We start from the raw sequence: 54,953 nt of genomic DNA, 5'->3' as shown, positions 1-54,953 counted from the left end.
ATACCCAGAGACGCAATCCCTGCAGCAGCATGAACAGGCCGAACCAGACGGGATCGACCGGCCGGCCGATGGCGAGCAGCCATAGGCCGATCAGCCAGGCGGCATGCATCGCCACCATGAAAGGATAGTGCGCGCCCGCATATTCCCGTGCGCCGCGGGCAAGGAGCGCGGCGGTATTGCGCCTGGCATAGACCAGTTCGGCGAGCCGCTGCAGCGTCACGAAACTCAGAAGCGCTATCGATGGCCAGAGCATCATGCGACCCTCCTCAGGGTAATGCAGCTCGCCGTGAACCCCGGCCCCATGGCAAGCAATGCCGAGCGCGGCGGCAATCCGGCGGCGATCGCCCGCTCCAGCACGAACAGCACCGTCGGCGACGACATGTTGCCGTAATCGCCGATCACGTCGCGTTCGATATCGAGCAAGCCGGGCTCAAGACCAAGCGCACTCTCCAGCGCCGCAAGCACCTTGGCGCCGCCGGGATGGCAGATGAAACGATCGATGTCGGAAAGCAAAAGCCCGGCGCGATCGAGAATGCCCGCGATGGCGGCTCTCAGATGCGTCTCGGCAAAGACCGGCAGGGATTGCTCGAGGATGATGCCGAAGCCCGTGTCGTCGATTTTCCAGCCCATGATGCCCAGGCTGTCGGGGAAGAGATGTTCGCCCGTCGATTCGATCTCGGCGATGCCGCCGTCTCCCGCTCTCAGGATGCATGCCGCCGCTCCATCGCCGAACAGGGCCGTGGCGATGATGTTGGGCCTTGTCAACTCATCCAGGCGGAAGGCCAGCGAGCAAAGCTCGATCGCGACGAAGAGAACCACGGCACCCGGCCGGCTCTTCGCCATCTTCGAGGCAATGGCAAGACCTGAGACACCAGCCGCGCAGCCGAGCCCGAAGATCGGCACCCGCTCGATATCGCAGCGAAAGCCCATCTCGCCGGCGAGCCTCGCTTCAAGGCTGGGTGTCGCAACGCCGGTCGAAGACGCCGTGACGATGCAATCCACCTGATGAGCCTCAAGGCCGGCGCGTTTGAGCGCCCTTGTCGCGGTCTGCCGGAAGAGATTGGATGCGACTTCGGTATAGGCGCTCATGCGGTCTTGCCAGCCATGCGGCTGTTCGAACCAGGAAAGCGGCCGTGCCGCGTGACGCTTGCGGATGCCGGCGCTGTCGAACACGCGGGCCAGATATTTGAAGTCGCGAAAACGCTCGGAAAACAATCGGCCGGCCGTCTCCGCGGCGTCCGATTGGAGGATGATGTTATCGGGGGTGGCGACGGCAAGGCTTAGAAGTTTGACGGTATCGATCACGGGTTTCTCCTGCGGCCCTTGGAGGGCATGCGGGGTGAAACACGCGACGATCGAGATCTATTCGATGCCGGAGCGGTCACGAAAGAGTGACGGTCGCGGGGGGTCGGCACGCGGAAAAATATTCTCCGGCAATCCGAATAAAACTGGCAGGCGGTGTGTTCTCTCTTCGCAACGTCCATTTTGCCAAGGAGACATTCTATGAAGACCACCGCATTCCGCCTTGCTTCCATCGCCCTCGGCGCAGGTCTTGCCCTCAGCGCGTTCGCTATTCCGGTCTTTGCAGCCGGCGACGATTCGAGCACGACGCCGACCTGCAAGAAGGGCGAGATCTACGACCAGAAGTCCAAGAAATGCGTCAAGCAGCAGGGCTCCAACATCACCGACGAAAACCGTGCCGACTATGCCTATTCGCTGGCCAAGAAGGATCATCGCTATCAGGAAGCCTTGGCGGTTCTCGATACGATGCAGAACCCCAATACGGCCGAGGCGCTGAACTATCGCGGCTATGCCACCCGCAAGCTCGGCCGCACGGATGAGGGTATTTCCTACTATACGAAGTCCGTCGCCATGGACCCGAAATACTCGCTGGTGCGCGAATATCTCGGTGAAGCCTATGTCATCAAGGGTCAGATGGATCTCGCCAAAGATCAGCTGAACACGATCAAGGCGCTTTGCGGCAACACGACGTGCGAGGAATACCGTGACCTCCACGCTGCGATCCTGAACCCGTCGAGCCTTTGAGGCCGGGGTTGGTTCACCGCTGACGACAAGCAGGGAGCTTTGCGAGGGATATGGGAACCATGCCGGTCGCTCGTAGCGCGATTTCTGCTTATAGTCCGAGAGTATCGGAGTCGCCGAAAAGGTCGGCGGCTCCCCGAAATGCTGATGTCGCGGAGGATGCCATAGCGAGCGAAGAGGATATCAGGGCAGGCCTGTCCCAACATCTGACGCGGCTGTGGCGCTATGGCGTCGTGCTGTCGCGCCAGCGCGATGTGGCCGATGATCTCGTTCAGGCGACCTGTGTCAGGGCGCTGGAGCGAGCAGCTCAGTTTACAGCGGGCACGCGGCTGGATCGCTGGCTGTTTGCGATCCTGCATTCGATCTGGCTGAACGAGGTCCGCTCGCGCAAGGTGCGGATGGGACAAGGCTTCGTCGATGCCGACGAGACGCTGGTCTTCGACGGTGCGCGCGAGACCGAGACGCATATTCTCGCCGGCCAGGTGTTGCAGCAGGTGCAGGCGCTGCCGGAAGCGCAGCGCACCGTGGTGTTTCTCGCCTATGTCGAAGGGCTTTCCTATCGCGAGGTGGCGGAAGTTCTGGATGTGCCGATCGGCACTGTCATGAGCCGGCTGGCGGCGGCGCGGGCAAAGCTTGCGGAAGGCATGGGGGTGACGGCGGACGGACGGTCTGCCGGAAGCGGACGACTGGGGAACGAAAATGACTGAATTGGACAAAGGACAGATACCCTCGGACGAGCTGCTCACCGCCTTCATCGATGGCGAGCTGAACGCGGTCGACCGCGAAAGGATAGAACGACTGATCGCCGGCGACGAGCGCGCGGCGGAGCGTTTCGATTTCCTGTCACGCAGTGCCCTGCCGTTCGGCGAGGCGTTCGCGCCGATGCTTGCCGAGGCGCCTGCTGCGAAACTGGATGCCATGCTCGCGGCTATTCCCGCCGCTGGCGAACAGAAGGTTGGCGCCGCCGGTATCGGCCGTCGCAGTTTCCTTGCGGCTGTTGCCGCGAGTTTCGTGGCCGCCATTGCCGTCGACCGCGCGGTCACGGCCATTGGCCATCGCCTCGCCAAGCCGGATGAGGATAGCGAATGGCGTGCCGTGGTCGCCGAATATCTCTCGCTCTATACGACGGATACGCTGAGCGCGCCGGCCGGGGACCGGACGCAGCAGATAGCGCAGCTGAACCAGGTCGGTTCCAAGCTCGGCCTGTCGCTGGCGCCGGAAACGGTCGCCATACCCGGTGTCGAATTCAAGCGCGCCCAGATCCTGAACTATGACAGCAAGCCGCTTGCACAGATCGCTTATCTCGATCCCGAGAGCGGTCCCATGGCGCTTTGCATCGTCCAATCCGCAAAGGGCACGGCCGCGCCGGACATGGAAAGTCGCCGCGGCATGAATGTCGTCTACTGGTCGAGCGCCACCCATGCCTTCATGCTGATCGGCCACGCGCCGATCGACCGTATGCAGCAACTTGCAGCCGATGTGCGTGCGCATCCGATCGCCTGACGGCTGTTTCGGGTGCGCCTAAAATGGCGCTTTTCAAAAAGAATTTGGCGAAAACCCATCCTGCTGGTATTCTCCACCCAACGAAAATCAAATGAGCGCCTGCAGCATGCCGATCGGCGTCGCGCGGTGCGGTGGAAAAGATACGTGAGTGACCCCGACAGCGGCAAAGCGCCGCAGGCAGACGGGGCGTCGGAAGCAGAGCGCAGGAAGGCGAAATCCTCCCGGCGCGCGAAGCGTAAGCGCAGCCATGGCCGCCCGAACGCTCATTCTGCGGAAGCCAGTCAGGCAGGCAAGCCTGGCCCGGCGGCGACGCGCCCAGCAGAGGATGAGGCCGGTTCTCCGGCGAAGAAACGTAAGCGCCGGCGCCGTGCGCGTGGCGGAGCCCAGAGCGGTGGGCAGCATCCTTCCACAACACAACAGCAGGCCCAGTCCGCGCCGGAACTTCGCGCTGCCGCAGATCATGGTCATGCCTCATCGCACAAGAGCGGCAAGAGCCGGCGCAAGCATCGCAGCAAGCGCGGCCTGCAGGGTCGGCCGCTTGCGCATGAGAAGACGCCCCATATTGCCGCTCCAGCGAATACAGCTGATGCCAGCCAGGCGCAGATCCACGGCGATCATCGCCACGATCGGCAAACGCCGCCGCAACGCGAGGGACATGCGCACCAGCAGCGCGGTGAAGCCGAGTTCCGGCCTGCCGACCTCTATGCGGCGCTTGATCTGGGTACAAACAACTGCCGCCTATTGATCGCGCAACCGACACGTCCGGGCCAGTTTCGGGTGATCGATGCGTTTTCGCGCATCGTGCGGCTGGGCGAGGGCCTTGGCGCCAGCGGACGGCTGTCGGGCGATGCCATGGACCGGGCTGTCGAGGCGCTGCGCATCTGCGCCGCCAAGCTGAAGACACGCGAGATCCGCCGCATGCGGCTGATCGCGACTGAAGCCTGCCGTGCGGCCGATAACGGCGAGGCGTTTCTTGAGCGCGTGATTGCCGAAACGGGATTGCAGCTTGAGATCATCGATCGCGAGACCGAGGCACGGCTTGCCGTATCGGGCTGCTCGTCGCTTGTCGGGCCGGAAGCGCGTTCGGTCGTGCTGTTCGATATTGGCGGCGGCTCTTCGGAGATCGCCGTCATCCGCATCGGCGAAAATCGCTCCAGCCGGCTTGCCAACCACATCACCCATTGGACCTCGCTGCCGGTCGGCGTCGTGACGCTTTCCGAACGCCACGGCGGACGCGACGTGACGCCGGAGCTGTTCGAAACCATGGTGTGCGAAGTTCAGCGCATGCTTGAGCATTTCGATTGTCCGCCAGTGCAGGGCGCTGCGCGCGACAGTGCCGATTTCCACCTGATTGGTACCTCGGGTACCGTGACGACGCTCGCCGGTGTCCATCTCGACCTGCCGCGTTACGACCGGCGCCGGGTCGACGGCGTTTGGTTGTCGGACGACGAGGTGAGCGCGATGCAGGCCAAGCTGCTGTCGTGGGATTTTGCCGGCCGTGCCGCCAATCCTTGCATCGGGCCGGATCGCGCCGATCTCGTGCTGGCCGGCTGCGCTATTTTGGAGGCGATCCGCCGCCGCTGGCCGAGCCCGCGCATGCGCGTTGCCGATCGCGGCCTGCGCGAGGGATTGCTGACTGACATGATGGCAGATGATGGCGTTTGGCGGCGGGGCCGCTCACGCCGCGGCCATCGACCGAGAGACATAAAGGGACCGCAGGCATGACCAAGCCAACCATCGCGGGCAACCGCACAGGCCGCAAGCTCGGCCAGCGCGTCAAGAAAAAGAAGCTCAAGGCCTCCTCGCGGCAGTGGCTGCACCGGCACATCAACGATCCCTATGTGCAACGCGCCCAGCTCGAAGGTTATCGCGCCCGCGCCGCCTTCAAGCTGCTGGAGATCGACGAGAAGCACGATATTCTGAAGGGCGCCCGCCGCATCATCGATCTGGGCGCTGCACCCGGCAGCTGGTCGCAGATCGCCGCCAAGGTGACCGGATCGACCGAGGATGACATTCGTGTTGCGGCCATCGACTTTCTGGAAATGACGCCTCTGCCCGGCGTCACCGTTCTCCAGCTCGACTTCCTGGAGCCGGATGCGCCGCAGCGGCTGATCGATGCCGTCGGCGGTGCGCCTGATGTCGTGCTCTCGGATATGGCCGCGCCGACGACGGGCCATCACCGCACCGACCATCTGCGCACCATGCATCTTTGCGAAGTTGCCGCGCATTTCGCCGTCGAAGTGCTGGCGGAAGGCGGGCATTTCCTTGCCAAGACCTTCCAGGGGGGCACCGAGCGCGATCTTTTGACATTCCTGAAGCAGAATTTCCGCCAGGTCGTTCACATGAAGCCGGGCGCATCCCGAGCCGAATCGGTCGAAATGTTCCTGCTGGCAAAGGGCTTCAAGGGACGCAAGGCCGAAGAGGAAGCAACCGAGGCTTGATCTGGCTGTCTTTTTCGTCGGATGATGCCGGTTCCCAAGGCATCGCGGATGAAAAAGACTCAATCATGCTCCTCTACGTAACGCTCGGCTCCAACGACATTCCACGCGCGCAAGAGTTTTATGACGGCGTTCTGCCCGTGCTCGGCTACCGACGCCAGCGCGAATCGGATGAGGAAATCGGCTATGCCGCCGATGGCGATACCCGTTGCAGGTTCTGGGTGGTCGTGCCCTACAATCACCGGGCGGCAACAATCGGCAATGGCTCGATGGTTGCCTTGCATGCGGAAAGCCGCGCCGATGTCGACGCCTTCCATGCTGCGGCCTTGGCCCATGGCGGCACGGATGAAGGCAAGCCCGGCCTGCGCTCGTTCCACGCCAATTTCTATGCGGCCTACGTCCGCGATCCCGACGGCAACAAGCTGAGCGCCGTCTGCGAAAGACCGGAATAGGTCCGGTTGCTCTACGTCATCATCATTTGACGACGGGCTGCTGCACCTGCGGTGTGGCCACGCGCTTCAGGCCAGCCTTGTGGCCCGAGACCATGGCGCCGGCGTTGCGATCCATCCGGATGAAGGGAATGGTGGCGATCACCGTCAGCGCCGAGATGCAGAAGAACGCGATGTGGAAATCGATGACCTGCAATTCCGCGCCGCGGAAGAAGGTGGAGGTTTCCAGGATCATGGCCGCGACCGCGACGCCGAGCGCCAGGCTGATCTGCTGCATGACCGAGCTCATCGACGTCGCCTGGCTGGCCTGCTTGTCGCTGATATCGGCAAAGGCGAGCGCATTGACGCCGGTGAAGAAGAAGGACCGCGAGAAGCCGCCGACCAACAGCACGGCAATGATGATGAGATGCGGCGTCCACGGCTGGAAGAGCCCGGTCGAGATCGTGGTAATCGTCGTGACGGCCGCCGCCGAAAGCAGCGCGGTCTTGAAGCCGACCGCGGTAAAGACCCGGCGTGCGATGAATTTGGTGCTGATCGCGCCGATCGCGCCGGCAAAGGTGATCAGCCCCGACTGGAACGGGTTGAGGCCGAAGCCGAGCTGCAGCATCAGCGGCGTCAGGAACGGCATGGCGCCGATGCAGATGCGGAAGAGCGTTCCGCCCGTCACCGAGGCGCGGAAGGTGGCGTTCTTCAGAAGCGACAGATCGAGGATCGGCGCCGGGTGGCGGCGCGCATGGCCGATATAAAGGAAGCCGCAGATGAAGCCCGTGACGACAGCCGAGATACCGATATAGGGCGGCAGCGCCGGCAGGCTGATGACGGACATGCCGAAGACGACGCCCGCCGCCGCGAAGGACGTCAGCAGGAAGCCGACGACATCGAGCTTCGGCGGCCTGGTTGCCTCGACTTCCGGCAGAAATATCGAGGACAGGATGACGCCAAGAATGCCGACCGGCACGTTGATCAGGAAGATCCAGTGCCAGGAGGCATAGGTGGTGATGAAGCCGCCAAGCGGTGGGCCGGCAAGCGGGCCGACAAGCGCCGGAATGGACAGCAGCGCCATCGCGGAGACCAGATCGCTCTTTTGCGTGGTGCGCACCAGCACGAGCCGTCCGACCGGCGTCATCATCGAGCCGCCGACGCCCTGCAGGAAGCGGGCGAAGACGAATTCCAGCAGGCCGCCCGAAAAGGCGCACATGATGGAGCCGATGACGAAGACGCAAATGGCGATGCGGAAAATGTTCTTCGCGCCGAAGCGGTCTGCCATCCACCCGCTGATCGGAATGAACACCGCCAGCGACACCATGTAGGAGGTGAGGGCCAGCTTGAGCGTGATCGGGCCGACATGGAGATCGTTGGCGATTGCCGGCAGCGCCGTCGCAATGACCGTGGAATCCATCTGTTCCATGAAGAGGGCTACGGCGAGGATCAACGGAACGATGCGGTTCATAGGCGCTTGCCCTGATGGCTTTTATCTTCGGGAAGGCTTCCGTCCTTCGGGCGGTTAGCCGCTCTGTAGTCCTATGCGAGGCCGCTGCCAATCCCGGATTCAGCTCCGTGCTCGCCTGAAGATCACGTCTTCGTGATACCAGCCGGCGCACGCGGTGGAAAGCAGGATTTGACATATGCTAAGAGCATGGAAATGCTAAACGCATAAAACGTTGCCGGTGTATTAGCGGAATTGGATAGCATTGTCATGATCAAATTATGGGTCGGGCAGGATCATATTCCCTGCCGTTGCTGCCGGCTGCGATGATAGGCGCAGCTTACGCTGCCCCAATACAAGGAGTGAGACTATGACCGCTGTTCTGCCCCCGGACACGCATCAGTTCAAATTGGGATCCTGCACTGTTACCGTCGTCAAGGACGGCGCCAATGTCATGGACAACCCCTGGGAAACCTTCGGCACGAACCAGTCGCCCGATACCGTCCGCAAGCTGCTGGAACAGAATTTCCTGCCGACGGAAAAGTTCGTGAACAGCTATGCACCCGCCATCATCGAAACCGGCTCCGACCTGATCGTCGTCGATACCGGTTTCGGTGCTGCGGGTCGTGCGCGCGGCATGGGCCGCCTTCGTGACGGCCTGAAGGCCGTCGGCTATACGCCGGAGCAGGTGACGATCGTCGCCTTGACGCATCTGCATGGAGATCATATCGGCGGTATGCTGGAAGACGGCGCTCCCGCCTTTCCGAACGCCCGCTACGTGACCGGCGAGATCGAATATGGCTTCTGGACGGACAAGGCGCGCGAAGGCACGCCGGCAGAAGGTGGCCACAAGGCCGTGCTCGCCAATGTCGTGCCTTTCGCCGAGAAGATGACCTTCCTCAAGGACGGTGATCAGATCGTCAGCGGCATGACCGCCATGCTGGCTCCGGGCCATACGCCTGGTCATCTCGTCTTCCACCTCGAGTCGGATGGTAAGCAGCTGGTCATGACCGGCGATACCGCCAATCATTATATCCTGTCGCTCGGCCGTCCGGATTGGGAAGTTCGTTTCGATGTGGACAAGGCGCAGGGCGCCAAGACCCGCCGGCGCATCTTCGACATGATCGCCGCCGACCGCATTCCCTTCCTCGGCTTCCACATGCCTTTCCCGGCCGTGGGCTTCGTCGAAAAGCAGCAGGAAGGCTTCCGCTACATTCCGAAAAGCTATCAGCTGGAAATCTGAAAGCCGAGGCTTTGGGAGCAGCTTGCGCGTCCGGCATATCTGCCGGGCGCTTTTAGCTATTCACTTCCTGTCATGAACGTGTTACCAGCCCTCGCCAACTTCCAAGCAACACTTGCAAGATCGCCCGGTAGACGATTCGTTCCGGGCTTTCCTGTTTTTCACAGACGAAGGAATTGGCCATGGCACGCATTATTGAAACGCCGACCGGGTTGGATGCTCTCACATTCGACGACGTGCTCCTGCAGCCGGGACACTCCGAGGTCATGCCCGGCCAGACGAATGTCGCCACCCGCATCGCCCAGGATATCGATCTCAACCTGCCGATCATTTCAGCGGCGATGGATACGGTGACCGAAAGCCGTTTGGCGATCGCCATGGCCCAGGCCGGCGGTATCGGCGTTATCCACCGCAACCTGACGCCGGTGCAGCAGGCCGAAGAGGTTCGCCAGGTCAAGAAGTTCGAAAGTGGCATGGTGGTCAATCCGGTCACCATCGGCCCCGATGCAACGCTTGCAGAAGCACTCGCGCTCATGAAGTCGCACGGCATCTCCGGCATCCCGGTCGTCGAAAAGAGCCATCGCCTCGTCGGCATCCTCACCAATCGCGACGTGCGCTTCGCCTCCGATCCTCAGCAGAAGATCTACGAACTGATGACCCGCGAGAATCTCGTCACGGTCAAGGATGGCGTGCAGCAGCAGGAAGCCAAGCGCCTGCTCCACACGCATCGTATCGAAAAGCTGCTCGTCGTCGACGGCGATAGCCGTCTGGTCGGCCTGATCACCGTCAAGGACATCGAGAAGTCGCAGCTTAACCCGAACGCTTCCAAGGATGCACAGGGCCGCCTGCGCGCCGCCGCGGCCATCAATGTCGGCGACGATGGTTTCGAGCGCGCCGAACGCCTGATCGAGGCCGGCGTCGACCTTCTGGTCGTCGACACCGCCCACGGCCATTCGCAGCGCGTTCTCGATGCGGTCGCTCGCGTCAAGAAGCTTTCCAATTCCGTCCGTATCATGGCCGGCAATGTTGCCACCTATGACGGCACGCGCGCGCTGATCGATGCTGGCGCCGATGCAGTCAAGGTCGGTATCGGCCCCGGTTCGATTTGCACCACCCGCATCGTTGCCGGCGTTGGCGTGCCGCAGCTTGCCGCCATCATGTCGGCGGTCGAAGCGGCGCGGGAACAGAATATCCCTGTCATCGCCGATGGCGGCATCAAATTCTCCGGCGATCTTGCCAAGGCAATCGCCGCAGGAGCATCGGCTGTCATGATCGGCTCGCTGCTTGCCGGCACGGATGAGAGCCCGGGCGAAGTGTTTCTTTACCAGGGCCGCTCCTTCAAGGCCTATCGCGGCATGGGCTCCGTCGGCGCCATGGCCCGCGGCTCGGCCGACCGCTATTTCCAGGCCGAGGTTCGCGACACGCTGAAGCTCGTTCCGGAAGGCATCGAAGGCCAGGTGCCTTACAAGGGGCCTGTCGCCGGTGTGCTGCATCAGCTCGCAGGCGGCCTCAAGGCTGCCATGGGCTATGTCGGCGGTGCCGATCTCAAGCAGTTCCAGGAGCGCGCGACCTTCGTGCGTATCTCCGGCGCGGGCCTGCGCGAAAGCCATGCCCATGATGTCACGATCACCCGCGAAAGCCCGAACTATCCGGGCGCAGGCGCCTGATCGATGGACGATCGCGCTCAGGGCAATGCCAGGTCTCTGCAGGGCCTGGCGGCGATCCTTGCGGCTTTCTGCCTGGCATTGTTTGCCTGGATCCAGGCCGGCTTCGTCGCCGCCTTCAGCAATGCCGCGGCCGGGCAGCGTATGCTCGACGTCCGCATCGAGGGCTATGAGCAAGCCGATGTCATCGCCATGCTCGGTTACCTCAAGGATCATCCCGATCCGGCGATGATCCTTCATTCCATGTATCTCGGGCCGGAACTCGTGTTTCCGTTGATGCTGGCGGGCCTGCTGTTCTGCCTGCTGCGGCTGATCGGCCCCGGCGGTTTTTTCTTCGGTCGTCCCATCCCGCCGGGCGCGACCATCTTCATTTTCTGCCTGCCGATCCTCTATGGGATCGTCGATTATGCCGAGAATATCGCCGGCCTGATGTTGTATCCGCCGGCCATGCCGTCGGACGCCACGGTGACGCTGCTGTCGAGCGCGCTGCCGATAATCGTAAGGCTGAAGTTTCTGACATTGATCGTCATCGTTATTCTTCTGGCCCGGTTCGCTATTTTTCGCTACCTCTCGCGGGACGGCTCCAGCCCGTCCTGATCGACCGTTTCGGCTTTCGGAAATTCCAAAGGAGTTGATGGCGTGACAGGCTATGAAATGTTCTGGCCCATGGTGGCACATGCGGTGCTTGTCTTCGTCCTCTACGCACTTTTGGGATGGCGCCGCAATAGGATGGTAAAGGCTGGCCGGATCAGGATCTCGCAATTTCGCGAGAACCATGCGGCCGACGAGCCGGCGGAAAGCCTGGTGGTGCGCAACAGTATCGCCAATCAGTTCGAGCTGCCCTTGCTCTTTCATGCCTGCTGCATCGTGCTCTACGTCACCCAGGCGGATAATTTACCCGCGGTGATCTTCGCCTGGCTTTTTGTCGCCACGCGCTATGCCCATGCCTTCGTGCATGTGACGAGCAATAGCCTGCGCTACCGCAGCCCTCTCTTTGCCCTTGGCTTCATAGTGCTCGCCTGCATGTGGGTCTGGCTCGGCATCTGGCTCGCCTTCTCCTGACCGGTGTGCGTTCCCGCAGAGAGCAACCTGCGGTAACGCAATCGTGTTCTTCCTTTACCGCCGCACCTCGACCCGCTGACCTATCTTGTCAGCGGGCGGCTTTGCGCATGGCGTGGGCTGCCGGGGAAAAATGGGGAGAACAACATCATGAGCACGGAAAAGCCAATCGTGACGCAGGCGATGATCAACGCCTATGACGAATATACGCACCTGACGCTCGATCGCCGGGGTTTCATGGAAAAGCTGACGAAGCTTGCGGGTTCGGCGGGAGCCGCTGCCGCCATCGCGCCACTGCTTGCCGCCAACACCGCCAGCGCGGAAGTCGTTGCCGCCGATGACGGTCGGGTGGAGTCAAAGGATGTTACCTATGCCGGCAGCAAGGGCGAGATGAAGGGCTACCTTGCCCGTCCCAAGGATGCGGCCGGCAAGCTCGGTGGCGTCATCATCATCCACGAAAACCGAGGGCTCAATCCGCATATTCGCGATATCGCCCGTCGCGTGGCGCTGGAAGGCTTCGTGGCGCTGGCCCCCGATTTCCTGTCTCCGCTCGGAGGCACGCCTGGCGATGAAGACAAGGCGCGCGACATGTTCACCAATCTCGATCCGGCACTGACGGCTGACAACGCCGAGGCGAGTCTCACCTATCTCGCCAAGCTCGACGGAACCAATGGCGAGGTCGGCGCGATCGGTTTCTGCTGGGGCGGCGGTCTTGTCAATCGTTTCGCGACCATCTCGCCCGAGTTGAAGGCAGGCGTCGCCTATTACGGCGCGCAGCCGCAGGCGAGTGCTGTTCCCAATATCAAGGCGGCGCTGCTGTTGCACTATGCCGGCCTCGACGATCGCATCAACGCCGGTATCGATGCCTATCGCAAGGAGTTGCAGGCGGGTGGCAAGACCTTTGAAATTTTCGTCTATGACGGCGTCAACCACGCCTTCAACAATGACACATCCGCCGCCCGCTATGACAAGAAGGCTGCCGATCTTGCCTGGGGCAGGACCGTGGAATTCCTGAAGAAGTACGTGTCCTGAAACGATACATATTGCCATCTCCGGCGTGTCGGCCATGTGGTTGATTACGGGGCCGAAACTATGTTCCGGCCCTAATTCCGGAGTTCTCTGTCTACTCGTAAGTAATGATTAAAATTGAACTTTTCCCATTTACGCGCATTGAACGCGTCAGGTGCCATAGCGTCTGCTGCGCCTAGCGCCGTTCAGTATGATAATGAAACGGGAAGAGAATGAATCCGGAAAAGCCTGACCGCATCACGTTCCGAAAACGGCCACAGCAGGAGCGCAGCATCCAACGTGTCGATGCGATCCTCTCGGTTGCGGCTGCGCTGATCGCCGAAAAGGGCGTGAGCGCGATGAAGATGACGGAGCTTGCCGCGGTCGCGGGAATTCCGATCGGCTCGGTCTATCAATATTTTCCGGACAAGGCGGCGATCGTCGGGGCTCTCCTCGACCGGCACTCCAGACGTATCCAGCAAAAGGTCGAGGAAGCCTTTTCCACGGTGACGTCGCTCAATGATGCCATCGAACTCGCCTGCGGCATGATCGATTGGTACTACAGCGAGTTCCGCAGCGATCCGGCCTATCTTGGCGTCTGGCTCGGGACTGACATAGACAGGGATATCCTTCAGCTCAACATCCAGCACAGCAATCGCGTCGCCGAAATATTCCTCGCGAGCATTCAATCCTTCCTGCCCGCCGAAAGCCGCATCGACCTGAAAGCGCGCACGCAGCTCTTCAGCCATCTGATCGGCGCGTCGGTGCGCTTTGCCATCATGAGCGACGACGACATGGCACGGCGGATGCTGCACGAATGGAAACAGGTGATCCGCGTCACACTGCTGGCTGAGCCTGCGCCATAAGCATGGCGAGGGTGATTGACCTCGAGGTGGCGGCTTACCAGCCGGGCAGGATATGCCCGGCACGCAGCCGCGGATATTGGCGCGTATAGGTCTTCACTTCGCCATCGAGATCGTCATCGACAGCAGCCGGGGTGATGTTATCCAGGCAGGCCGAGATATGAGCGGTAATGGCGTTCATCAGCGATGCGGAAAGGCCGGCGCGCTTCATGATGCCGATCTGCACCGGGGGCAGGGGCGGGAAACCGTCGGCCTGGGTCAGCACCTTCATGCCGGTTCGGAGCGCCGATTCAGGCATGACTGAAACCGCCATGCCGGCCAACACGGCGGCTGCCACGACGGTGCAGGACCAGCTGGTAAAGAGGATCTGATAGTCGCGGCCGCCGGCATCAAGCGCCGAACAGGCAAGCTGGCGCCACTGGCAGTCGCGCCGCCCGACGGCAAGCGGGATGGGCGCATCGTCACGCAGGGGATGGTTGGCCGAGCCGACCCAGCAGAGCGGCTCGGTCCGCACCACATCCGACATCCGCTCGCGCGGATTGTGGGTGACGAGCGCGATATCGAGCTCGCCGCGATGCATGCGCTCGGCAAGGTCGACGGAGGGCTCGCAGACGATGTAGAGCTCGACATTCGGATGCGTCTTGGCGAAGCGGCCGATGATCTCCGGCATGTAGCGGTCGGCATAATCATCCGGCGTGCCGATGCGCAACGTGCCTTCGAGGCGGTTGTCATCGAAGGCGGCCATCGCCTCGTTGTTCAGGCGGATGATGCGGCGGGCATAGTTCAGCAGCTTTTCGCCTTCGGCCGTCAGGCGGTTGCCGCGGCCGTCCTTGATGAAAAGCTGCTTGCCGACGCGCTCTTCCAGCCGGCGCATTTGCATGGAAACGGCAGACTGCGTCTTGAATACCCGGTCGGCGGCCTTGGTGAAGCTGCCGGAATCCACGATTGCGATAAAGGTCTGCAATTGATCGAGGTCAAGCGGGGCTGACATGAGCTCACCTATAAAAGAGTTTGATAGTTATCATTAGAAACATTCGTTGGACTGATCAATAGGGCTTTGGCATCTTCTGGATGCAATTCAGCATACCAATCGAACAGACACTCCAGTCGAACTCCTCCCGGCTTCGCCCCTTTTCCGGAATTCCGGAAAGGGGCTTGGCTCACGTGTGCCTCAAGGAAAGGACTACGGAAATGCGCACGACAGATCGGACCCTTGACCTTTGCATTGCAACGCCAGCGCCGTCGCTAACGACGCGCATGATGCTTGCTCTTGCCAATGTGGCCTCCATCTGGCGCGCAATCCGAAATCGCCAGGAAATCCACTATCTGAATGAGCTGAACGACAGCCAGCTGCGGGACATCGGCCTCAGCCGCCAGGATGTGAACGCAGCGCTGACCACCTCGACCTTCTTCGAGGATCCGTCCAGCCATCTGACCAATTCCGCGCGTCGCCGCACGCGCCCCTCCGCCTTCAGCAGCTTCCGAGGCTGATGTCGGACAACAGTTTCCCCGCAGGGTGATAGCCAATAAGCCCTGCCTCTTTCCCGGTGTTCGGCCCAAGGGCCAACACCGGGTTTTTTCTTTTTAGGAATGTCGTCCAGCGGCGGATCATGCGCGGACAAGTTGCCTAAGGCCGCAATTGGCTTATCTTAGCCTGGCGAAACGTGGGGATTCGACGATGGCCACAGTGATCTTCTTCCACTCCGTCTATGGCTTGCGTGCTCTCGAAAACGAGGCGGTGGAGCGTGTGCAGGCGGCTGGGCACAGGGCTTTCGCACCGGATCTCTATGAAGGCTTGATTGCTCGATCGATCGAGGAAGGTTTCGAATTCAAGGACGAGATTGGTTGGCCGACGATTTGCGAGCGGGCGGAATGGGCGCTCGCCGGCCTGCCAGCTTCCACCGTTCTGGCCGGCTTTTCGATGGGCGCCGGCGTCGTCGCGAGCCTTTGGCCGAAGCGACAGAAGACGGCCGGCATTCTTTTCCTGCATGGCATCGCCACCATTGCCGACAATGCCCGCAAGGGCTTGCCGCTGCAGCTTCATCTGGCCGATCCGGACCCGTTCGAGCCGGCGGAAGAAGTCGCCACTTGGCGGCAGGCGGTTGATCGATCGGGGATATCGGCTGATATCTTTACCTATCCGGGTGGCGGCCATCTTTATACCGATGCCAGCCTGCCCGACTATGATGCCAAGGCGGCCGATCTTACCTGGAAGCGTGTCATCAGTTTCCTTGATATGATCGATGCCAGCGCCTGAAATATCAGCACTGCAACTTGCAGGACTTGAACTGAAGCCGCTCGTCGCCTAGTTTACCGTTATTCGCAATGCCAACAGGATGTGTGCCGCAATGAAAATGAACCCGACTGCAATGCCGCTTAGCCTTGCCATCGGGGAAATTCTTGCTCATGCCCATATCCATCACTCTCTCCAATCTTTCGTGGTCCACGCCTGACGGCCGGCCGCTTCTCTTCAAACTTGATCTGAGCTTCGGCGCCGAGCGCACCGGCCTTGTCGGACGCAATGGCGTCGGCAAGACGACGCTGATCAAGCTTGTCTCGGGCGAACTGCAGCCGCAGTCCGGAACCGTATCCTTCAACGCCAAACTTGGTATCCTGCGCCAGAGCGTTCAGGTGGAGGCCGGAGAAACCGTCGCCGATCTCTTCGGGGCCAGCGAAGCGCTGGCCGTGCTGAAGCGTGCAGAGGCCGGCGAGGCGACAAATGAAGAACTCGCTTCGGCGGACTGGACGCTGGAGGTGCGCATAGCCTCGGCACTTTCTCGCGTCGGACTCGGCGTATCGCCAGAGACACGCCTTGTCACCCTGTCTGGCGGTCAGCGCACACGCTGTGGCCTTGCGGCTCTCATCGTCGATGATCCCGACTTCCTCATTCTGGACGAGCCGACCAACAATCTCGACCGCGATGGCCGTCTTGCGGTGATCGATCTGCTTGCTGGCTGGAAGGCAGGCGCGATCGTCATAAGCCATGACAGGGAGCTGCTGGATACCATGGACGCCATCGTTGAGCTGACCTCGCTTGGCGCGACACGCTACGGCGGCAACTGGACACAATATCGCGAACGCAAGGCGTTGGAGCTGGCGGCGGCGGAACACGATTTCACCGAGGCCGAAAAGCGCGTCGCCGAGGTTGCGAGAAGCGCGCAGGCGACGGTCGAGCGGCAGGCGCGGCGGGACAAGGCAGGTCGGAAAATGGCCGCCAAGGGTGGCATACCGCGCATCATGATCGGTGGCTTGAAAGAACGAAGCGAGACGACGAGCGCCGAGAATACCCGCCTTGCCGAGCGCCGGCGCGCCCAGGCCTTGCAGGAGGCCGCGGCTGCCCGCGAAAAGATCGAGATCCTGCAGCCCCTGACGGTCAAGCTTCCGACATCGGGACTGCCGGCTAATCGTATCGTCCTGAAGATGGAAAAGGTCACCGCCGGCTATCAGCCCGCGCGGCCAATCATCAAGGATTTTGATTTCGTCATCATGGGGCCTGAGCGAGTCGCGATCACCGGACCGAACGGCTCTGGCAAGACGACGCTGCTGGCTCTGATCTCAGGCGCATTGCAGCCCTGGAGCGGAAAGGTGAAGGTTGTCTCCTCAGCCATTCTGGATCAGCGCGTCAGCCTGCTCGATCCGTCGCTTTCGATCCGGGATAATTTCCGGACCATCAATCCGGACGCGGACGAAACGGCCTGCCGTGCGGCACTGGCGCGCTTCATGTTCCGGGCCGACGCGGCGCTTCAGATCGTTTCCAGTCTGAGTGGCGGACAGCTGCTGCGCGCCGGTCTTGCCTGCGTGCTTGGCGGAACGACCCCGCCCGAATTGCTGATCCTCGATGAGCCCACAAATCATTTGGATATCGATTCGATTGCGGCCGTCGAGGCGGGGTTGTGCGCCTATGATGGCGCGCTGCTGGTCGTCAGCCATGACGAGGTCTTCCTGGAAGGTATCGGCATATCGCGACGGCTGGAGATGTCTTCGCTAAAGGGTGGAAGGCCTATAGAGTGAAAGACCGCCGCGCGCGGCCGAGCTCCTGATGACGACGCATCCCGGCTCTGCCGTGAGCCGGAATGCTCCATCACAATCGGATTAGCGCGCTTCAGGCGGCGCCCGCGCTTGCGATCCGATCCAGCTCTGCGATCTCATCCTTCGGCAAGACGAGGCCGGCGACGGCAAGGTTTTGCTGAAGGTGTGTCACAGACGATGTGCCGGGGATCAGCAGAATGTTCGGAGCTCGATGCAGCAGCCAGGCAAGCGCCACCTGCATCGGCGTTGCGTTCAGGCGCGCGGCGACATCGGAGAGCGTCGAAGATTGCAGCGGTGAAAACCCACCGAGCGGGAAGAACGGCACATAGGCGATGCCATCGCGGGCAAGCTCGTCGATCAGCCCATCGTCGGCCCGGTGCGCGAGATTATAAAGGTTCTGCACGCAGACGATCTCGGCAATGCGGCGACCTTCGGCGATCTGGCTGGACGTGACGTTGCTGAGCCCGATATGGCGCACGAGGCCCTGCCGCTGAAGATCCGCCAGGACTGTCAGGGGTTCTTCGATCGAGCCCTCGGCGGGGCCGTGGGTGCTGAACATGATGCGGAGATTGACGACATCGAGCACATCCAGTCCCAGATTGCTGAGATTGTCGTGGACTGCCTGCGTCAGCTCATCACGGGAGAAGGCCGGTAGCCAGGAGGCATCCGCACCGCGCCGTGCACCGATCTTGGTGACGATGACGAGATCGTCGCGATAGGGATGAAGCGCTTCGCGGATCAGCTGGTTGGTGACGTGCGGGCCGTAGAAATCGCTGGTGTCGATGTGGTCGACACCGGCCTCGATTGCTGCGCGCAGCACCGCGAGTGCCGCACCATGGTCCTTGGGCGGACCGAACACGCCGGGGCCTGCAAGCTGCATGGCACCATAGCCGAGCCGTTTGACGCTAAGGTCGCCGAGGGTAAAACTGCCAGATTGGTCGAGGTTGGACATGGTTCTCTCCATTCAAGATGGAGCAGAGATATGCGCAGTCTCGGTGTCTGATAACGGGGTACAATCCGCACGGGCTGTGCGGATTGGCGAACAATGGCCGCTGAGTTTACGGCGCCTAGTCGTCTCTCAGCAGAGTCCGCCCACCCTCAGCCTTGTTTCGGCGCAGGCTTGCCGTCCGGCTGCGCGTAGCTGTCGAAGATCGCTTCCATGTTCTTCTGATAGTTCTTCTGCACTTCCAGGCCGCTGTCGAACATGGCGTTGAGCATGTCGGTATAGGCGGCCATGTCGACGCCGGCGGCAGGCTTTGCCTTGGGCTCTTCCTTCGGCGGTTCGGCCGGCATCTGGAAGTTCCGCATCATATCCTGAAATGCTTTGGCAAAGGGATTGTCGAGGAAGGGATTGGTCGGCGCTGCCTTACCGTGCTTGACCGGATCGGCGCCGAACATCAGTTCCATCGCCTGGGTGAAGGGATTGTCGAAGATGCTGGCCTGCGGCGTCGGCTGCTGCTTCGGTGCGAAACCGATCGTCTGCAGCCAGCCTTGCATCATCTCGCCCATGGCCGTGTTCAGGAAAGGATTGGCCATTGGCGGCATCTGGCCACTGGTCTCCTTGAACAGGCCGCCCATCAACGTGTCGGCCATGGCGGGCAGCATGCGCTTGTAGATTTCCTGGCCGATGCCAGTCATCTGCGCAGCCTGTGCCGCAACCGCGCGCGAGACCTCCTTCGAGCCGAAAAGCCGCGCCAGCACATTATTGCCGTCAGCGATGCCTTGCGGCGTGAAGGCCTTGTTCATGTCCTCGAAATATTTGGCGTAGCTGCCTGACGTGATGTCCTGCATCACGCCCATGAAGTTATAGGGGTCGGTCGCGCTGCGCTTGAAGCCCGAGGAAAAGGCCGGCATCAGAGCCGCCATCGCCTTGGTCGCCTGTTCCTGCGCGAGATTGAACTGCTTGGCCATGGCCTCGGTGGCGGCGCCGTTCTGTGCCTGCATCATCATGTCGAAGAGTGGCAGCATCGAAGTCCCTTTCCCCACAATGAGGCCGCTTCGGAATCATGCGGCGCTTGATTCCGGTAGTATAGCGGGAAAAAAGAGAGCGCATACCGGTTTCTGCCGTCATGCCATCGAGGCAATAAGGGCAGAAAAATCCGCTATCAGTACTGATATTCCTCGAAGATCGGCTCGACCGACTGGTTCCAGCGGCCGTTGTAGAGCATCAGCAGATCGTCGGCGAGCGTGCCCTTCTTGGCAAGCACTTCGTCGAGCGGCGCGAGGAAGACGGTTTCGTCCTGCCCGTCGCCGTTCAGGCGATTGCGGTTCTTCAAGCCGAGACGGGAAATGCCGACCACTTCGCGCGCCACATCAAGCAGGCTGTGCCCCTTGATCGTGGCCTTCAGACCCTGTGCCGGCACGACGGCACGCAGTGCGTCGACCTCTTGGAAGTTCCAGTCCCGAGTCAGTTCGTCCGCGGCCGTCAGTGCCGCATCATCATAGAGCAGGCCGACCCAGAAGGCCGGCAAGGCGCAAATGCGCCGCCACGGACCGCCGTCGGCGCCGCGCATTTCCAGAAAGCGCTTGAGACGCACGTCGGGGAAGAGGGTCGAGAGATGGTTCGTCCAATCACCCATCGTCGGTTCCCAATCGGCGATTTCGCCCTTCAGCGCGCCATCCATGAACTGACGGAAGGTGACATGCGTACAGTCGTGGTAGCGACCATCGCGAACGACGAAATACATGGGAACGTCGAGCGCCCACTTTACATAGTCTTCAAAGCCGAAGTCGTCGCGGAAGGTGAAGTCGAGCAGGCCGCCACGGCGGTTGTCGGTGTCCTTCCAGATCTCGCCGCGCCAGGAGGAAAGCCCGTTCGGCTTGCTTTCGGTGAAAGGAGAGGAGGCAAAGAGCGCAGTCGCCAGCGACTGCAGCTTCATCGATACGCGCATCTTGCGGCGCATGTCGTCTTCCGACGAAAAGTCGAGGTTAACCTGGATCGTGCAGGTGCGGTACATCATGTCGAGACCCTGGGTGCCGACCTTCGGCATGTAGCGGGTCATGATCTCGTAACGCGATTTCGGCATGCGCGGCGTCTCGGCCAGCGTCCATTTCGGGCTGCCGCCAACGCCCAGGAAGCCAATGCCCATCGGCTCGGCGATGCCGCGCAGCGTTGCGAGGTGGTTGTTGGATTCCTTGCAAGTCTCGTGAATGGTTTCGAGCGGCGCGCCCGACAGTTCGAACTGACCGCCCGGCTCGATCGAGATCGCGCCCATGCCGGTGGGTTCGGCGAGCCCGATTATGTTGCCGCGGTCCAGGATCGGATCCCAGCCGCTCTTTGCCTGCAGGCCCTTCAGAAGTGCGGAAATGCTCGCATCGCCGTCATAAGGCACTGGGCTGTTGTCAGCGCGGAAGAACACGAACTTCTCGTGTTCCGTGCCGATGCGGAACTGGTCCTTGGGCCTGCTGCCGGCTGCCAGATAGGCCGTCATTTCCGAGACCGAGGAGAGCGGAGTCTGGTCGGTGGTGTCGCGCGCCATGGTAGTACCTTAGATCTCGGAAAGAGAACCCGCGCCAGCCGCAGGCCAATAGGAAGGGTGATTGACGCGGAATGAGGTACGGTGCAAGTGAATTTCTTTCAAGGGTCGTTCAAAAAAATAGGATTTTGTGTCCGGAAGGCCACTGCATTGGCGTCATTATGCAGCTTATTTGCACAAGCGTTCAAGACGCCCGAATCCTGCTCCGGATAATCTCGCTTCGACTGACAATTGGCGGAGCATGTCGATGTTCGCAGAGAATGGTCTCTATTATTCTGTCCTGACCCTATTGCTGGCATCCCTGGTGATCATGGGAAGCCCCGGTCCGTCGACGATCAGCGCGACGGCGATGGGCGTGGCCTATGGCTTCCGGCGATCGCTCGGTTATGTCTCCGGCCTCATCGTTGGCACCGTCATGGTATTGTTGGCGGTCGCGGTGGGCGTCGTGGCGGTGTTGCTGTCCGTTCCGCACGGCGCCCTGGTGCTGACGGTGGTTTCGGCCGTCTATATCCTCTATCTGGCTTTCAAGATCGCCACGGCGCCGCCACTCTCGCGCAGCGACGATACGGCCGCAGCGCCGGCTTTTTCCGGCGGCTTCCTACTGGCCGTCGCCAATCCCAAGGCCTATCTGGCAATCGCCGCGGTCTTTGCCGGCGTCAGCCTGTTCCAGGATCGGCGGCTGCTGGATGCCACCGTCAAGATCGCGCTGCTGACGGCGATGATCATCTTCATTCATATGATCTGGCTTCTGGTCGGCGCTTCCCTCTCACGCTTCCTGCAGCATCCGACGGTTTCCAGGATCGTCAACATCTCGCTGGCGATCCTGCTGATCGTTGCAACCATAGTGGCCGTATTGGAGTAAGGCTTTAGTTCCAGTCGCCAATCGCGGCCTGGATCACCGCCATGGCCGCAACTGCCGCCGTATCGGCGCGCAGGATACGCGGCCCAAGAGGAATGGCGGTGACGAAATCGAGGCTGCGTAGCAGCGCACGCTCCTCGTCCGAGAAGCCACCTTCGGGACCGACCAGCAATGCCAGATGCTTCTCCTCGACCTTTGCCAGCAGCGGCAGCGGGTTCTGGCCAGCATCGCCTTCGTCGCAATAGATGATACGCCGCTCGCGCGGCCATTGGGACAGAAGATCGGCGAGCTTCACCGGCTCGGCCACATCGGGAATGCCGAGGATGCCGCATTGTTCGGCCGCCTCGATGACATTGGCTTTGACCTTGTCCAGATTGGTGATCTTGCCCTGTACATGCTGCGTCATGACCGGCTGCAGCAGGCCGGCACCCATTTCCACGGCCTTCTGCACGAGATAGTCGAGCCGCCCGACCTTCAATGGTGCGAAGAGGTAGTGCAGATCGGAAGGGGCGGGCTGCGGTCGTGTTTCCTCGACCGGCGTCAACAGGATGCGCTTGCGCGAGGGAAAGGAGAGGCTGACTTTCCATTCGCCATCGCGGCCGTTGAACACCAACAGTTCCGCCCCGTCCTCCATGCGCAGCACGTTGGCGAGATAGTTGAACTGATCCTGGTCGGCCTCGATGGAAAGACCGGCCTTGATGTCTGAAGTGACGAACAACCGTTGCATGCGGAAATTGGCGCGCATGGATAACCCCCTAAAGCAATTTCAGGAAAAGTGCGCAGCGGTTTTCCTGGAATTGCATATAAACAAAGAGATAAAGCGGTTCAGAGATTCGGTGGAAAGCTGAACCGCTCTAAATGAAGAGCGCGACCATAACCCAATACACGGCGGCGGCAAGCAGGGCCGCGACCGGAACGGTGATCGCCCAGGCGGCGATGATGGTCATGAAATGTGAGCGGCGGACAAGGCGCCGGCGATGGATCTCATCGGGATTGCGCTCGTCGTTATTGTCGGCCTCGTGCCAGGGAATGCCGGCGGCTTCGGCCTTGCTGCGCATATAGGCAAGCCGACGGCGGGAATGGCTGGTGTACCATTCGCGGAAGAAGCCGACGCCGAAAACCGCCCCGACGGCGATATGGGTCGAACTGACAGGAAATCCGAACCAGGCGGCAACGATGACGGTGAGGGCGGCCGAGACCGCCACGCAATAGGCCCGCATCGGATTGAGCTTGGTGATCTGTTCGCCGACGAGGCGAATGAGCCGTGGGCCATAGAGCAATATGCCGACGGAAATACCGCATCCACCGATCATGACGACCCAATAGGGAGCCTTGTGCGTGGTGGTTTCGGCAATGACGTTGAGCGAGCCGCCGAGGCCGATGTCACGGACGATCGCTGCAAGCGGGCCGATGGCGTTGGCAACGTCGTTGGCGCCATGCGCAAAGGACATCAGCGCCGCCGAGCAGATCAGCGGCAGGCGGAAAAGCTGGCGCAGCGAGCTGTTCTTGTTCTCCAGCCCTGCGGACTGTGCCGCCACCAATGGACGCGCGCCGAGCCAGGCGATGATGCCGACGCCGATGCCGATGGCAAGGTTCAAAAGGGGCGGGATGGCGTTCTTGGGCTCAAGCTGCACGACGAGATAGGCCGAGAAAGCGCCGGCCATCAGCCCGATCAGGATCGGGATCCAGTATCGGGCGGCTGCGATCTTGTCGTCACGATAGACGATGAAGGTCTTGATGAAGAACAGCATGCCGGCGGCGATGGTGCCGCCGAGGAAGGGTGTGATGACCCAGCCGGCGGAGATTGCCGCCAGCACATTCCAGTTGATGAGGTCCGGACCGACCGCCGCAGCCCCTGCGCCGACGACGGCGCCGACGATCGTATGGGTGGTCGAAACCGGCGCTTTCAGCCAGGTGGCGAAGTTGATCCAGAGCGCGGCGGCGAGAAGTGCTGCCATCATCAGCCAGGCAAGTTTGCCGATGCTGACGATGCGATCGGTATCGATGATATGCGTCGAGATGGTGTTGATGACCGGCCCACCCGCGATCGTCGCGCCGAGGATCTCGAAAATGGCCGCCATGACGAGGGCCTGGGTCATGGTGATCGCGCGTGCGCCGACCGCGGCGCCGACATTGTTCGCCACGTCCTTGGCGCCGATGTTCATGGCCATGTAGCCGGCAAGCGCAACGGCGGCGAGGATCAGGGTCGCGCGCGGCTGGTCGAGCACATAGATGCCGGCAAAGACCAGGGCGAGGCCGAGGAAGATCAGGCCTATGCCCGGCGCTACCAAACGCTTCGTGACGTGATAGGTCGCGTCCTCGACATAGGTGACTTTGTCGAGGTCCTTGTCGAGCGTCCGTTTTACTGGTGTGGCCGGTCGGTCGGGCATGCAATTCTCTGAAACAAAAACTCTCGTATTGCGCCGCCCGACAGGCCACGCAATATCCACTATCCATCCTGACACAATTTCTTGTGAGTAATATGGCTTACTTCGTCTGTGCGATGGCGCCGGTTTGCGTCATCCGCTGTGCGAAGGCAAGGATGAGATCCCGCAGTTCCGGCTCGCGAACGCGTTTGACCGCTTCGTCACAGGAAACCCACTCGACGGAGCGCTCGCCCTTTTCCTTGAAGTTCTTGGCGAGTTCACTGACTTCGAGCGCATAGACCTGTACGCGGCACGGCACCTGAATGCCGTCCTTCAGCACCTTGTCGTAGCCAAAGCTGCCCAGAGCCTCGGTCTCCACCGTTCCGCGCACGCCGGCCTCTTCATAGGCCTCGCGCGCCGCCACCTCATGGGAGAGCTTGCCCGGCATCGGCCATCCCTTCGGAATGACCCATCGGCCGGTGTCGCGGCTGGTCAGCAGCAGCACCTCGAGATCGCCCGTTTTCTTCTTCACCCGATAACAGAGCGCAGCATACTGCTGTCGCGGCGGACGCCGAAACATGAGTTGCACATCATTTGCTATACGGCTGAGTATGGCCAATTGTCGGTTCACCTTTAAGGTTTGGAGTGCAGCGTCGATTCAATCATAACATTGTGTGGAAAAAAATTGCGTTCCATATGCGGCTATATGGTATTTCCCCACAAATTTATTGAGTGGTGAGTAGATAAAAATGCGAGGGTTTGTCCCCTGATATTCGCCAGTGATTGTGCTGAAAGCGACAGTCAACAGCATTTTGATGCCGCAGATGGCGCAGTTGCTTCGAATCGCCTGCTATTGCCTTGGAAAGAAAGATAAAACCTTGCCATGTCCGACCGCTCCCCACCCAGGCGCCTGCCGCCGCTGAACGCATTGCGCGCCTTTGACGCTGTTGCGCGTCGCGGCAGCATTCTGCAGGCAGCCGATGAACTTGGTGTCGTGCGCGGTGCCGTGAGGCAGCAATTGAACCTGCTCGAAGCCCATTTCGGCGTGCCCCTGTTCGATCGGGAAGGCGGCCGGCTGGTGTTGACGGCGAAGGGCAGGGCGTTCGCCGATTCCATCGGTGTCGCCTTCGGCATTCTCGCCCGTGCTTCGGCCGAGCTGGCTGAGGGAAGTCGGCGTACCATCCGCCTCGGGGTCCCCTCGGCTTTCGCCGTCTGGTGGCTGATGCCGCGCGCCGCCGATCTCCAGGCAGCCCTTGGTGACATGGATATAGACATCGTGCCGATGGCCACAGTCGAGCCTCTGGCCAGGCGCTCCGATCTGGAAGCGGTGATCATGGGCGGCGAATACAGGCCGACCCGCGATATCACGGCTATTCGCTTCATGGAGGATGAGTTCGGCCCCGTCGCTATGCCGGATGTCGCTGATCGTCTCGGCCTTGAGGCTGGTGTCGCGGCTCTGGCTGGCGCGATCGCCCTGGGTAGCCGTTCCGCACCAAGCCTCTGGAACGACTGGTTCGCGGAAAGCGGTCATGCACCCGTCCGGTTTGCGGGCAGCCGCGAGTTCGAGGATTTGCTGCTGGCAATCGGCGCCGCCCGTTCCGGCCTTGGAGTTGCCATTGCACCCCGTACGGCCGTTGGTGATGATCTCGAACGCCGTAGGCTCCTAGCGCCCTTTGGCTTCATTCGGCGGCCGGCCGGCTACAGTCTCAGCATCCGCAGCAGCGACACGAAGGATCCGGCGCTTGTCCGGCTGGCCGATTGGTTGAGTAAGGCGGGAGCCGAGTGATTTCGGCGAACTCTCCAGTTTGATCGCGACGAGGGGTGCATATGGCAGATTTTCTGCCATGAGGCGCATTGCAATGTCCATCGACAGCCCGTCGCCCGTCATGCCAGATCGCCGCATCGAACCAGCCGCCAGGAGCGCATCATGGACCAGCCTTCTTCTCTGTCCCGCATCGATTGGGTTGCCGGAAGCTGCCGGTTGCTGGCCGCGACGGCCAAGGAATTTCGCGAGACGAAGCCCTTTGCCGGCCTGACCATCGGCACCGGCATTCATCTGGAACCGAAGACGGTGGCGCTGCTGATGACGCTGCGCGCCGGCGGTGCAGGTCTGGTGTGCACCGGCAATCTCAACAGCACCCAGCCGGAAACTGTTGACTATCTCCGCGCCCAGGGCGTCACCGTCTTTGCCACGCAGACACGCGACGCCGGCGAGCATGGTGTGAGCCTCGATGCGATCCTTGCCGAAAAGCCGGACCTGCTGCTCGACAATGGTGGCGATCTCTTCGTCCGCGCCGCCGAAAATCCCTATGCCAATCTTCTCGGCGGCACGGAGGAGACGACGTCAGGCCGCACCCGGCTCATGCCGATGCGCGACAAGCTCGCCATGCCGATCCTTGTCATCAACGACAGTCCGATCAAGCAATTCGCCGAGAACCGGCATGCTGTCGGACAGAGCCTGTTCGAAAGCTATCTGCGCTTCACCAACCGCTCCACCAATGGCAAGCGCGTCACCGTCTTCGGCTATGGCGCTTGCGGCAAGGGCACGGCGGCATGCTTCCGCAACGCTTTTTCTTCGGTCAGCGTCGTCGACATCGATCCGGTGACGACACTGGAGGCCCATCTCGACGGCTTCTCGACCCCGCTGCGCGAAGAGGCGATCCGCTCCGCCGATATCCTGATCACGGTCACCGGCTATCCGGATATCATCACTGCGGCCGACCTGCGGTTGATCAAGGACGGCGCGATCCTGCTGAATGGCGGCCATTTCCCGCTTGAGATCGACGTCGAAGCGTTCCGCAACAGCCCCGACGTCGCCGGCATCGATCGTTACGCCGCCGAGCACATTGAGACCATCCGCATGCGCGATGGCCGCGCCTTCCACATCCTCGGCAGCGGTCACATGGCCAATCTCGCCGGCCCGCGCCCGCTCGGCAACAGCGTCGAATCGATGGATCTCGGCTTTACCTTGCAGGCCCGCTGCCTGGAGCGCGTCGCCAAGGGTGGCCTCGGCAAGGACGCCTGCGTCATTCCCGTCCCCAAGGATATCGACGCCATGGTCGCCTCGGCCTATCTGGACCTGGCGCGTTGGCCATCAGGCGGTCACGCGTTGGCCAACGCCTCGGGCAACAACCGGTCATAGAGCGCAGCCATCTCATCGCCGAAGCAGCAGAAGATGATCTCTTCGAAGGCGCCGTCAGCACTTTCCACAACGGCAGTCCGTGTAGCGATCTCGGCGGCGCGCACGGCCGGAAAGCGATAAATACCGGTGGAGATGGCGGGAAAGGCGATGGTCTTTAGGCCGCGCTGCCGGGCAAGCTCAAAGCTGTTGCGGTAGCAGCTCGCGAGCAGATCCTCCTCGCTGTGGCTGCCACCATTCCAGACGGGTCCAACTGTGTGAATGATATGCCTTGCCGGCAGGCGGTATCCTTTGGTGATCTTCGCCTGTCCGGTCTTGCAGCCGTTCAACATCCTGCACTCCGCAACCAGTTCCGGTCCGGCCGCCCGGTGGATCGCGCCATCGACACCGCCTCCGCCGAGCAGGCTGCTGTTTGCAGCATTGACGATAGCGTCGACCGCAAGCTTCGTAATGTTGCCGAGAACGACGGTGAATCGCGTCTTGGCCGTGGAGGAAAGATCGGAACGGATGGTTTCAAGTGCAGACATGGTGATCTTCTCGATGAATGGGAAAGGGGCCTCTATCGCTCCCAATACGGCACGGGGCCATAAAGTTCGGTCAGGAAGTCGATGAAGACGCGGACCTTTGCCGGCAGGAATTGCCGGCTGGGATAAACGGCCGAAAGCGTGACATTGTGCGACCCTTCATAGGCCGGCAATACCTGGACGAGGCGTCCGTCGCGCAGCTCGGGGCCGACGTCCCAGGTGGAGCGCAGTGCGATGCCGAGACCTGCAATCACGGCTTCGCGGATTACCTCGCTGGAGTTGGTGATCAGCTTGCCTTCCGGCCGAAAGGTCAGGCTTCCGTTCGGGCCGTCCAATCGCCACGGATCGTGATTGTGTGCCGGCAGGCAGGTATGCCGGCGCAGATCGTCTATATCCTCGGGCATGCCATGGGCATCGATATATGCGGGCGAAGCGCAAAGCACCCGGCGCACCGGCGCAAGGCGCCGCGCCACGAGGCTGGAATCGGTCAGTTCGGCAATACGGATGGCAAGATCGAAACCACCGCCGACGATATCGACGAACTCGTCGCTGAGCACCAGATTGATCGCCAGTTCCGGATGAGACTGCATGAAGGATATCAGGTGCGGGGCGATGTGCAGCCGGCCGAAGGAGGTGGGGGCGGAGATCTTCAGCGTACCCTGCATCTGCGCCGAGCGGCCGGCAATATAGGCTTCAGCCTCTTCCAGCCCGGCAAGAATCGCAAGCACCCGGTCATAGAAGCCCTGGCCGGCTTCCGTCAGCGAAATCTGCCGTGTCGTGCGCTGCAGCAGCCGCGTGCCGAGCCTGTCTTCCAGCCGCTTGATACGCTTCGAGATGACGGCCGGCGAAAAGCCGAGCGCCCGGCCGGCAAGCGACATGCTGCCCGTAACGACGACGCTGGCGAAGATCTCAAGATCCCCTAAATTGTTCATGCGTGATTATTTCCCGTTTTGGAATAAATGCTTATCATTTGCGCCAATTTTGGGAAAGCGCTAAGCCTGTTATGCGTTAAAAGGAGGCTGCGCCTAAGGGCGGATGCAGGAGGAGGACGGCATGTCCGAGGCTATTTCATTTCTGGAGCCGCGAGCCGACGTTCTCGCCCGCCGCAGCGCCATCGTTGCCGATCTCGCTGATCTTCTCGCGCCCGAATGTCTCGTTCATGAGGCACGAGAGCTCGTGCCGTTCGAAACGGATGCCTTCGTCTCCTATCGCCGCGTGCCGCTGGCCGTTGCACTGCCGCGTTCGACAGCCGAGGTAGCGGCCGTCATGAAATATTGCCACCGATACGGCATTCCCGTCGTGCCGCGCGGCGCCGGCACCTCGCTCTCCGGCGGCGCCATTCCGCAGGAGGATGCCGTCGTTCTCGGTCTTTCCAAGATGAACCGCATTCTCGACATCGATTTCGCCAATCGCACGGCGACGGTCCAGGCCGGCGTCACCAACCTGCATGTTTCCGAGAGCGTTTCGGCCGACGGCTTCTTTTACGCGCCCGATCCCAGCTCACAGCTCGCCTGCACCATCGGCGGCAATATCGGCATGAATTCTGGCGGCGCCCACTGTCTGAAATATGGCGTCACGACCAACAATCTGCTCGGCGTCAAACTGGTGCTGACCGACGGCACCGTCATCGATCTCGGCGGTAAGGCCCTGGATGCGGCGGGTTACGACCTGCTCGGCCTCGTTTGCGGCTCCGAAGGCCAGCTCGGTATCGTCACCGAGGCGACGGTGCGGTTGATCGCCAAGCCGGAAGGTGCGCGACCGGTGCTGTTCGGCTTCGACACCTCGGAAGAGGCGGGCGCCTGTGTGGCCGATGTCATCGCGGCCGGCATCATCCCGGTCGCCATCGAATTCATGGACAAGCAGGCGATCGAGATCTGCGAGGCCTTTGCCCATGCCGGATATCCGCTTGATGTCGGGGCGCTGCTGATCGTCGAAGTCGAGGGTTCAGAAGCCGAAATGGACGATATGCTGAAAAGCATCGTCGACATTGCCCGCAGCCATAACGTCAAGACCGTGCGCGAATGCCAGTCGGCGACGGAGGCGGCGCTGATCTGGAAAGGCCGCAAATCTGCCTTCGGCGCCACCGGACGCATTGCTGACTATATCTGTATGGACGGCACGGTGCCGCTGAGCCAGCTCTCCTATGTCCTGCAGAAGACCACCGAGATCGTCGATCGCTACGGCCTGCGTGTCGCCAATGTCTTCCATGCCGGCGATGGCAACATGCACCCGTTGATCCTGTTCGATGCCAATGACCCAGAGGAGGCTGCCAAGGCCGAGGCAGCCGGCAACGATATTCTGCGGCTCTGCGTCGATGCCGGCGGCTGCCTCACCGGGGAACATGGCGTCGGCATCGAGAAGCGCGACCTGATGCGGCATCAATATGCTGAGGTCGATCTCGCCCAGATGATGTCGGTGCGCGCGGCTTTCGATCCGGGCTGGATCCTCAACCCCTCCAAGGTCTTCCCGCTGGACGGACGCAACGCGGCATGAGCGAATTCTATCCGAAGACAGAGGAGGACGCGGCCTCCATCATCAGCGACCACGCGGCGCGCGGCGCAGCCCTGGCGATTGTCGGCGGCAATACGCGTTCGGGCTTCGGCAATGCGGTTGCGGCCGAAGCCAAATTGTCTTCGCGCGATCTCACCGGGATCGTCGCCTACAATCCGGGTGAGATGGTGATGACCGCGCGGGCGGGTACGCCGGTTGCCGAGATCGAGGCTGCTTTGGCCAATGCTGGCCAGATGATGGCCTTCGAGCCGATGGACCATCGGCCGCTGATGGCGACCGAGGGCGAACCGACGATCGGCGGCGTTTTCGCGGCCAATATCTCCGGCCCGCGCCGCTTCGTCAGCGGTGCCGCGCGCGACAGCCTGCTCGGTATCCGCTTCGTCAATGGCAAAGGTGATATCGTCAAGGCCGGCGGCCGGGTGATGAAGAACGTCACCGGCCTCGATCTGGTCAAGCTGATGGCCGGCTCGCACGGCACGCTCGGCCTCTTGACCGAGGTGACCTTCCGCGTGCCCCCGCGACCGAAGACGGAGGAGACCATCGTTGTTTCCGGCCTCAATGATGCCGAAGCGGCGGAAGCCATGGCGGCAGTCATGGCCATGCCGCTCGATGTCTCAGGCGCCGCACACTTGCCGCTGACCGTCAGCTGGAATTTTATCGACGGCAAATTGCCGAGGGCCGAAGCGACCGCTCTGCGCATCGAAGGCTTGCCGGGATCGGTTTCGGTCAGGGCCGAGAAGCTGGCCGCCGCCTTGCTGCACCATCTGGGCCCGGTCACACGGCTCGCCGAAGCGGAAAGCCGCCGGCTTTGGCGGGAGATCCGCGATGTTAAGCCCTACGCCGACAGTACGACGCGGCCTGTCTGGCGCGTCTCGGTCGCGCCCGGTACCGGCCATAAACTCGTCGCCGCCCTTCGCCTCGAAGCGGGTGTCGATGCCTATTATGATTGGCAGGGTGGTCTTGTCTGGATGCGGATGGAAGCCGAGCCGGAAGGTGATGTGCTGCGCCGCTACATTCACGCACTCGGTGGCGGCCATGCAACGTTGATGCGTGCAACGCCGGCCCATCGCGCGATGACACCGGCCTTTCAGCCGCAGCCCGATGCCGTGGCGCTGCTTTCGGCGCGCGTGAAGGAAAAATTCGACCCGGCAGGGATTCTCAATCCGGGGAAGATGGAGCGCCTATGAGAGCGGACTACGGTGAGTGGTTGAAGGAACAGGAGTACAGCGAAAATACTCAGGCTGCGCAATTGCACCGTGTGGGAAAAGTTGAGCACTACTATGGAAATCTTGATCAGCTATTGGGGGAAGCATACGACAAACTCATTTCTGAGCTGACGTATTCTACGGCTGATGAACGTAGCGGAAAACCAAATCCAAGTAAGATTCCGTTCGATGGTAATATAAGAAACAATCTCCAATCCTACAAAAATGCCATCGTCCGCTACAGAAAGTTCCTTCTCGATCGACGAGAGGTGAGAGACGAGATTACACCGACACTTGTGTCCGCAATTGCGGAAGAGCTGCCTTTGGAAAAGCAACGGCTTTCATTGGAGCGGGATATGCAGGCCGCCTTGCGTCGCGAGATCGGCTTGCTCGAACCAGGTTTGCGGATAGTCGATGACGGTGCTGAACGTGCAGTTGCATCAGGTTTTATCGATATTCTCTGTCAAGACGCCGCCAATGCGACCGTTGTGATTGAATTGAAAGCAGGTAAAACCGATGCCCGGGTTGTTGGCCAAATCTTAGGCTATATGGGTGATATCATGGAAGAGGATGATGTCACCTCGGTCAGGGGTGTCATTATCGCTCATGATTTCGACAAAAGGACGCTTTCCGCAGCAAAGGCTGTACCTAACTTGAAGCTCATTCGATACTCAATCTCCTTTCGCTTCGAAGCTGAAGGGGGATTTTAGTGCAAACCAATTTCACCCCTTCCCAGCTTGCCGATCCGCATGTGGCCGAGTCCGAGGCTATCCTGCGCAAATGCGTGCATTGCGGCTTCTGCACCGCCACCTGTCCCACCTATGTGACGCTCGGCAACGAGCTCGATAGCCCGCGCGGCCGCATCTATCTCATCAAGGACATGCTGGAGAACGGCAGGGCAGCCGATGCCGAGGTGACGACGCATATCGACCGCTGTCTTTCCTGCCTCGCCTGCACCACGACCTGTCCTTCAGGCGTCGACTATATGCATCTGATCGACCACGCCCGCGCCCATATCGAGAATACCTACAAGCGCCCGCTGATGGATCGGTTGATCCGTAATGTGCTGGCCGCCGTGCTGCCTTATCCCGGTCGCTTCCGACTGGCTCTGCAGCTCGCGCGTCTCGGACGGCCGCTGAAGGCTGCGTTTAGGCGTGTTCCCTCCCTGAAGCCCTTTGCGGCGATGCTTGATCTTGCACCGCGCAGCATTCCGACGCCGTCCCCCTTTGCAAAGCCCGGCCGGCACACTGCACAGGCGGAGCAGCGCGGGCGTGTCGCGATCCTGACGGGCTGCGCCCAGCCGGTGCTCGATCCGGGGATCAACGAGGCGACTATCCGCCTGCTGACGCGTCTTGGTGTCGAAGTGGTTGCGCCACAGGGCGAGGTCTGTTGCGGCTCGCTGGTGCATCACATGGGGCGGGAAGAGCAGGCTCTTGCAGCCGCTCGTGCCAATGTCGATGTGTGGATGCGCGAGATCGAGGCAGGCGGCCTCGATGCGATCATCATCACCGCATCCGGCTGCGGCACGACGATCAAGGACTACGGGCATATGCTGCGTCTCGATCCCGCCTATGCCGATAAGGCTGCCAGGGTTTCGGCGCTCGCCAAGGACATCACCGAATATCTGGCGAGCCTCGATCTTCCTTCGCATATGCCGCGCGGAATCACGGTCGCCTATCACTCCGCCTGCTCCATGCAGCATGGCCAGAAGATCACCATGGCGCCAAAGCTCCTGCTGAAAACGGCAGGCTTTACGGTTCGCGATCCGGCGGAAGGCCATCTCTGCTGCGGTTCGGCCGGCACCTACAACATTATGCAGCCGGAGATCTCGGCCGAATTGAAGGCGCGCAAGGTGAGGAACCTCGAAGCGACGAAGGCCGATGTCATCGCCACAGGCAATATCGGCTGCATCACGCAGATCGCGACGGGAACGGGTATTCCCATTCTGCATACTGTCGAATTGCTGGATTGGGCCTATGGCGGCGACATGCCGGCCAAGCTCAAGGGGCTGGAGCCGGCGGCAGCGCTAATGTAATTTTTCGGGCTCTCCCGAACGGTGCGCCTGCCATTCGCTCTCGAATTTCTCGGCAGCGATACGTGTCATGCTGATGCGCTCCTGCCCCTCCTCGAAGAAGAGGCCGTCCACCAGGCCAGCGATGCCGTCGTAGAACGAGCCTTCGACCAGGCTGGTGATGCGCCGCTTGTTAAACCCCAGCAAGGCAACATCGACAACCGCCATGCATTGCCGGCGGCCGTCGGCAAAGACATCGATAAGCCGCGGAACGTCGCCGGCGGTATCGACCTCGTAATAGACGACGACGGGCTCCTCGCTTTCGGGATGGATCCAGTCACATTGATAATAGGACAAGCTCATGTGCGGTTTCATAGCACATGATCCCCTCCGCCTGAACTGGCTTGAGGGGATCGATTGCGCTTGTCAGGGCAATATTTTTAGAAGTTGAAGGAGACGCCGAAGTTGAGGGCGTGGGTGAAGACCCGGGTCTTCAGCGTGTCGCCGCTGTCGATCGAGACATCGTTCACGAAATTATAGTTGCCCTTGTATTCCACGAAGGTCGACCAGTGCTTGGCGAACTGGTAGCTGACGCCGGCCTGTGCCTGCAGCGACGGGCCGCCGAACTGATAATCGAAGGTGGTGCCCGATGCGCGCGTGACTTCGACATGCGGCACGTTGATGCCGGCGCCGAGGCCGACATAGGGCGTCCAACTGCGGCCCGGGTCCTGAAAGCGATAGAGCGCGTTGAGCGTCAGCATGTTCAGGCCGTCGGTGAACTCGAAATGCGACCAGCCGGGCGTGTTGCCGAGATCGCCGTAGACTTTGGCGTGGGTATAATCGAGCGACACGCCCCAGTTCGGCTTGTCGAACTGGTCAAGCCACCAGATGCCGCGGAAGCCGAAATAGGGAGGCATCTTGAAGGATTTGCCCGACCAGTTCGGGTCGAAATTGGCGCCATCCGACGTGGTCACATTGCCGCCGGTTGCGCCCTGGACGCCGCCATAGGCTGAAAACTGCATTTCCGCCGAGGCTGTGCCGGCGGCAAGTACGAATGCTGACGTGACAATCGCGGCCAAGGCCGGCTGCCTGATACGAAATGCGCGATGCATGTGGAATCCCCCGATGCCAAACTGCCGCCATCTAAGCGCGCTTCCATGACACTTCTATTGCGGTCACTGGTCGCCAGAGGCCGCTTACGGGGGAGAACTGACAGTCAACTGAATGCAAATGGCCGTTTTCCGACAGACCGGTGCAATAAGTTTCCGGCTGTAACAACGGCGCAACAGTGCTCATCGTCAGCCAGGCAGGTGGTCCGGGGGCAAGGTGGTTCAAGCGCCTCGAGCCATGATCCGGCATAGCCGGCGGCTCGAGGCGCTTTTGATCGTTGAATTCGGTCGGGATCGGTGGGGCCGTCAGCCGCCGAACAAGGTTCTCAGCACATCGACACCGCGGTCCTGATAGCTGACCTCGCCCTGCTTGTTGCCGGGACCGACGACGATGACCTTGGTGCCGATCGGAACCCGATCGTAGAGATCCGTGACATCCTTGTTCATCATGCGGATGCAGCCGGAAGACATGTTGAGGCCGATGCTCCAGGGCTGATTGGTGCCATGGATACGGAAGGCCGTGTCATTGCCGTTGCGGTAGAGATACATGGCGCGCGCACCGAGCGGATTATCCTCTCCGCCTTCCTGATAGGCCGGCAGCTTGTGGCCCTTCTTGGCCTCGCGGATGCGCATTTCCGGCGGCGGCGTCCAGCCCGGCCATTCTGCCTTGCGGCCGACCTTGACCACGCCCGACCATCCGAAGCCCTCGCGGCCGACGCCGATGCCATAGCGTCTCGCGCGGTTATTGCCTTCGACGAGATAGAGATACTTGTTGTTGGTATCGATGATGACGGTGCCCGGCGCCTCGCTGGTCGCCAGCCTGACCAGCCGGCGCTGGAACTGCGGCTTGATCTGGCCCTGCGGCTCCATCGCAACCCGGATCACATCGCTGCGTGTGGCAGGCGCCGTGGAGGGCGCGGAGGCGGTAAAGGCAGCGGCGTTCGAGGCCGCAAGAAGACATGCCGCAGCGACGCCAGTCGCTACGACGGATAGTATTGTTTTCATATGATATTCCCCTCGCTCATTTCAGGAGGAAATTACCGGAACCTGCGAGGGGATCAAGATCAAATTGCCCGACGCAAAGACCGACCCAGAAATGTGCCCCTCTCTTCTATGAGCGAGAGAGCTATAGCCTAACAATAGTGCAGAGCAAGAGGAGGTCGGCGCGGCGAGTTTTGGGGTCGTAATCGCCCATGCCCGCCGCACGTCTTTCGGTTTGCCTGCCGATCACATCACGATAACGCGGGTGCCGACCTTCACGCGGTTATAGAGGTCGGTGACGTCTTCGTTGCGCAGGCGGATGCAGCCTGAGGAGACGGCGCTGCCGATCGTCCAGGGCGCATTGGTGCCGTGGATGCGGTAGAGGGTGGAGCCGAGATACATGGCGCGCGCACCGAGCGGATTGGCTTCGCCGCCTTCCATGTGTGCCGGCAGATAGTGTCCCTTTGCCGCTTCGCGTGCCACCATTTCGGATGGCGGCGTCCAATCCGGCCATTCCTGCTTGCGGGTGACGGTATGGGCGCCTGCCCATTCGAAGCCGGGCTTGCCGACGCCGACGCCATAGCGCCGTGCCTTGCCGCCGTCCATCACCAGGTAGAGGAAGCGGTTGTTGGTATCGATGACGATGCTGCCGGGCTTTTCCTTGGTCTGGTAGTCGACGATCTGCGGCAGGAATTGCGGATCGATCTGGCCGCGGATGGCCGGATATTGTGGGCGGACCATGGCGACTTGCTGGACGGGGCGCGAGAACAGCCCGCGCGGCTGCACGACCTGACGAACCTGCGGGTTGGCCTGCTGCTCGACCGCCGGATTGGCGACACGTCGCGTGCCCGGGCGAACGGGATAGACGACCGGCTGCACATTGCCGCCGCCGAGCTGCATGACCCAGGGAGCAGTCAGATCGGGGCTGACGATGACGGGCGGGCGCGTCTGGTAGCGGTCATTGGCGAAGGCGGTTGAGGCGAGCAGGCTCAAGGCGCCGGCGGCGCATAGAATGGCGTGTTTCATCATCGGACAAACTCTCTACACATGGGCCGAAGATGGGCGCGAAAGCGCCCGTTCATGACCATGGTGCCACTTGGGCGCGAGCGAATGGTAAACATCTGTTCATCAAAATGCCGGGAAGCCGATAAACCTTTGTCAGGGTTACCGCCTGGTTTGGAAAGATGGTTTGCAAGTGGTAAATCATGAATCGGAATGCGCGATCGTCCGAATGCGCCTACGATTTTAAATGTTTGATGGATCTGGTTTTATCCGATAATTGCTTACCAGCTTCCAGTGGTATGCGCTGAAATGGGAGACGAATCGCTAAAATGGCCGAAACGGGCATCATCACCGGTGAGGATGGCAAGGACCGCTGCTTCTGGCACGGCAATCTCCCGGAATATCAGCGCTATCACGATGAGGAATGGGGTCGTCCCGTTGTCAGCGATATCAGGCTGTTCGAAAAGATCTGCCTGGAGGGTTTCCAGTCTGGTCTCTCGTGGCTGACTATCCTGCGCAAGCGCGAGAATTTCCGCGCGGCCTTCGCCGGTTTCGATTTCGAGAAGGTCGCCAAATTCGACGAGGCGGATATCGAACGTTGCGTCGCCGATGCCGGCATCATTCGCCATCGCGGCAAGATCGTTTCCACCATCAACAATGCCCGCCGCGCCATCGAGCTGCGTTCGGAATTCGGATCGCTCGCCCGCTATTTCTGGAGCCAGGAGCCGACCGCTGCCGAGCGCCCGGAGATCTTCGATCTTGCGCATCTGCGCGCCAACCCGACATCGCCGGCTTCCGTGCGCATTTCGAAGGATCTGAAGAAGCGCGGCTGGACATTCGTCGGCCCGACGACGGTCTATGCCTTCATGCAGGCCATGGGCCTCGTCAACGATCACATAGAGGGTTGCTTCTGCCGCAAGGAAGTCGAGGCGCTGCGTTGCGCATTGGTGCGCCCATGAGAGTTCTTGGTCTTTCCCTGATCGTCCTAGCGCTTCTTGGCGGCAGGACCGCCTATGCGGAGGATGCCCAACAGCAATTGCAGATGCCGGAACTCGACCGGGGAGAGAAGATCGAGAAGATCGCCCTCCCGGCCGTGCTGGAGAAATTGACGGGCTGGACGAAGTTCGGCAAGGGCAAGGTCTACATGCTGCCGCTGAAGAAGGGCCAGCATGTGCGGATCACCTTCAGCTCGAAGAGCAAATATACCTATATGGCGATCTTCGATCTGTCCTCGAACGACGATGAATCCTTCTTCGGCACGGACGAGGACGGCAACACCGCCGATGTCACGGTCAACGAAGATACGACCTGGCTGATCAAACCCTATTACTCCCGCGTCACCCGCCGTCGCGGGCTCGGCGCTCCCTATGAGATCCTCATCGATCCCAATCCGCCGGCCGCACAGCAGACGCCCGCCGATCAGCAGAAGGATCAGGGACCGATGCTTTTCCCGCCGCGCTCCAAGCAGGGGCAGTAAAGCTTAAGACAGGCCCTCAATGACCGCCGCCAGTTCCCCGAGATGTCCGATCTTGCGGAAGCGTGGGGCTTCAGTTGGTTCCTCGACATGTTCGAAGGACCAGGTGAGCTCATGCGGCACGAAGACGCCGTAGCTGCCCGCGGCAAGTGCCGGCACGATGTCCGATTTCAGCGAATTGCCAATCATCATCGCCCGCTCCGGTCCGTCGCCGACTTTGGAAAAGATGCGGCGATAGGTGGAGGCGTTCTTGTCCGAGACGATCTCGATCGCATCGAAGAGATCGCCGAGACCGGATTGGGCAAGCTTGCGCTCCTGATCGAAAAGATCGCCCTTGGTGATCAGCACCAGCAGATAGGTGCCGGACAGCGCTGTCAGCGTCTCTCGGACATGCGGCATTGTCTCGACGGGATGGGCCAGGAGGTCGCGGCCGATGTCGAGGATCTGTGCGATCACGGTCGCCGGCACTTCGCCCTCGGTAATCTCGATGGCCGTCTCGATCATCGACAGCGTGAAGCCTTTGATGCCGAAGCCGTAATGGCGCAGGTTGCGTTTTTCCGCCTCCAGCAGGCGCGCCGAAATACGGTCGCTATCGGCGTGGTCGGCCAGCAGATCGGTGAACTGAACTTCCGTGAGCCGGTAAAACTGTTCGTTCTGCCAGAGCGTGTCGTCGGCATCGAAGCCGATGGTTGTCAGCGGGCGTTGCGTCATCGGCATTTCCGTTCTGCGTATGAGATGAATGCTGGAATCTATCCTGTGCCGGGTCGGAAGCAAGAGCGAGTGCCTGGTAACCGCATCGTGATCGGTCGGAGGTCTCGCGTTGAAATCGGATTCCGGTGCATTATGTCGATGCTGTCTCGATCGCAACGGCGCAGCGCCGGGCCTCGATGACTGTCTTCTGACCTCTCCACGGCGGCGCGGACAAGCGGCTGCCATGCCGGGGCCAATTATATAGCCAAGAGATAAGAACTCACAGACTGGAAGTCTCTTCCGGCTGACCACAAGGGAATTTTCTCCTATGCGTTACAATCAACTCGGTAATACCGGCCTGTTCGTCTCCGAGCTTTGCCTGGGCACGATGACCTTCGGCGAAGCCAATCCCAACAGCCCCTGGGGCTCGATCGCCGATGTCGACCAGGCGCTCGCCGACAAGATCGTCGAAAGCTCGCTCGCTGCTGGCATCAATTTCATCGATACCGCCGATGTTTATTCGCAGGGCAACTCCGAAAAGCTGCTTGGCCAGGCGCTCAAGAACCTCGGCGTTCCCCGCAAGGATGTCGTCATCGCCACCAAGGTCTATGGCGTCATGGGCGACAAGCCGAACGATCGCGGCGCGTCGCGCGGCCATATCATGGACTCCGTACAGGCAAGCCTCGACCGCCTGCAGACTGATCATATCGACCTCTACCAGATCCACGCGACCGATACCGTCACGCCCATCGAGGAAACGCTGCGGGCGCTGGATGATCTCGTGTCGCGCGGCCTCGTGCGTTATGTCGGCGTCTCAAACTGGCAGGCCTGGCGCATCGCCAAGGCGCTTGGCCTGTCGGAACGTCGCGGCTTTGCCCGCTTCGAGACGGTTCAGGCCTATTATTCCATCGCCGGCCGCGATCTGGAGCGCGAGATCGTGCCGCTGATGGCGGAGGAAAAGCTCGGCCTCATGGTCTGGTCACCGCTCGCCGGCGGGCTACTGTCCGGTAAGTATGGCCCAGGCGCTCCCGGCAATGGCGAGGGCCGCCGCGCCAGCTTCGATTTCCCGCCTGTCGACAAGGACCGTGCCTGGGCCTGCGTCGCCGCCATGCGCGACGTCGCCGAGAAGCATGGTGCAAGCGTCGCGACCGTGGCGCTCGCCTGGATCCTGGCAAAGCCCTTCGTGACGTCAATCATCATCGGTGCCAAGCGTCTCGACCAGCTCGCCCAGAATCTCGCTGCCGTCAGGCTGAAGCTCGATGCCGAAGATATGGCCAAGCTGGATGAAGTCAGCGCGCTCACGCCAGAATATCCCGGCTGGATGCTCGCCCGCCAGGGTGCGCAGCGCGTGCCGCAGCCGTTCGAGCCGAAGGCCTGATATCACGCAAGGGTCGGGCCGCCGCTTTTCACGGCGGCCCGGCTGTTATCACAACTCGATGACGATCTTGCCGAAGGCGCCGCGATCGAGATGATCGAAGGCGGCCGGAACTTCGCCAAAGGCATAGCGATGGTCGATGACCGGCTTCAGCTCGATAGTGTCGACGGCGCGCACAAGATCCTCCAGCGCCCGGCGATGGCCGACGCCGATGCCCTGGACGACGGGGGATTTCAACAGCAGCGGCCCCACCGGGCCGGAAATGTCGAAACCTTCCAGCACGCCGATGACGGAAATGCGGCCATGCGGCACCACCGCCTTCAGCGATCGGCCGAAATTCGATCCACCGGCAATTTCAAAGATATGGTCGACGCCGCGATCATTGGTAAGGCGGTACACCTCCTCCACCCAGTCGCCGGCATTGCGGTCGATGCCGTGATGGGCGCCGAGCGCCTTTGCCCGGGCGAGCTTTTCCGGGCCCGAGGAAGTTACGAACACCTCGGCTCCCTGCGCGGCGGCAATCTGCAGGCCGAACAGCGCGACCCCACCCGTTCCCTGCACCAGCACTCGATCACCGGCCTTGACGTTGCCGCGTTCCACCAGTGCGAACCACGCGGTCAGGCCGGCGCAGGGCAGGGTGCTGGCCTCGCCATGGTCGAGGCTTTTCGGTGCGGCGACCAGCCAATCCTCAGAAAGTGCGACATATTCGGAGAGCATGCCGGGATAAAAGCCGCCGAGCGTCCGATAGGGAGGGTTGCGGGCAGTGCCGTGCGGCGGCTTGCCATCGATCCAGCCCGGATTGAAGGTCGAGATGACCCGATCTCCGACCGAAAACCGGGTGACATCGTCTCCCACCGCCTCAACGACGCCCGCCATGTCGGAGGCCGGCACGAAGGGAAACTTGATGTCCAGCCCCATGCCGGTCTCGCGAACGAGCTTGTCGCGATAGTTCAGCGAAACGGCTTTGACCCGCACGAGGACTTCGCCGCGTGCAGGTGTCGGCACCGCCGTTTCAGTCAGGTTCAAGGGAGCGCCGACACGGATCGTATCGAGGGTCCAGCGCTTCATGCTTTTCGTCATCATCATCTCCTGGGAGGAATGGAAGCAGGAAGATGACTATATCGTTGCCTAGTGGTCGCCAGTGGCGATATTAATTCCACTAACTGGTTCCCTAGAGGAAGCAATCGCGATGAATGACATGCTCAACGGTATTCCCGAATTTGTGGAGGCAGTCGAGGCTGGTGGCTTCTCGGCGGCTGCGGCGCGCATGAACCTGTCGCGCTCGGCCATCGGCAAGACCATTGCCAGGCTGGAGAAGCGCCTGAACGTTCGCCTGTTTCACCGCACCACCCGCATGCAGAGCCTCACGGACGAAGGTCAGGCCTTCTATGAGCGCTGCCGCCGGGCGCTGGACGAGATACAGTCCGGCGAGGCCATGCTGGAATCAGGCAAGCGCGAAGTGACCGGACGCCTGCGCATCTCCATGCCCGTCCTGTTCGGCCGTTGCTGCGCCGCCCCGCTGCTGTTGGAACTGGCCCGCATTCACCCCAAGCTCGAACTGGACCTGTCCTTCAGCGACCGTGTCGTCGATCTGTTCGAAGAAGGCTTCGATCTAGCCGTTCGCAATGGCGTGCTGCGCGACGAGGCGGGTCTTGCCGCCCGCAAGATCACCTCAACTCGCATGGTGCTTTGCGCGTCTCCCGACTATCTCGCCGCCAGAGGCATGCCCCAGACCGTCGCCGATCTCGCCGGTCACGAGCTGATTGCGTATGGCCGATCCGGCGAGGCGAAGAAATGGATCTTCCTGCAGGAGGACGGCTCGGCCGTTGAATATTTTCCGGCAACGCGCCTGCGCTTCGATGATCTGGAGGTCCTTGCACAGGCGGCGGCATCTGGAATGGGGATCACCTGGCTGCCCTGCTGGCTGGTGCGTGACCACATATCGGCCGGCAGGCTTGTGCCGGCGCTGAACAATGCTTCCAGCCGGGCGGTGAACATCTATCTGGTCTGGCCGCAGACGCCGCAGCTTCCGTTGAAGATGCGGGTGGTGATCGATTTGCTGGCCGAGCGCCTGCCGCAGATCATGGATTGAGCGGTTTACGAGAGCCGTCCGCTTCCAGCTGCGGGTGAACGCCCGAAAGAAGGGAGGCGGATGGCCGCCTCCCTTCCTTGTCAAGATTACTTGCCGTGCTTCTTCAGCCAGGCGTTCATTTCCTTGATCTCGGCTTCCTGTGCGGTGACGACGGCCTGCGCCAGTTTGCGCAGTTCCGGATCCTTGCCATATTTCAGCTCGATCTTGGCCATGTCGATCGCACCCTGATGATGCGGGATCATGCCGCGGACGAAATCCGCATCGGCATCGCCGCTATAGGTGATCATCATGTCCTTGTGCATCTTGCCCATGGCGTCGTTGAACGCCTTGCTGGAGGCGCCCTGATCGCCCATCGGCTTGCTCATGTCCATGCCCGACATGTCGTCGGCGAGGGCAGGCAAAGTGAGTGCGAAGGCGAAAGCGCCGGCGAGGATGAGAGTTCTTGAGATAGACATAGGTGTCCTTTCCGTTTCTGGACGGTATCTGAAAGTGAGCGGAAAGCCGCTCCTGCGATAAAACAGAGGATCGTCAGACGAAACGGGGAGGCGGAGCCATCGGCTCCGGGCGAGAGCCTGCAAGGCGTTGGCCAAGCGCTGGCACCGGATAGGAGAACAGATGCTTGCCGCCGGCAATCGCAAGCGTTGGCGTCAGGGCGAGACAGGCGGCACAGGACGCCACATGTGCCATGCCGCCGGCACAAGGATTTTCCGGCTTCTTGTCCTGATGCTGCACCATGTCGCCATGGCCGGCCATGCCAGGCATATCGGCCATTCCATCATGCATGCTCATGGTCGAAGCGGTGGGCGTGGCGATGGCGGAATCGCAGACGGGACAGTTCGCAAGCGCCGGCATGGCGCCGTAGAACAGCCAGGCAATCACCATCGTCAGGATCGCAAAGAACCGCATACCCAAGAACCTAGCTGCGCTCGCCGCGAAGGCAAGCGCAAATTGCATCATCCGAATATTGAAAGTGGATCAAGGCAGCAGTTTGACTTCTCTCAGGATTTCGACCGGAGGAAAGCTTATGCAATCCACCGCATCGAAGGTGAGTGTAAATCGCGCTTCTGTTCCCGCCGCCCATGTCAGCGCCTGCTCCGCGGCGCTTGCTGGAATCTTCATCGCGATCGTGCAATGCGGCTGCCAGCGATCCGGGCGCGAATGTTCATGGCAGAGGGCAGGGTCGATCTCCTCGTGAATGGCATGGTGTATCTGCCTTAAGACACGATCGTCCGCGGGGCGCGCCCAAAGCACCAGCATGTCGTTTGGAAAATGATCGATACCGGAAAATTCGACCGATAGGGGCGGCGTCCTGCCGAAGGCTTTTTGCGCCGTCGCGAAAAGCAAGGGCACGTCGATATCCTGATAGACCGCAAAGGTCAGATGCGGCGGATAGTGCAGCGCCTCCATCGACGGAACGGTTTCGAACCGGCTGGCCTCCCGCCAGAGATCCGTGACGGGAGTGGCAGAGGCATTCGAACATTTCAAGACAATCGCGTATGGCATGGCGTCCCTGTCGCTCTCTCGGGCTTTTATCGGCTTTGATGGCCGTTAACATATAACAATCCTTGCCGCATTCCGCCCAATCCGCTAGTTAACCGCCACTGTTCCCGTACCGGATTACCCTACAGATGAGCGACAAGCAGAAGAAACCACAGAAGCTCAAGGCCCGCCTGCCGCGTGGCTTTGTCGATCGTTCCGCCAGCGACATTCGCGCGGTCAACGAAATGACCGCAAAGATCCGTGCGGTTTACGAGCATTATGGTTTCGATCCCGTCGAAACGCCGCTGTTCGAATATACCGATGCGCTCGGCAAATTCCTGCCCGATAGCGACCGGCCGAACGAAGGCGTGTTCTCGCTTCAGGATGAAGACGAGCAGTGGATGTCGCTGCGCTACGACCTGACGGCGCCGCTTGCCCGTCATGTCGCGGAGAATTTCAACGAGATCCAGCTTCCCTACCGCACCTATCGCGCCGGCTATGTCTTCCGCAACGAGAAGCCGGGCCCGGGTCGTTTCCGCCAGTTCATGCAGTTCGATGCCGATACCGTCGGTGCGCCGGGCGTGCAGGCCGATGCAGAAATGTGCATGATGATGGCCGACACGCTGGAAGCCCTCGGCATCAAGCGCGGCGACTATGTGATCCGCGTCAACAACCGCAAGGTTCTAGACGGTGTTTTGGAAGCAATCGGCCTCGGCGGCGATGAGAAGGCCGGCCAGCGCCTGAACGTGTTGCGCGCCATCGACAAGCTCGACAAGTTCGGCCCCGAAGGCGTGGCATTGCTGCTCGGTCCCGGCCGTAAGGATGAATCCGGCGACTTCACCAAGGGTGCCGGCCTTGATGCCGGGCAGATCGACAAGGTGCTCTTCTTCGTCGGCATCAAGGATTATGCCGAAAGTGCCGCACAGCTCGCCGAGCTGGTCGCCGGCACCTCGAATGGCGTCGAGGGCGTCGATGAATTGAATTTCATCGGCAGCCTCGTCACCAGCGCCGGTTATCAGTCCGATCGTATCAAGATCGATCCTTCCGTCGTGCGCGGCCTCGAATATTACACCGGTCCGGTCTATGAGGCCGAGCTGCTGTTCGATGTCACCAACGAGAAGGGCGAAAAGGTCGTCTTCGGCTCCGTCGGCGGCGGTGGCCGTTATGATGGGCTCGTCTCGCGATTCATGGGCCAGCCGGTGCCGGCTACGGGCTTCTCCATCGGCGTCTCGCGCCTGATGACGGCGCTGAAGAACCTCGGCAAGCTCGGCGTGGAAGAGGTGATCGAGCCCGTGCTCGTCACTGTCATGGACGGTGATGTCGAGGCGATGGGCCGCTATCAGCGCTTCACGCAGCAATTGCGCGCCGCTGGCATTCGCGCCGAAATGTTCCAGGGCAACTGGAAGAAGTTCGGCAACCAGCTGAAATATGCTGACCGTCGCGGCTGCCCGATCGCCATCATCCAGGGCGGCGATGAGCGCGCGCAGGGCGTCGTCCAGCTCAAGGACCTGATCGAGGGCAAACGCCTCTCCGGCGAGATCGAGGACAATGCCAGCTGGCGTGAAGCCCGCGTCGCGCAGGACGTTGTGCCGGAGGCAGAATTGGTTGCCAAGGTACTGGAAATACTGGCGGCACAGGCGGAAGATCGCAAGAGGGCGAACGGTAATGTCTGAGTCGATTGGGCAGTCTTGCTTTCTCCTTCTCCCCTCGGGGAGAAGGTGGCCCGAAGGGTCGGATGAGGGGGGCTCTCGATTCGGGAAAGCTATCCTTCGCGTCACGCTCAGGCTCCGCCCCCTCATCCGCCCTGTCGGGCACCTTCTCCCCGCTGGGGAGAAGGGGGGAATAGCTGCATGCCCCTGATCAACCTCCCGAATTTTGCCAGCGACCTGCTGGATGAATTCTCGGTCCGCCGGACGGAGCGGGTGGATACGCCCATCATCCAGCCGGCCGAGCCGTTTCTCGATATGGCCGGCGAAGATCTGCGCCGTCGCATCTTCATGACCGAAAGCGAAACCGGCGCCAGCCTTTGCCTGCGCCCAGAATTCACCATTCCCGTCTGCCTGCGCCATATCGAAACCGCCACCGGCACGCCGAAGCGCTATTCCTATCTCGGCGAAATCTTTCGCCAGCGCCGCGAAGGCGGCCATGAATTCTATCAGGCCGGCATAGAGGATCTTGGCGACCGCGATACGGCAAGCGCCGATGCCCGCGCCATTGGCGACGCCATCGCCATTCTCACCCGCGTCGTGCCCGGCAAGGCATTGTCCGTGACCCTGGGTGATCAGGCCGTGTTCGAAGCCGTCGTGCAGGCACTTGGGCTGCCTTCCGGCTGGCAGAAGCGCCTGATCCATGCCTTCGGCAACATGATGCAGCTCGAAACCATGCTGGCGCGTCTGGCAAGCCCGCAGCCGGTCACCGGGCTTGACCCGCATGTGCTTGACTACCTGAACCGCGGCGACGAGCAGGGGCTGGTGACGCATATCGACAGCACCATGCAGGCGACAGGCTATTCCACCAATGCCAGCCGTTCGCCGCAGGAGATTGCGCGCCGTCTTCGCGAGAAGCTGGTTCTTTCGGAAACCCATCTCGACGACGCTGCCTTCGGCGTGCTGGAGGAGTTTCTGTCGCTGAGCGTGCCACTGGCGGATGCTTCGGCGGCGCTGGCAGGCTTTGCCGATGCGGCGGGCCTCGAGCTGAAAACGGCCCTGAAGGGTTTCGACGCGCGTGTCGGGGCTCTTACCAATGCCGGCGTCGATACATCGATTATCGACTATCGTGCCGCCTTCGGCCGTCCGCTCGATTATTATACCGGCCTCGTCTTCGAAGTGACGGTGGAGGGATCGACGGCGGTGCTCGCCGGCGGCGGCCGCTTCGACCGGCTGATGACCCTGCTCGGCGCCAAGGACCATATTCCGGCAGTCGGCTTCGCGCTCTGGCTCGACCGCATCGAAACAGCGAGGGCAGCCTGATGACCATTACCATCGCGCTTCCCTCCAAGGGCCGGATGAAAGACGATTGCTCCGCGATCTTCGAGCGCGCCGGCATGCCCATCGTCGCCGTCGGCAATGACCGTTCCTATCGCGGCCGTGTCGAGGGTTGGGATGGTGTGGAAATCGCCTTCCTGTCGGCCTCGGAAATCTCGCGTGAAATCGGCAATGGCAGCGTCGATTTCGGCGTCACCGGCGAAGACCTCGTGCGCGAAGGCATGGCGGAGGCGGATCGTCGCGTCGAATTCTCGGCCCGCCTTGGCTTCGGCCATGCCGATGTCGTGGTCGCCGTGCCGGATATCTGGCTCGACGTCGACACCATGGCCGATCTTGGCGATGTCGCGGCCGATTTCCGGGCCCGTCATGGCCGCAGGCTGACGGTCGCCACCAAATACTGGCGGCTCACGCAGCAGTTCTTCTCCAGCCAGCACGGCATCCAGCTCTATCGCATCGTCGAAAGCCTTGGTGCGACCGAAGGTGCGCCGGCCGCCGGCTCCGCCGATATCATCGTCGATATCACCTCGACGGGCTCGACGCTCAGGGCGAACCATCTGAAGGTGCTGTCGGATGGTACGATCCTGCGTTCCGAGGCCTGCCTGGTTCGCGCCCGCAAGCCGAGCCACGAAGGCGATCCCATGATTGCGCGCATCGTCGCTGCCGTGCGCGCCGCTCTCTGAGTTTCATAAGGCTCAACATGAAAAAGCCCGCCGGAGTTTCGGCGGGCTTTTTCTTTTGGAAGAGGTGGTAGATCAGGCCGTGGCGTAGGCACCGCGGCGTGCGTCGAGCGAATAGACGCCAGCGCCGTTGGTGGCGAGCGAGATGTAGGCGCCGGCCAGCGTGATGTTCTTCAGGAAGTTGACGAAGTTCAGGCCGTTGATCCAGCCGTTGGCGGCAGCCGGGAAATCCGGAACATTGACGGTCGGCAGGTGGAAGACGATGCCGGTGAAGACGCAGAAGGCGGCCAGCAGCCAGCCGACGATGCGGACCTGGAAGCCGATCAGAACGCAGACGCCCGTGACGAATTCGAAGGTGCCTGCGAGATAGGTGAGCAGTGTTGCGTAGGGCATGTTGGCGCCGGCGATCATGCCGGCCGTGCCTGCGGGATCGGTCAGCTTGCCGAAGCCGGCGAAGATGAACATGAAGGCGAGCAGAATGCGCGCCACAAGAATGATGATGTTGTTGGTGTTGGACATGACAGTCTCCGATGAAAGCGGTTAAGTCGGTGGCGACAATTTCTGGAGACACATATTCGTGATTTCCGGGGAGTTGAAAAGATAAACAACTGCGCACGATTAGTTCACAATCATTGAACAATCACTGCCCCTGATCGCTCTTCCCATACGCGCCGTATCGGCTATGGTAGCGCCAATTCACTCGCCAAATCATAGCTTTCAGGAGCAAGCCCCATGGCCGATCTGTCGTCTTTCCCGATCACGAAGCGCTGGCCCGCCAGCAATTCCGATATCATCCAGCTCTATTCGCTGCCGACGCCCAATGGCGTCAAGGTGTCCATCGCGCTCGAGGAACTGGGTCTTCCCTATGAGCCGCATCTGGTTTCCTTCGGCACCAACGACCAGAAGTCGCCTGAATTCGTTTCGCTGAACCCGAACGGCCGCATCCCCGCAATCATCGATCCCAATGGCCCGGACGGCAAGCCGATCGGCCTGTTCGAATCCGGTGCGATCCTGGTCTACCTCGCCGAGAAGACCGGCAAGCTCATGCCCAAGGACGCGGCCGGCCGTTATGAGGTGCTGCAATGGGTGTTCTTCCAGATGGCGGGTGTCGGCCCGATGTTCGGCCAGTTCGGCCACTTCTTCAAATTCGCTGCCGACAAGGTCGCCAACAACCCCTACCCAGTGGAGCGCTACCGCGATGAGGCCAAGCGCCTGCTCGGCATTCTGGAAGAGCGCCTGACGGGGCGTCAGTGGATCATGGGCGATGAATATACCATTGCCGATATCACCACCTTCCCCTGGGTTCGCGGTGTCGACGTCTTCTATGGTGGTCGCGAGGTGCTCGAATTCGATAAATTCCCTGCCGTCATGGCCTGGCTGGAGCGTGCCGTTGCGCGCCCCGCAAGCCAGCGCGGCCTGAACGTTCCGAAGCGGGATTGATTGGTTCCGACCTCTTGGAAGCAGGTCAGCACTGGGAACTCCTTCTCCCTTCGGGGGAGAAGGTGGCCCGAAGGGCCGGATGAGGGGGGTAATCTCGCTCTGAACCCATCGGCTTTTGTGCTCTTTGCGTCCCCCTCATCCGCCTGTCGTCCCCTTCTCCCCGAGGGGAGAAGGGGACGCGGCACCGATCTTACCTCATATGCAATTGCCTCCTACCGCTCGCGGGGTGAGGGGCCAGGCACGCAAGTGCGGCGATGATGAATTTACCTGACCATCATCGGCAATGCTTTTATTGCCGGGTTGCCAGCTGGCTGCCCGGCTCCAGCTTGAAGCGCGGAAACAGGAAGACACCGGCCATGCTGCCGGCATGTTTTCCCTCCGCGGCGATGGACTCGCCGACGCAGAAGATCGGCTGGCGATGGCCGTTGGTGCCAAGCGTCATGGTGGAATAGCAGAAGCTGGACGTTGCCGTGGCCGCCTGTTCGAAAAGATCGAGGATGCGCACGCGATCCTGCGCATCGTAGCTGTGCATTAGGCTCAGCAGGCCGCATTCCGAAGAACTGAGCCCATGCAGCATGGTGCTCCATTGCCCAAGCCTGATGATCCCGCTCGAAAGATCGCCGGTCCAGCCCTCGGAAACGCAGAACTGCGCCAGGATCTCGGGGTTGTGACTGTCAAACGCCAGCGAACCCGGCGCAAATGGTGCGGCAAAATTTGCTTTGGCAATCTTGAACAAGCTGATCCCCACTTGGGCGCACGGGTCCCCTGCGCGCTTCGTTTGAATTCCCACGCCATCCGATGGAAGGTCTGCCGCCTGTCGCATCGTCATGAGCAAAACGAAGCCGCATCTCCGCAATTGCCATTTTCAACGATGCATTCGGATGGTGATCCGACCGGTTAAGTCATTTTCAAGTAATAAATTCGGGCAACCCCAATACCCACGGCCATGGTCATACCAATGCGTAGGTTAAGCTTGGCCAAAAGAAGTAAAATTTGCGTGCATTGCAGCTAATTCCCCAAAATCGCTGCGCTGCGAGTTATAGGGGCTTTTTTGAAAACGGCAATGGGCGAATTGCATGAATTTGCATTGACCGGAATGCTCGCCAAGCTTGTTGCCAGGTCATCATGACACAATAAAAAGGGCGGCCCGAGAGCCGCCCTTCGTCAATTCCGGATGTCGGAATGAACAATCGCAATAAGGCGAAGGCCTTATTACATCATGTCCATTCCACCCATGCCGCCCATGCCGCCAGGCATAGCCGGAGCGTCCTTCTTCGGCAGCTCGGCAATCATGGCTTCCGTGGTGATCAGCAGCGAAGCAACCGAAGCTGCGTTCTGCAGGGCCGTGCGGACAACCTTGACCGGGTCGACGATGCCCATGGCGATCATGTCGCCATATTCAGACGTCTGGGCGTTGTAGCCGTAGTTGTCTTCGTTCTTGTCGAGAACCTTGCCGACAACGATCGAAGCTTCGTCACCAGCGTTTTCAGCGATCTGGCGAACCAGCGACTGCAGGGCGCGGCGAACGATGTTGACGCCAGCTTCCTGGTCCTGATTTTCACCCTTGACGGTGATCTTCGTGGACGAACGCAGGAGAGCGATACCACCGCCCGGTACGATGCCTTCCTGAACAGCAGCGCGCGTCGCGTTGAGAGCGTCGTCGATGCGGTCCTTCTTTTCCTTGACTTCAACTTCCGTCGAGCCGCCAACGCGGATAACGGCAACGCCGCCAGCGAGCTTGGCAAGACGTTCCTGCAGCTTTTCGCGGTCGTAGTCAGAGGTGGTTTCTTCGATCTGAGCCTTGATCTGGGCAACGCGGCCTTCGATGTCGGACTTCTGGCCAGCGCCGTCGACGATCGTCGTGTTTTCCTTGGAGATCGAAACCTTCTTGGAACGGCCGAGCATGTCGAGGGTAACGGACTCGAGCTTGATGCCGAGGTCTTCGGAGATGACAGTGCCGCCCGTGAGGATGGCGATGTCTTCCAGCATGGCCTTGCGGCGATCGCCGAAGCCAGGAGCCTTGACAGCAGCGATCTTCAGGCCGCCGCGCAGCTTGTTGACGACGAGGGTCGCAAGAGCTTCGCCTTCTACGTCTTCAGCGATGATGAGGAGCGGCTTGCCGGTCTGAACGACAGCTTCGAGAACCGGAAGCATGGCCTGCAGGTTCGAAAGCTTCTTCTCGTGGAGCAGGATGAACGCGTCTTCGAGATCGGCGATCATCTTTTCCGGGTTGGTTACGAAGTAGGGGCTGAGGTAGCCGCGGTCGAACTGCATGCCTTCGACGACTTCGAGTTCGGTTTCGGCGGTCTTGGCTTCTTCAACCGTGATGACGCCTTCGTTGCCGACCTTCTGCATGGCTTCAGCAATATCGAGACCGATCTGCTTTTCGCCGTTTGCCGAGATCGTGCCGACCTGGGCGACTTCTTCCGACGTGTTGATCTTCTTGGCCTTGGCCTGGAGATCCTTGACGACTTCTGCAACAGCGAGGTCGATGCCGCGCTTCAGGTCCATCGGGTTCATGCCGGCTGCAACAGCCTTGGCGCCTTCGCGAACGATAGCCTGGGCAAGAACGGTTGCAGTCGTGGTGCCGTCACCGGCGACGTCGTTGGTCTTCGAAGCAACTTCGCGGACCATCTGGGCGCCCATGTTTTCGAACTTGTCTTCGAGTTCGATTTCCTTGGCGACGGAAACGCCGTCCTTGGTTATGCGCGGAGCGCCGAAGGACTTATCGATAACGACGTTACGACCCTTCGGGCCGAGCGTGACCTTCACTGCGTCGGCGAGGATATCAACGCCACGGAGCAACTTCTCGCGAGCGCTGCGGCCGAATTTTACTTCTTTAGCTGCCATATCTAAAACTCCTGAATTCGCATTGGCCGGGTTTATGGCCCGTCAGCTGTATCGGAAAGGGAACCGGCTGGATTAGCCGATGATACCCATGATGTCGGCTTCCTTCATGATGAGAAGGTCTTCGCCGTCAAGCTTGACTTCGGTGCCCGACCACTTGCCGAACAGGATGCGGTCGCCAGCCTTGACGTCGAGCGGGATGACCTTGCCGGATTCATCACGAACGCCGGAGCCGACGGCGACGATTTCGCCTTCCTGCGGCTTTTCCTTGGCGGTATCGGGAATGATGATACCACCCTTGGTCTTTGCTTCGGATTCAACGCGACGAACAACGACGCGGTCATGAAGGGGGCGGAAATTGGTTGCCATTGTCTAATCCCTCGATCAAATGACTTCACGGATCAGCGGGGGATCCGTATGGGCTTTGTTAGCACTCAGCATAGGCGAGTGCTAGCGACGCTGATTTAGGGGTGGGTAGCAGGCGAGTCAAGAACAGCACTGTGAAATTTTTGCGGCGTGCCATGGCTTGTTTCGAGGATGTTTAACGGCGTTGGTCGCCCTGTGTAGCATGCTATTGCAAGGTTTACCCGCTTCGCCCTGTCACGTTTGAGGGTTCTCCGGTCCTTCGGGCCGACGGCTTTGCCGATCTGCCGATGGCGCCGGCCCGTCATTTGCCGCCTCGTCAGGCGTTCCTTCATCTGGCTGCCGAAGGCGGGTGCAATGCAAAAACCTGCGTAGCGCTCTTGTAATTTGCCGGCCGGTTTGCGATGTCAGCCCGTGATTTATCTGAGGTGAGGACTGCATGGGCAAACGTATCGAAAGCTTTCGCGAGATTGGCGGACTTTATGATGTTGCGCTCTGCGATGTCTGGGGTGTGCTGCACAACGGTGTTTCCGCCTATAAGGAAGCGTCCGTCGCGCTGGAGGCCGCCCGCGGCGAGGGCCTGACCGTCGTGCTCATCACCAATTCCCCGCGCATCGCTCCCAGGGTGGTCGAGCAGTTGCGGGCGATCGGCGTTCCCGACAGCGTTTACGATCGCATCATCACCTCGGGTGATGTGACGCGCAAGCTGATTGCGGAAGGCCCGAAGAAAGTCTTCCTGCTCGGCCCAGAGCGAGACATCGGCATCCTTGAAGGGCTTGATGTGCAGCGCGTCGAGGCAAATGAAGCCGAAAGCATCGTCTGCACCGGTTTCTTCGATGACGAGACCGAAACGCCTGACGATTACACCGACATGCTGACGGCCTGGTCCGCCCGCAACGTGCCGCTCATCTGCGCCAATCCCGATCTCGTGGTCGAGCGCGGTCACCGGATGATCCCCTGCGCCGGCGCCATGGCCGCCTATTATGAGCGCCTCGGCGGCCAGACACGCATCGCCGGCAAGCCACACCAGCCGATTTATGACGCGGCGATTGCCGCCGCCCGTGAAGTTCGTAGCGAGTTTCCGCTGTCGCGTGTCGTTGCGATCGGCGATGGCATGCCGACCGATGTGCGTGGCGCGCTCGATTACGGCCTCGATCTTCTTTACGTCAGCCATGGTATCCACGCCCGCGAATATGTCGTCGACGGTCACACCGACGAAGCGGCCCTTGGCGCCTTCCTGGCGCGCGAGCAGGCATCGCCGAAGTGGTGGATGCCGCGCCTTGTCTGAGGGGAGTGGTAGCCGATGACCGTTTTCCATCGCAACGAGACCCGCGAGCCGCTTCCCGAGGCTCTGAAAGGCGGCGTCGTCGCCATCGGCAATTTCGACGGCGTGCATCGCGGTCATCAGTCGGTCCTCAACCGCGCGCTGGAGATTGCCAGGGAACGTGGCGTTCCCGCCCTGGTGCTGACCTTCGAGCCGCATCCGCGCACGGTCTTCAAGCCGGATCGGCCTGTCTTCCGTCTGACGCCGGCGCCGCTGAAGGCGCGCCTGCTGGAAGCTATCGGCTTCAATGCCGTCATCGAATATCCGTTCGACCGCGCATTTTCGCAGCGTTCCGCGGATGAATTCGTCCATTCTATCCTCATCGACTGGCTGCAGGCATCCGAGGTCGTCACCGGCTTCGATTTCCATTTCGGTCATGATCGCCAGGGCGGCCCTGCTTTCCTCATGAACGCCGGCAGCCACAATGGTTTCGGCGTGACGCTGATCGACGCCTTTCGCGACGAGAATGCCGAGGTTATCTCTTCCAGCCGTATCCGCGCGTTGCTGGCCGAAGGCGAGGTCGCTGAGGTCGCCGGCATGCTCGGATACCGCTACACCGTCGAAGCGCCCATCATCGGTGGTGAGAAGCTCGGCCGCACCCTCGGTTTCCCCACGGCCAACATGCAGCTCCCGCCGGAAATATCGCTGAAGGCCGGCATCTATGCCGTCAGGTTCCGTGCAGCCGATGGCGTCATCCGTGATGCTGTTGCCAGCTATGGCCGCCGCCCGACCGTCACCGACAATGGCGCGCCGCTGCTCGAGACCTATGTTTTCGATTTCAGCGGCGATTTATACGGTCAGATCTGTTCCGTTTCCTTCTTCGGCTATCTCCGTCCTGAATTGAAGTTCGAGGGCCTTGATCCCCTGGTCGCGCAGATCCGCAAGGATGAAGAAGAGGCGAGGGCGCTGCTCGCCGGCGTCAGGCCGCTTGGCGATATCGACCGGTCAATCGCCTTTTCCTAATGAATGTAGGGGATTGCGCCCCAGGATTGCAGCCGCGCAATATTTTTTTGCTTTGAGCTGCCAGGCAGATGCTGCAATGCTCATGTTGCCGGGTGCGAGTCGCCGCGCCCGCTTCCGAAAGGCGCACAATATGGACAAACGCTTTGGGACGGCGGCCTGCTGGCTGCTGGTGATACCGTATATAGGCTTGCTCTGGGTGCCGTTTTACAACAGCCACGATCCGGTCTTGCTGGGCTTTCCGTTCTTCTACTGGTACCAGCTCGCCTGGGTGCCGATCACCGCGTTCCTGACCTGGATCGCCTATCGGAGCATGCGCCATGATGACTGAGATCGATCCGAC

58 protein-coding genes (1 of these 58 running past the window's edge) are annotated in these 54,953 nt (G+C 61.0%); 33 read left to right on the top strand and 25 right to left on the bottom strand.

What is annotated here, in order from left to right; genetic code table 11:
- A protein-coding gene (locus tag A6U86_RS25660) for an isoprenylcysteine carboxyl methyltransferase family protein (protein ID WP_068397889.1) crosses the window boundary here: on the bottom strand, positions 1-253 show its 5' portion. Its footprint begins 245 nt before the window's first position; only the first 253 of its 498 coding nucleotides appear in the window; its start codon is at positions 251-253; the stop codon falls past the left edge of the window.
- Positions 253-1,305 carry a type III polyketide synthase gene (locus tag A6U86_RS25655; protein ID WP_068396960.1) on the bottom strand — a complete coding sequence of 351 codons (1,053 nt, stop codon included), beginning with the start codon at positions 1,303-1,305 and terminating at the stop codon, positions 253-255. Before A6U86_RS25655 ends, A6U86_RS25660 begins: the two co-directional genes overlap by 1 nt.
- A gap of 198 nt (positions 1,306-1,503) precedes the next feature.
- Here A6U86_RS25655 and A6U86_RS25650 point away from each other — a divergent pair, with 198 nt between their 5' ends.
- The 6 genes from A6U86_RS25650 (at position 1,504) to A6U86_RS25625 (ending at position 6,436) form a co-directional block, all read left to right on the top strand.
- A complete protein-coding gene (locus tag A6U86_RS25650; RefSeq protein WP_068396957.1) occupies positions 1,504-2,046 on the top strand; it encodes a tetratricopeptide repeat protein in 543 nt (180 codons plus the stop codon).
- A 59-nt stretch (positions 2,047-2,105) separates the two neighbouring features.
- Positions 2,106-2,750 (top strand): RNA polymerase sigma factor, encoded by a 645-nt coding sequence (locus A6U86_RS25645; RefSeq protein WP_068396954.1) that lies wholly within the window; start codon positions 2,106-2,108, stop codon positions 2,748-2,750.
- On the top strand, positions 2,743-3,546 hold the full coding sequence (locus A6U86_RS25640) for an anti-sigma factor (protein WP_198929093.1): 804 nt from the start codon (positions 2,743-2,745) through the stop codon (positions 3,544-3,546). Before A6U86_RS25645 ends, A6U86_RS25640 begins: the two co-directional genes overlap by 8 nt.
- 144 nt (positions 3,547-3,690) lie before the next feature.
- Entirely contained in the window at positions 3,691-5,271 is a 1,581-nt protein-coding gene (locus A6U86_RS25635; protein ID WP_068396951.1) for a Ppx/GppA phosphatase family protein, read from the top strand.
- Positions 5,268-5,987 carry an RlmE family RNA methyltransferase gene (locus tag A6U86_RS25630; RefSeq protein WP_068396948.1) on the top strand — a complete coding sequence of 240 codons (720 nt, stop codon included), beginning with the start codon at positions 5,268-5,270 and terminating at the stop codon, positions 5,985-5,987. The genes A6U86_RS25635 and A6U86_RS25630 overlap by 4 nt, the downstream gene beginning before the upstream one ends.
- A gap of 65 nt (positions 5,988-6,052) precedes the next feature.
- Positions 6,053-6,436, top strand: a complete 384-nt coding sequence (locus tag A6U86_RS25625) for a VOC family protein (protein ID WP_068397884.1) — start codon at positions 6,053-6,055, stop codon at positions 6,434-6,436.
- 22 nt (positions 6,437-6,458) lie between these two features.
- Here A6U86_RS25625 and A6U86_RS25620 read toward each other — a convergent pair whose 3' ends face one another.
- Complete coding sequence (locus tag A6U86_RS25620) at positions 6,459-7,883, bottom strand: MFS transporter (protein ID WP_068396945.1); 1,425 nt, start codon at positions 7,881-7,883, stop codon at positions 6,459-6,461.
- Between the two features lie 346 nt (positions 7,884-8,229).
- Between A6U86_RS25620 and A6U86_RS25615 the strand changes: the two genes are divergently transcribed.
- From A6U86_RS25615 to A6U86_RS25590, 6 genes are all read left to right on the top strand, one after another.
- Positions 8,230-9,102, top strand: a complete 873-nt coding sequence (locus tag A6U86_RS25615; protein ID WP_068396942.1) for an MBL fold metallo-hydrolase — start codon at positions 8,230-8,232, stop codon at positions 9,100-9,102.
- Positions 9,103-9,281: 179 nt separating this feature from the next.
- On the top strand, positions 9,282-10,766 hold the full coding sequence (gene guaB, locus A6U86_RS25610; RefSeq protein WP_068396938.1) for an IMP dehydrogenase: 1,485 nt from the start codon (positions 9,282-9,284) through the stop codon (positions 10,764-10,766).
- Positions 10,767-10,769: 3 nt separating this feature from the next.
- Positions 10,770-11,360, top strand: coding sequence for a hypothetical protein (locus A6U86_RS25605; RefSeq protein ID WP_068396935.1), 591 nt, complete (start codon positions 10,770-10,772; stop codon positions 11,358-11,360).
- 42 nt (positions 11,361-11,402) lie between these two features.
- The gene (locus A6U86_RS25600) at positions 11,403-11,825 is read left to right on the top strand and encodes an MAPEG family protein (RefSeq protein ID WP_068396932.1); all 423 of its coding nucleotides are present in this window, start codon (positions 11,403-11,405) and stop codon (positions 11,823-11,825) included.
- A 147-nt stretch (positions 11,826-11,972) separates the two neighbouring features.
- Positions 11,973-12,854, top strand: coding sequence for a dienelactone hydrolase family protein (locus A6U86_RS25595; protein ID WP_068396929.1), 882 nt, complete (start codon positions 11,973-11,975; stop codon positions 12,852-12,854).
- Positions 12,855-13,063: 209 nt separating this feature from the next.
- Positions 13,064-13,696, top strand: a complete 633-nt coding sequence (locus A6U86_RS25590; RefSeq protein ID WP_068396927.1) for a TetR/AcrR family transcriptional regulator — start codon at positions 13,064-13,066, stop codon at positions 13,694-13,696.
- A 34-nt stretch (positions 13,697-13,730) separates the two neighbouring features.
- Here A6U86_RS25590 and A6U86_RS25585 read toward each other — a convergent pair whose 3' ends face one another.
- Complete coding sequence (locus A6U86_RS25585) at positions 13,731-14,684, bottom strand: LysR substrate-binding domain-containing protein (protein ID WP_068396924.1); 954 nt, start codon at positions 14,682-14,684, stop codon at positions 13,731-13,733.
- 200 nt (positions 14,685-14,884) lie between these two features.
- Here A6U86_RS25585 and A6U86_RS25580 point away from each other — a divergent pair, with 200 nt between their 5' ends.
- From A6U86_RS25580 to A6U86_RS25570, 3 genes are all read left to right on the top strand, one after another.
- Positions 14,885-15,184, top strand: a complete 300-nt coding sequence (locus tag A6U86_RS25580) for a DUF1127 domain-containing protein (protein ID WP_068396921.1) — start codon at positions 14,885-14,887, stop codon at positions 15,182-15,184.
- A gap of 163 nt (positions 15,185-15,347) precedes the next feature.
- On the top strand, positions 15,348-15,950 hold the full coding sequence (locus A6U86_RS25575; protein ID WP_275507321.1) for a dienelactone hydrolase family protein: 603 nt from the start codon (positions 15,348-15,350) through the stop codon (positions 15,948-15,950).
- A gap of 149 nt (positions 15,951-16,099) precedes the next feature.
- Positions 16,100-17,704, top strand: coding sequence for an ABC-F family ATP-binding cassette domain-containing protein (locus A6U86_RS25570; protein WP_068396915.1), 1,605 nt, complete (start codon positions 16,100-16,102; stop codon positions 17,702-17,704).
- Positions 17,705-17,795: 91 nt separating this feature from the next.
- Here A6U86_RS25570 and A6U86_RS25565 read toward each other — a convergent pair whose 3' ends face one another.
- The 3 genes from A6U86_RS25565 to A6U86_RS25555 all read right to left on the bottom strand — a co-directional run bounded on the left by A6U86_RS25565 (position 17,796) and on the right by A6U86_RS25555 (position 21,201).
- Positions 17,796-18,674 carry an aldo/keto reductase family oxidoreductase gene (locus tag A6U86_RS25565; RefSeq protein ID WP_068396912.1) on the bottom strand — a complete coding sequence of 293 codons (879 nt, stop codon included), beginning with the start codon at positions 18,672-18,674 and terminating at the stop codon, positions 17,796-17,798.
- 146 nt (positions 18,675-18,820) lie between these two features.
- Positions 18,821-19,690 carry a DUF937 domain-containing protein gene (locus A6U86_RS25560; RefSeq protein ID WP_068396909.1) on the bottom strand — a complete coding sequence of 290 codons (870 nt, stop codon included), beginning with the start codon at positions 19,688-19,690 and terminating at the stop codon, positions 18,821-18,823.
- A 137-nt stretch (positions 19,691-19,827) separates the two neighbouring features.
- Positions 19,828-21,201, bottom strand: coding sequence for a glutamate--cysteine ligase (locus A6U86_RS25555; RefSeq protein ID WP_068396906.1), 1,374 nt, complete (start codon positions 21,199-21,201; stop codon positions 19,828-19,830).
- A 244-nt stretch (positions 21,202-21,445) separates the two neighbouring features.
- Between A6U86_RS25555 and A6U86_RS25550 the strand changes: the two genes are divergently transcribed.
- On the top strand, positions 21,446-22,060 hold the full coding sequence (locus A6U86_RS25550) for a LysE family translocator (RefSeq protein ID WP_068397881.1): 615 nt from the start codon (positions 21,446-21,448) through the stop codon (positions 22,058-22,060).
- Between the two features lie 4 nt (positions 22,061-22,064).
- Here A6U86_RS25550 and A6U86_RS25545 read toward each other — a convergent pair whose 3' ends face one another.
- The 3 genes from A6U86_RS25545 to A6U86_RS25535 all read right to left on the bottom strand — a co-directional run bounded on the left by A6U86_RS25545 (position 22,065) and on the right by A6U86_RS25535 (position 25,042).
- Positions 22,065-22,802: a 16S rRNA (uracil(1498)-N(3))-methyltransferase gene (locus tag A6U86_RS25545; protein WP_068396904.1), complete on the bottom strand. Its 738-nt coding sequence runs from the start codon at positions 22,800-22,802 to the stop codon at positions 22,065-22,067.
- A 109-nt stretch (positions 22,803-22,911) separates the two neighbouring features.
- On the bottom strand, positions 22,912-24,447 hold the full coding sequence (locus A6U86_RS25540) for an inorganic phosphate transporter (protein ID WP_068396901.1): 1,536 nt from the start codon (positions 24,445-24,447) through the stop codon (positions 22,912-22,914).
- 97 nt (positions 24,448-24,544) lie between these two features.
- The gene (locus tag A6U86_RS25535) at positions 24,545-25,042 is read right to left on the bottom strand and encodes an NUDIX hydrolase (RefSeq protein ID WP_068396898.1); all 498 of its coding nucleotides are present in this window, start codon (positions 25,040-25,042) and stop codon (positions 24,545-24,547) included.
- A gap of 264 nt (positions 25,043-25,306) precedes the next feature.
- On the opposite strand from A6U86_RS25535, the gene A6U86_RS25530 reads away from it, so the two are divergent.
- Together A6U86_RS25530 and A6U86_RS25525 are read left to right on the top strand one after the other, a co-directional pair.
- The gene (locus A6U86_RS25530; protein ID WP_068396894.1) at positions 25,307-26,209 is read left to right on the top strand and encodes a LysR substrate-binding domain-containing protein; all 903 of its coding nucleotides are present in this window, start codon (positions 25,307-25,309) and stop codon (positions 26,207-26,209) included.
- Between the two features lie 141 nt (positions 26,210-26,350).
- Positions 26,351-27,565: an adenosylhomocysteinase gene (locus A6U86_RS25525; protein WP_068396892.1), complete on the top strand. Its 1,215-nt coding sequence runs from the start codon at positions 26,351-26,353 to the stop codon at positions 27,563-27,565.
- Here A6U86_RS25525 and A6U86_RS25520 read toward each other — a convergent pair.
- Both A6U86_RS25520 and A6U86_RS25515 read right to left on the bottom strand, forming a co-directional pair.
- A complete protein-coding gene (locus A6U86_RS25520) occupies positions 27,526-28,089 on the bottom strand; it encodes an O-acetyl-ADP-ribose deacetylase (RefSeq protein WP_068397878.1) in 564 nt (187 codons plus the stop codon). The two genes, A6U86_RS25525 and A6U86_RS25520, sit on opposite strands and share 40 nt — an antisense overlap.
- A gap of 32 nt (positions 28,090-28,121) precedes the next feature.
- Positions 28,122-29,018 (bottom strand): LysR family transcriptional regulator, encoded by an 897-nt coding sequence (locus tag A6U86_RS25515; protein ID WP_068396889.1) that lies wholly within the window; start codon positions 29,016-29,018, stop codon positions 28,122-28,124.
- A gap of 121 nt (positions 29,019-29,139) precedes the next feature.
- Here A6U86_RS25515 and A6U86_RS25510 point away from each other — a divergent pair, with 121 nt between their 5' ends.
- The 4 genes from A6U86_RS25510 to glcF are packed head-to-tail and all read left to right on the top strand — an operon-like array spanning position 29,140 to position 33,837.
- Entirely contained in the window at positions 29,140-30,579 is a 1,440-nt protein-coding gene (locus A6U86_RS25510; RefSeq protein WP_068397875.1) for an FAD-linked oxidase C-terminal domain-containing protein, read from the top strand.
- The gene (gene glcE, locus A6U86_RS25505) at positions 30,576-31,784 is read left to right on the top strand and encodes a glycolate oxidase subunit GlcE (protein ID WP_068396886.1); all 1,209 of its coding nucleotides are present in this window, start codon (positions 30,576-30,578) and stop codon (positions 31,782-31,784) included. The genes A6U86_RS25510 and glcE overlap by 4 nt, the downstream gene beginning before the upstream one ends.
- Positions 31,781-32,512, top strand: coding sequence for an endonuclease NucS domain-containing protein (locus A6U86_RS25500; protein WP_068396883.1), 732 nt, complete (start codon positions 31,781-31,783; stop codon positions 32,510-32,512). The genes glcE and A6U86_RS25500 overlap by 4 nt, the downstream gene beginning before the upstream one ends.
- The gene (gene glcF, locus A6U86_RS25495) at positions 32,512-33,837 is read left to right on the top strand and encodes a glycolate oxidase subunit GlcF (protein WP_068396880.1); all 1,326 of its coding nucleotides are present in this window, start codon (positions 32,512-32,514) and stop codon (positions 33,835-33,837) included. The genes A6U86_RS25500 and glcF overlap by 1 nt, the downstream gene beginning before the upstream one ends.
- On the opposite strand, the gene A6U86_RS25490 is transcribed toward glcF, so the two are convergent.
- The 4 genes from A6U86_RS25490 to A6U86_RS25475 all read right to left on the bottom strand — a co-directional run bounded on the left by A6U86_RS25490 (position 33,829) and on the right by A6U86_RS25475 (position 36,932).
- The gene (locus A6U86_RS25490; RefSeq protein ID WP_068396877.1) at positions 33,829-34,176 is read right to left on the bottom strand and encodes a hypothetical protein; all 348 of its coding nucleotides are present in this window, start codon (positions 34,174-34,176) and stop codon (positions 33,829-33,831) included. The genes glcF and A6U86_RS25490 overlap by 9 nt on opposite strands.
- Positions 34,177-34,253: 77 nt before the next feature.
- The gene (locus A6U86_RS25485) at positions 34,254-34,925 is read right to left on the bottom strand and encodes an outer membrane protein (RefSeq protein WP_068396874.1); all 672 of its coding nucleotides are present in this window, start codon (positions 34,923-34,925) and stop codon (positions 34,254-34,256) included.
- Between the two features lie 303 nt (positions 34,926-35,228).
- Positions 35,229-35,927 (bottom strand): L,D-transpeptidase, encoded by a 699-nt coding sequence (locus tag A6U86_RS25480; RefSeq protein ID WP_068396872.1) that lies wholly within the window; start codon positions 35,925-35,927, stop codon positions 35,229-35,231.
- A 222-nt stretch (positions 35,928-36,149) separates the two neighbouring features.
- A complete protein-coding gene (locus tag A6U86_RS25475; protein ID WP_068396870.1) occupies positions 36,150-36,932 on the bottom strand; it encodes a L,D-transpeptidase in 783 nt (260 codons plus the stop codon).
- A 302-nt stretch (positions 36,933-37,234) separates the two neighbouring features.
- Here A6U86_RS25475 and A6U86_RS25470 point away from each other — a divergent pair, with 302 nt between their 5' ends.
- Positions 37,235-37,864 carry a DNA-3-methyladenine glycosylase I gene (locus A6U86_RS25470; protein WP_068396867.1) on the top strand — a complete coding sequence of 210 codons (630 nt, stop codon included), beginning with the start codon at positions 37,235-37,237 and terminating at the stop codon, positions 37,862-37,864.
- The gene (locus A6U86_RS25465; protein ID WP_068396864.1) at positions 37,861-38,382 is read left to right on the top strand and encodes a hypothetical protein; all 522 of its coding nucleotides are present in this window, start codon (positions 37,861-37,863) and stop codon (positions 38,380-38,382) included. Before A6U86_RS25470 ends, A6U86_RS25465 begins: the two co-directional genes overlap by 4 nt.
- Positions 38,383-38,385: 3 nt before the next feature.
- Here A6U86_RS25465 and A6U86_RS25460 read toward each other — a convergent pair whose 3' ends face one another.
- On the bottom strand, positions 38,386-39,090 hold the full coding sequence (locus A6U86_RS25460; protein WP_068397872.1) for an HAD family hydrolase: 705 nt from the start codon (positions 39,088-39,090) through the stop codon (positions 38,386-38,388).
- Positions 39,091-39,397: 307 nt separating this feature from the next.
- Between A6U86_RS25460 and A6U86_RS25455 the strand changes: the two genes are divergently transcribed.
- A complete protein-coding gene (locus A6U86_RS25455; protein ID WP_068396861.1) occupies positions 39,398-40,447 on the top strand; it encodes an aldo/keto reductase in 1,050 nt (349 codons plus the stop codon).
- A 48-nt stretch (positions 40,448-40,495) separates the two neighbouring features.
- Here the strand turns inward: A6U86_RS25455 and A6U86_RS25450 are convergent, their stop codons facing one another.
- Positions 40,496-41,524: an NAD(P)-dependent alcohol dehydrogenase gene (locus A6U86_RS25450; RefSeq protein ID WP_068397868.1), complete on the bottom strand. Its 1,029-nt coding sequence runs from the start codon at positions 41,522-41,524 to the stop codon at positions 40,496-40,498.
- Between the two features lie 109 nt (positions 41,525-41,633).
- Between A6U86_RS25450 and A6U86_RS25445 the strand changes: the two genes are divergently transcribed.
- Complete coding sequence (locus A6U86_RS25445; RefSeq protein ID WP_068396857.1) at positions 41,634-42,536, top strand: LysR family transcriptional regulator; 903 nt, start codon at positions 41,634-41,636, stop codon at positions 42,534-42,536.
- Positions 42,537-42,622: 86 nt separating this feature from the next.
- On the opposite strand, the gene A6U86_RS25440 is transcribed toward A6U86_RS25445, so the two are convergent.
- The 3 genes from A6U86_RS25440 to A6U86_RS25430 all read right to left on the bottom strand — a co-directional run bounded on the left by A6U86_RS25440 (position 42,623) and on the right by A6U86_RS25430 (position 44,039).
- Positions 42,623-42,991: a DUF305 domain-containing protein gene (locus A6U86_RS25440; protein ID WP_068396853.1), complete on the bottom strand. Its 369-nt coding sequence runs from the start codon at positions 42,989-42,991 to the stop codon at positions 42,623-42,625.
- A 73-nt stretch (positions 42,992-43,064) separates the two neighbouring features.
- Positions 43,065-43,442, bottom strand: coding sequence for a hypothetical protein (locus tag A6U86_RS25435; RefSeq protein ID WP_068397866.1), 378 nt, complete (start codon positions 43,440-43,442; stop codon positions 43,065-43,067).
- A 69-nt stretch (positions 43,443-43,511) separates the two neighbouring features.
- Positions 43,512-44,039 carry a 2'-5' RNA ligase family protein gene (locus A6U86_RS25430; RefSeq protein ID WP_068396850.1) on the bottom strand — a complete coding sequence of 176 codons (528 nt, stop codon included), beginning with the start codon at positions 44,037-44,039 and terminating at the stop codon, positions 43,512-43,514.
- 125 nt (positions 44,040-44,164) lie between these two features.
- Between A6U86_RS25430 and hisS the strand changes: the two genes are divergently transcribed.
- The 3 genes from hisS (at position 44,165) to hisG (ending at position 47,679) form a co-directional block, all read left to right on the top strand.
- A complete protein-coding gene (hisS, locus tag A6U86_RS25425) occupies positions 44,165-45,688 on the top strand; it encodes a histidine--tRNA ligase (RefSeq protein ID WP_068396847.1) in 1,524 nt (507 codons plus the stop codon).
- A gap of 177 nt (positions 45,689-45,865) precedes the next feature.
- Positions 45,866-46,984, top strand: a complete 1,119-nt coding sequence (locus A6U86_RS25420) for an ATP phosphoribosyltransferase regulatory subunit (protein WP_068396844.1) — start codon at positions 45,866-45,868, stop codon at positions 46,982-46,984.
- Positions 46,984-47,679 carry an ATP phosphoribosyltransferase gene (gene hisG / locus A6U86_RS25415; RefSeq protein WP_068396842.1) on the top strand — a complete coding sequence of 232 codons (696 nt, stop codon included), beginning with the start codon at positions 46,984-46,986 and terminating at the stop codon, positions 47,677-47,679. Before A6U86_RS25420 ends, hisG begins: the two co-directional genes overlap by 1 nt.
- Before the next feature lie 72 nt (positions 47,680-47,751).
- Here the strand turns inward: hisG and A6U86_RS25410 are convergent, their stop codons facing one another.
- Positions 47,752-48,195, bottom strand: a complete 444-nt coding sequence (locus tag A6U86_RS25410; RefSeq protein WP_068396839.1) for a DoxX family protein — start codon at positions 48,193-48,195, stop codon at positions 47,752-47,754.
- A 213-nt stretch (positions 48,196-48,408) separates the two neighbouring features.
- On the opposite strand from A6U86_RS25410, the gene A6U86_RS25405 reads away from it, so the two are divergent.
- Complete coding sequence (locus A6U86_RS25405) at positions 48,409-49,116, top strand: glutathione binding-like protein (protein ID WP_068396836.1); 708 nt, start codon at positions 48,409-48,411, stop codon at positions 49,114-49,116.
- 289 nt (positions 49,117-49,405) lie between these two features.
- On the opposite strand, the gene A6U86_RS25400 is transcribed toward A6U86_RS25405, so the two are convergent.
- The 3 genes from A6U86_RS25400 to groES all read right to left on the bottom strand — a co-directional run bounded on the left by A6U86_RS25400 (position 49,406) and on the right by groES (position 52,332).
- Positions 49,406-49,852, bottom strand: a complete 447-nt coding sequence (locus A6U86_RS25400) for a hypothetical protein (protein ID WP_180226347.1) — start codon at positions 49,850-49,852, stop codon at positions 49,406-49,408.
- A 476-nt stretch (positions 49,853-50,328) separates the two neighbouring features.
- Positions 50,329-51,966, bottom strand: coding sequence for a chaperonin GroEL (gene groL, locus A6U86_RS25395; RefSeq protein WP_068396832.1), 1,638 nt, complete (start codon positions 51,964-51,966; stop codon positions 50,329-50,331).
- 72 nt (positions 51,967-52,038) lie between these two features.
- Positions 52,039-52,332: a co-chaperone GroES gene (gene groES / locus A6U86_RS25390; protein WP_034488329.1), complete on the bottom strand. Its 294-nt coding sequence runs from the start codon at positions 52,330-52,332 to the stop codon at positions 52,039-52,041.
- 433 nt (positions 52,333-52,765) lie between these two features.
- Between groES and A6U86_RS25385 the strand changes: the two genes are divergently transcribed.
- From A6U86_RS25385 to A6U86_RS25375, 3 genes are all read left to right on the top strand, one after another.
- Positions 52,766-53,614: a TIGR01459 family HAD-type hydrolase gene (locus tag A6U86_RS25385; protein WP_068396829.1), complete on the top strand. Its 849-nt coding sequence runs from the start codon at positions 52,766-52,768 to the stop codon at positions 53,612-53,614.
- A gap of 15 nt (positions 53,615-53,629) precedes the next feature.
- Positions 53,630-54,613, top strand: a complete 984-nt coding sequence (locus A6U86_RS25380) for a bifunctional riboflavin kinase/FAD synthetase (RefSeq protein ID WP_068396827.1) — start codon at positions 53,630-53,632, stop codon at positions 54,611-54,613.
- A gap of 130 nt (positions 54,614-54,743) precedes the next feature.
- The gene (locus tag A6U86_RS25375) at positions 54,744-54,941 is read left to right on the top strand and encodes a DUF3311 domain-containing protein (RefSeq protein WP_068391887.1); all 198 of its coding nucleotides are present in this window, start codon (positions 54,744-54,746) and stop codon (positions 54,939-54,941) included.
- Positions 54,942-54,953: the final 12 nt, after the last annotated feature.

The organism is Rhizobium sp. AC27/96, assembly GCF_001692325.1.
Taxonomy (GTDB): domain Bacteria; phylum Pseudomonadota; class Alphaproteobacteria; order Rhizobiales; family Rhizobiaceae; genus Rhizobium.
This window is presented reverse-complemented; position numbering and strand designations above follow the sequence as displayed.

Coding starts and splice junctions, on each gene's coding strand:
- A6U86_RS25410 (WP_068396839.1), bottom strand. CDS start 48,195: ATGTCCAACACCAACAACATCATCATTCTTGTGGCGCGCATTCTGCTC.
- A6U86_RS25515 (WP_068396889.1), bottom strand. CDS start 29,018: ATGAACAATTTAGGGGATCTTGAGATCTTCGCCAGCGTCGTCGTTACG.
- A6U86_RS25625 (WP_068397884.1), top strand. CDS start 6,053: ATGCTCCTCTACGTAACGCTCGGCTCCAACGACATTCCACGCGCGCAA.
- A6U86_RS25445 (WP_068396857.1), top strand. CDS start 41,634: ATGAATGACATGCTCAACGGTATTCCCGAATTTGTGGAGGCAGTCGAG.
- A6U86_RS25560 (WP_068396909.1), bottom strand. CDS start 19,690: ATGCTGCCACTCTTCGACATGATGATGCAGGCACAGAACGGCGCCGCC.
- glcE (WP_068396886.1), top strand. CDS start 30,576: ATGAGCGAATTCTATCCGAAGACAGAGGAGGACGCGGCCTCCATCATC.
- A6U86_RS25440 (WP_068396853.1), bottom strand. CDS start 42,991: ATGTCTATCTCAAGAACTCTCATCCTCGCCGGCGCTTTCGCCTTCGCA.
- A6U86_RS25475 (WP_068396870.1), bottom strand. CDS start 36,932: ATGATGAAACACGCCATTCTATGCGCCGCCGGCGCCTTGAGCCTGCTC.
- A6U86_RS25430 (WP_068396850.1), bottom strand. CDS start 44,039: ATGCCATACGCGATTGTCTTGAAATGTTCGAATGCCTCTGCCACTCCC.
- A6U86_RS25465 (WP_068396864.1), top strand. CDS start 37,861: ATGAGAGTTCTTGGTCTTTCCCTGATCGTCCTAGCGCTTCTTGGCGGC.
- A6U86_RS25640 (WP_198929093.1), top strand. CDS start 2,743: ATGACTGAATTGGACAAAGGACAGATACCCTCGGACGAGCTGCTCACC.
- A6U86_RS25520 (WP_068397878.1), bottom strand. CDS start 28,089: ATGTCTGCACTTGAAACCATCCGTTCCGATCTTTCCTCCACGGCCAAG.
- A6U86_RS25470 (WP_068396867.1), top strand. CDS start 37,235: ATGGCCGAAACGGGCATCATCACCGGTGAGGATGGCAAGGACCGCTGC.
- A6U86_RS25405 (WP_068396836.1), top strand. CDS start 48,409: ATGGCCGATCTGTCGTCTTTCCCGATCACGAAGCGCTGGCCCGCCAGC.
- A6U86_RS25480 (WP_068396872.1), bottom strand. CDS start 35,927: ATGAAAACAATACTATCCGTCGTAGCGACTGGCGTCGCTGCGGCATGT.
- A6U86_RS25580 (WP_068396921.1), top strand. CDS start 14,885: ATGCGCACGACAGATCGGACCCTTGACCTTTGCATTGCAACGCCAGCG.
- A6U86_RS25385 (WP_068396829.1), top strand. CDS start 52,766: ATGGGCAAACGTATCGAAAGCTTTCGCGAGATTGGCGGACTTTATGAT.
- A6U86_RS25510 (WP_068397875.1), top strand. CDS start 29,140: ATGTCCGAGGCTATTTCATTTCTGGAGCCGCGAGCCGACGTTCTCGCC.
- A6U86_RS25630 (WP_068396948.1), top strand. CDS start 5,268: ATGACCAAGCCAACCATCGCGGGCAACCGCACAGGCCGCAAGCTCGGC.
- hisS (WP_068396847.1), top strand. CDS start 44,165: ATGAGCGACAAGCAGAAGAAACCACAGAAGCTCAAGGCCCGCCTGCCG.
- A6U86_RS25500 (WP_068396883.1), top strand. CDS start 31,781: ATGAGAGCGGACTACGGTGAGTGGTTGAAGGAACAGGAGTACAGCGAA.
- A6U86_RS25460 (WP_068397872.1), bottom strand. CDS start 39,090: ATGACGCAACGCCCGCTGACAACCATCGGCTTCGATGCCGACGACACG.
- groES (WP_034488329.1), bottom strand. CDS start 52,332: ATGGCAACCAATTTCCGCCCCCTTCATGACCGCGTCGTTGTTCGTCGC.
- A6U86_RS25455 (WP_068396861.1), top strand. CDS start 39,398: ATGCGTTACAATCAACTCGGTAATACCGGCCTGTTCGTCTCCGAGCTT.
- guaB (WP_068396938.1), top strand. CDS start 9,282: ATGGCACGCATTATTGAAACGCCGACCGGGTTGGATGCTCTCACATTC.
- groL (WP_068396832.1), bottom strand. CDS start 51,966: ATGGCAGCTAAAGAAGTAAAATTCGGCCGCAGCGCTCGCGAGAAGTTG.
- A6U86_RS25605 (WP_068396935.1), top strand. CDS start 10,770: ATGGACGATCGCGCTCAGGGCAATGCCAGGTCTCTGCAGGGCCTGGCG.
- A6U86_RS25420 (WP_068396844.1), top strand. CDS start 45,866: ATGCCCCTGATCAACCTCCCGAATTTTGCCAGCGACCTGCTGGATGAA.
- A6U86_RS25435 (WP_068397866.1), bottom strand. CDS start 43,442: ATGCGGTTCTTTGCGATCCTGACGATGGTGATTGCCTGGCTGTTCTAC.
- A6U86_RS25590 (WP_068396927.1), top strand. CDS start 13,064: ATGAATCCGGAAAAGCCTGACCGCATCACGTTCCGAAAACGGCCACAG.
- A6U86_RS25620 (WP_068396945.1), bottom strand. CDS start 7,883: ATGAACCGCATCGTTCCGTTGATCCTCGCCGTAGCCCTCTTCATGGAA.
- A6U86_RS25645 (WP_068396954.1), top strand. CDS start 2,106: ATGCCGGTCGCTCGTAGCGCGATTTCTGCTTATAGTCCGAGAGTATCG.
- A6U86_RS25375 (WP_068391887.1), top strand. CDS start 54,744: ATGGACAAACGCTTTGGGACGGCGGCCTGCTGGCTGCTGGTGATACCG.
- A6U86_RS25615 (WP_068396942.1), top strand. CDS start 8,230: ATGACCGCTGTTCTGCCCCCGGACACGCATCAGTTCAAATTGGGATCC.
- A6U86_RS25570 (WP_068396915.1), top strand. CDS start 16,100: ATGCCCATATCCATCACTCTCTCCAATCTTTCGTGGTCCACGCCTGAC.
- A6U86_RS25550 (WP_068397881.1), top strand. CDS start 21,446: ATGTTCGCAGAGAATGGTCTCTATTATTCTGTCCTGACCCTATTGCTG.
- hisG (WP_068396842.1), top strand. CDS start 46,984: ATGACCATTACCATCGCGCTTCCCTCCAAGGGCCGGATGAAAGACGAT.
- A6U86_RS25525 (WP_068396892.1), top strand. CDS start 26,351: ATGGACCAGCCTTCTTCTCTGTCCCGCATCGATTGGGTTGCCGGAAGC.
- A6U86_RS25565 (WP_068396912.1), bottom strand. CDS start 18,674: ATGTCCAACCTCGACCAATCTGGCAGTTTTACCCTCGGCGACCTTAGC.
- A6U86_RS25540 (WP_068396901.1), bottom strand. CDS start 24,447: ATGCCCGACCGACCGGCCACACCAGTAAAACGGACGCTCGACAAGGAC.
- A6U86_RS25380 (WP_068396827.1), top strand. CDS start 53,630: ATGACCGTTTTCCATCGCAACGAGACCCGCGAGCCGCTTCCCGAGGCT.
- A6U86_RS25450 (WP_068397868.1), bottom strand. CDS start 41,524: ATGACGAAAAGCATGAAGCGCTGGACCCTCGATACGATCCGTGTCGGC.
- A6U86_RS25650 (WP_068396957.1), top strand. CDS start 1,504: ATGAAGACCACCGCATTCCGCCTTGCTTCCATCGCCCTCGGCGCAGGT.
- A6U86_RS25490 (WP_068396877.1), bottom strand. CDS start 34,176: ATGAGCTTGTCCTATTATCAATGTGACTGGATCCATCCCGAAAGCGAG.
- A6U86_RS25530 (WP_068396894.1), top strand. CDS start 25,307: ATGTCCGACCGCTCCCCACCCAGGCGCCTGCCGCCGCTGAACGCATTG.
- A6U86_RS25485 (WP_068396874.1), bottom strand. CDS start 34,925: ATGCATCGCGCATTTCGTATCAGGCAGCCGGCCTTGGCCGCGATTGTC.
- A6U86_RS25555 (WP_068396906.1), bottom strand. CDS start 21,201: ATGGCGCGCGACACCACCGACCAGACTCCGCTCTCCTCGGTCTCGGAA.
- A6U86_RS25545 (WP_068396904.1), bottom strand. CDS start 22,802: ATGCGCGCCAATTTCCGCATGCAACGGTTGTTCGTCACTTCAGACATC.
- A6U86_RS25595 (WP_068396929.1), top strand. CDS start 11,973: ATGAGCACGGAAAAGCCAATCGTGACGCAGGCGATGATCAACGCCTAT.
- A6U86_RS25585 (WP_068396924.1), bottom strand. CDS start 14,684: ATGTCAGCCCCGCTTGACCTCGATCAATTGCAGACCTTTATCGCAATC.